General features: G+C 62.4%; 59 protein-coding genes and 1 pseudogene (1 of these 60 cut by a window edge). 14 read left to right on the top strand and 46 right to left on the bottom strand.

Annotated elements, in window-relative coordinates; all coding sequences use genetic code 11:
• Positions 1-81: 81 nt before the first annotated feature.
• The 5 genes from ttcA (at position 82) to ASD04_RS18730 (ending at position 3377) form a co-directional block, all read left to right on the top strand.
• Positions 82-951, top strand: coding sequence for a tRNA 2-thiocytidine(32) synthetase TtcA (gene ttcA, locus ASD04_RS18750; protein WP_056260300.1), 870 nt, complete (start codon positions 82-84; stop codon positions 949-951).
• Positions 952-962: 11 nt separating this feature from the next.
• Positions 963-1766, top strand: coding sequence for an inositol monophosphatase (locus ASD04_RS18745; RefSeq protein WP_056260410.1), 804 nt, complete (start codon positions 963-965; stop codon positions 1764-1766).
• 174 nt (positions 1767-1940) lie between these two features.
• On the top strand, positions 1941-2255 hold the full coding sequence (locus tag ASD04_RS18740; RefSeq protein ID WP_056260298.1) for a metalloregulator ArsR/SmtB family transcription factor: 315 nt from the start codon (positions 1941-1943) through the stop codon (positions 2253-2255).
• A complete protein-coding gene (locus ASD04_RS18735; RefSeq protein WP_056260296.1) occupies positions 2252-2590 on the top strand; it encodes an SRPBCC domain-containing protein in 339 nt (112 codons plus the stop codon). Before ASD04_RS18740 ends, ASD04_RS18735 begins: the two co-directional genes overlap by 4 nt.
• A gap of 154 nt (positions 2591-2744) precedes the next feature.
• Positions 2745-3377 carry an ATP-dependent Clp protease proteolytic subunit gene (locus tag ASD04_RS18730; protein WP_056260294.1) on the top strand — a complete coding sequence of 211 codons (633 nt, stop codon included), beginning with the start codon at positions 2745-2747 and terminating at the stop codon, positions 3375-3377.
• On the opposite strand, the gene ASD04_RS18725 is transcribed toward ASD04_RS18730, so the two are convergent.
• The 17 genes from ASD04_RS18725 to purC form a co-directional block, all read right to left on the bottom strand.
• Positions 3371-4624, bottom strand: a complete 1254-nt coding sequence (locus tag ASD04_RS18725; RefSeq protein ID WP_056260291.1) for a multidrug effflux MFS transporter — start codon at positions 4622-4624, stop codon at positions 3371-3373. The genes ASD04_RS18730 and ASD04_RS18725 overlap by 7 nt on opposite strands.
• A 130-nt stretch (positions 4625-4754) precedes the next feature.
• Positions 4755-5972, bottom strand: coding sequence for an MFS transporter (locus tag ASD04_RS18720; protein WP_056260289.1), 1218 nt, complete (start codon positions 5970-5972; stop codon positions 4755-4757).
• Positions 5973-6120: 148 nt separating this feature from the next.
• A complete protein-coding gene (gene grxD, locus ASD04_RS18715) occupies positions 6121-6456 on the bottom strand; it encodes a Grx4 family monothiol glutaredoxin (RefSeq protein ID WP_056260287.1) in 336 nt (111 codons plus the stop codon).
• A 300-nt stretch (positions 6457-6756) separates the two neighbouring features.
• Positions 6757-7275 (bottom strand): HAD family hydrolase, encoded by a 519-nt coding sequence (locus ASD04_RS18710; RefSeq protein ID WP_056260285.1) that lies wholly within the window; start codon positions 7273-7275, stop codon positions 6757-6759.
• Positions 7272-7664, bottom strand: a complete 393-nt coding sequence (locus ASD04_RS18705; protein WP_056260283.1) for an HIT domain-containing protein — start codon at positions 7662-7664, stop codon at positions 7272-7274. The genes ASD04_RS18710 and ASD04_RS18705 overlap by 4 nt, the downstream gene beginning before the upstream one ends.
• Complete coding sequence (locus ASD04_RS18700; RefSeq protein ID WP_056260281.1) at positions 7661-7984, bottom strand: DUF6665 family protein; 324 nt, start codon at positions 7982-7984, stop codon at positions 7661-7663. Before ASD04_RS18700 ends, ASD04_RS18705 begins: the two co-directional genes overlap by 4 nt.
• Before the next feature lie 3 nt (positions 7985-7987).
• Positions 7988-8221: a BolA family transcriptional regulator gene (locus tag ASD04_RS18695; RefSeq protein WP_056232281.1), complete on the bottom strand. Its 234-nt coding sequence runs from the start codon at positions 8219-8221 to the stop codon at positions 7988-7990.
• A gap of 90 nt (positions 8222-8311) precedes the next feature.
• Positions 8312-8863: a hypothetical protein gene (locus tag ASD04_RS18690; protein WP_056260278.1), complete on the bottom strand. Its 552-nt coding sequence runs from the start codon at positions 8861-8863 to the stop codon at positions 8312-8314.
• A 79-nt stretch (positions 8864-8942) separates the two neighbouring features.
• Complete coding sequence (gene purL / locus ASD04_RS18685) at positions 8943-11177, bottom strand: phosphoribosylformylglycinamidine synthase subunit PurL (protein WP_056260277.1); 2235 nt, start codon at positions 11175-11177, stop codon at positions 8943-8945.
• On the bottom strand, positions 11174-11830 hold the full coding sequence (locus ASD04_RS18680) for a Pr6Pr family membrane protein (protein ID WP_056260275.1): 657 nt from the start codon (positions 11828-11830) through the stop codon (positions 11174-11176). Before ASD04_RS18680 ends, purL begins: the two co-directional genes overlap by 4 nt.
• Positions 11830-12498, bottom strand: a complete 669-nt coding sequence (gene purQ / locus ASD04_RS18675; protein WP_056260273.1) for a phosphoribosylformylglycinamidine synthase subunit PurQ — start codon at positions 12496-12498, stop codon at positions 11830-11832. Before purQ ends, ASD04_RS18680 begins: the two co-directional genes overlap by 1 nt.
• A 107-nt stretch (positions 12499-12605) precedes the next feature.
• A complete protein-coding gene (locus ASD04_RS18670) occupies positions 12606-13670 on the bottom strand; it encodes an acyltransferase family protein (protein WP_056260271.1) in 1065 nt (354 codons plus the stop codon).
• Between the two features lie 116 nt (positions 13671-13786).
• The gene (locus tag ASD04_RS18665) at positions 13787-15091 is read right to left on the bottom strand and encodes a hypothetical protein (protein WP_056260269.1); all 1305 of its coding nucleotides are present in this window, start codon (positions 15089-15091) and stop codon (positions 13787-13789) included.
• A gap of 43 nt (positions 15092-15134) precedes the next feature.
• The gene (locus ASD04_RS18660) at positions 15135-16619 is read right to left on the bottom strand and encodes an NAD(P)/FAD-dependent oxidoreductase (RefSeq protein WP_056260267.1); all 1485 of its coding nucleotides are present in this window, start codon (positions 16617-16619) and stop codon (positions 15135-15137) included.
• On the bottom strand, positions 16619-17089 hold the full coding sequence (locus ASD04_RS18655; protein ID WP_056260265.1) for a GtrA family protein: 471 nt from the start codon (positions 17087-17089) through the stop codon (positions 16619-16621). The genes ASD04_RS18660 and ASD04_RS18655 overlap by 1 nt, the downstream gene beginning before the upstream one ends.
• 248 nt (positions 17090-17337) lie before the next feature.
• Positions 17338-17580: a phosphoribosylformylglycinamidine synthase subunit PurS gene (gene purS, locus ASD04_RS18650; protein ID WP_056260262.1), complete on the bottom strand. Its 243-nt coding sequence runs from the start codon at positions 17578-17580 to the stop codon at positions 17338-17340.
• Between the two features lie 9 nt (positions 17581-17589).
• Entirely contained in the window at positions 17590-18354 is a 765-nt protein-coding gene (gene purC, locus ASD04_RS18645) for a phosphoribosylaminoimidazolesuccinocarboxamide synthase (protein ID WP_056260260.1), read from the bottom strand.
• 213 nt (positions 18355-18567) lie between these two features.
• Between purC and ASD04_RS18640 the strand changes: the two genes are divergently transcribed.
• Positions 18568-18891 carry a DUF1476 domain-containing protein gene (locus ASD04_RS18640; protein WP_056260258.1) on the top strand — a complete coding sequence of 108 codons (324 nt, stop codon included), beginning with the start codon at positions 18568-18570 and terminating at the stop codon, positions 18889-18891.
• A 118-nt stretch (positions 18892-19009) separates the two neighbouring features.
• Here ASD04_RS18640 and ASD04_RS18635 read toward each other — a convergent pair whose 3' ends face one another.
• The 5 genes from ASD04_RS18635 to ASD04_RS18615 all read right to left on the bottom strand — a co-directional run bounded on the left by ASD04_RS18635 (position 19010) and on the right by ASD04_RS18615 (position 22728).
• Entirely contained in the window at positions 19010-19564 is a 555-nt protein-coding gene (locus ASD04_RS18635) for an alpha/beta hydrolase (protein ID WP_056260255.1), read from the bottom strand.
• Positions 19564-20898, bottom strand: coding sequence for an adenylosuccinate lyase (gene purB, locus ASD04_RS18630; protein WP_056260254.1), 1335 nt, complete (start codon positions 20896-20898; stop codon positions 19564-19566). Before purB ends, ASD04_RS18635 begins: the two co-directional genes overlap by 1 nt.
• Positions 20899-20928: 30 nt before the next feature.
• On the bottom strand, positions 20929-21609 hold the full coding sequence (gene rpe, locus ASD04_RS18625; RefSeq protein WP_056260251.1) for a ribulose-phosphate 3-epimerase: 681 nt from the start codon (positions 21607-21609) through the stop codon (positions 20929-20931).
• Between the two features lie 265 nt (positions 21610-21874).
• A complete protein-coding gene (locus ASD04_RS18620) occupies positions 21875-22486 on the bottom strand; it encodes a hypothetical protein (protein WP_056260248.1) in 612 nt (203 codons plus the stop codon).
• Between the two features lie 14 nt (positions 22487-22500).
• Positions 22501-22728, bottom strand: a complete 228-nt coding sequence (locus ASD04_RS18615; RefSeq protein ID WP_056260408.1) for a DUF2188 domain-containing protein — start codon at positions 22726-22728, stop codon at positions 22501-22503.
• Between the two features lie 156 nt (positions 22729-22884).
• Between ASD04_RS18615 and ASD04_RS18610 the strand changes: the two genes are divergently transcribed.
• Positions 22885-23622 carry a cytochrome c biogenesis protein CcdA gene (locus ASD04_RS18610; RefSeq protein ID WP_056260246.1) on the top strand — a complete coding sequence of 246 codons (738 nt, stop codon included), beginning with the start codon at positions 22885-22887 and terminating at the stop codon, positions 23620-23622.
• 114 nt (positions 23623-23736) lie between these two features.
• Complete coding sequence (locus ASD04_RS18605) at positions 23737-24978, top strand: GNAT family N-acetyltransferase (protein WP_056260244.1); 1242 nt, start codon at positions 23737-23739, stop codon at positions 24976-24978.
• On the opposite strand, the pseudogene ASD04_RS19265 reads toward ASD04_RS18605, so the two are convergent.
• The 3 genes and pseudogenes from ASD04_RS19265 to ASD04_RS18595 form a co-directional block, all read right to left on the bottom strand.
• Positions 24970-25134, bottom strand: a pseudogene (locus ASD04_RS19265) (JAB domain-containing protein); the annotation flags it as partial. The gene ASD04_RS18605 and the pseudogene ASD04_RS19265 overlap by 9 nt on opposite strands.
• 102 nt (positions 25135-25236) lie before the next feature.
• Positions 25237-25467: a helix-turn-helix domain-containing protein gene (locus ASD04_RS19665; protein WP_082531349.1), complete on the bottom strand. Its 231-nt coding sequence runs from the start codon at positions 25465-25467 to the stop codon at positions 25237-25239.
• 374 nt (positions 25468-25841) lie between these two features.
• Positions 25842-26756, bottom strand: a complete 915-nt coding sequence (locus ASD04_RS18595) for a nucleotidyltransferase and HEPN domain-containing protein (RefSeq protein WP_056260406.1) — start codon at positions 26754-26756, stop codon at positions 25842-25844.
• A gap of 684 nt (positions 26757-27440) precedes the next feature.
• Here ASD04_RS18595 and ASD04_RS18590 point away from each other — a divergent pair.
• Positions 27441-28331, top strand: coding sequence for a LysR family transcriptional regulator (locus tag ASD04_RS18590; protein WP_056260240.1), 891 nt, complete (start codon positions 27441-27443; stop codon positions 28329-28331).
• A gap of 230 nt (positions 28332-28561) precedes the next feature.
• Here ASD04_RS18590 and ASD04_RS18580 read toward each other — a convergent pair whose 3' ends face one another.
• Genes ASD04_RS18580 through trbB form a run of 11 tightly spaced genes read right to left on the bottom strand, consistent with a single transcriptional unit; the run spans position 28562 to position 38073 of the window.
• Positions 28562-28795, bottom strand: coding sequence for a DUF2274 domain-containing protein (locus ASD04_RS18580; RefSeq protein WP_056260236.1), 234 nt, complete (start codon positions 28793-28795; stop codon positions 28562-28564).
• A complete protein-coding gene (locus ASD04_RS18575) occupies positions 28792-29961 on the bottom strand; it encodes a TrbI/VirB10 family protein (RefSeq protein WP_056260234.1) in 1170 nt (389 codons plus the stop codon). Before ASD04_RS18575 ends, ASD04_RS18580 begins: the two co-directional genes overlap by 4 nt.
• A complete protein-coding gene (gene trbG, locus ASD04_RS18570) occupies positions 29958-30947 on the bottom strand; it encodes a P-type conjugative transfer protein TrbG (RefSeq protein ID WP_056260232.1) in 990 nt (329 codons plus the stop codon). The genes ASD04_RS18575 and trbG overlap by 4 nt, the downstream gene beginning before the upstream one ends.
• Positions 30944-31633, bottom strand: a complete 690-nt coding sequence (gene trbF, locus ASD04_RS18565; RefSeq protein WP_056260230.1) for a conjugal transfer protein TrbF — start codon at positions 31631-31633, stop codon at positions 30944-30946. The genes trbG and trbF overlap by 4 nt, the downstream gene beginning before the upstream one ends.
• A complete protein-coding gene (trbL, locus tag ASD04_RS18560) occupies positions 31630-32985 on the bottom strand; it encodes a P-type conjugative transfer protein TrbL (protein ID WP_056260228.1) in 1356 nt (451 codons plus the stop codon). Before trbL ends, trbF begins: the two co-directional genes overlap by 4 nt.
• Positions 32986-32988: 3 nt before the next feature.
• On the bottom strand, positions 32989-33258 hold the full coding sequence (gene trbK-alt, locus ASD04_RS19255; RefSeq protein ID WP_082531348.1) for a putative entry exclusion protein TrbK-alt: 270 nt from the start codon (positions 33256-33258) through the stop codon (positions 32989-32991).
• Between the two features lie 21 nt (positions 33259-33279).
• Complete coding sequence (trbJ, locus tag ASD04_RS18555) at positions 33280-34059, bottom strand: P-type conjugative transfer protein TrbJ (RefSeq protein ID WP_056260226.1); 780 nt, start codon at positions 34057-34059, stop codon at positions 33280-33282.
• The gene (gene trbE, locus ASD04_RS18550) at positions 34056-36530 is read right to left on the bottom strand and encodes a conjugal transfer protein TrbE (RefSeq protein WP_056260223.1); all 2475 of its coding nucleotides are present in this window, start codon (positions 36528-36530) and stop codon (positions 34056-34058) included. The genes trbJ and trbE overlap by 4 nt, the downstream gene beginning before the upstream one ends.
• A gap of 9 nt (positions 36531-36539) precedes the next feature.
• Positions 36540-36803: a VirB3 family type IV secretion system protein gene (locus ASD04_RS18545; RefSeq protein WP_056260222.1), complete on the bottom strand. Its 264-nt coding sequence runs from the start codon at positions 36801-36803 to the stop codon at positions 36540-36542.
• A complete protein-coding gene (locus ASD04_RS18540; RefSeq protein WP_056260220.1) occupies positions 36803-37135 on the bottom strand; it encodes a TrbC/VirB2 family protein in 333 nt (110 codons plus the stop codon). The genes ASD04_RS18545 and ASD04_RS18540 overlap by 1 nt, the downstream gene beginning before the upstream one ends.
• Positions 37132-38073, bottom strand: a complete 942-nt coding sequence (trbB, locus tag ASD04_RS18535; RefSeq protein ID WP_056260217.1) for a P-type conjugative transfer ATPase TrbB — start codon at positions 38071-38073, stop codon at positions 37132-37134. Before trbB ends, ASD04_RS18540 begins: the two co-directional genes overlap by 4 nt.
• Positions 38074-38788: 715 nt before the next feature.
• On the opposite strand from trbB, the gene ASD04_RS18530 reads away from it, so the two are divergent.
• Complete coding sequence (locus ASD04_RS18530) at positions 38789-39838, top strand: restriction endonuclease (RefSeq protein ID WP_244488363.1); 1050 nt, start codon at positions 38789-38791, stop codon at positions 39836-39838.
• A 45-nt stretch (positions 39839-39883) separates the two neighbouring features.
• Here the strand turns inward: ASD04_RS18530 and ASD04_RS18525 are convergent, their stop codons facing one another.
• A complete protein-coding gene (locus ASD04_RS18525; RefSeq protein ID WP_056260213.1) occupies positions 39884-41428 on the bottom strand; it encodes a hypothetical protein in 1545 nt (514 codons plus the stop codon).
• Between the two features lie 231 nt (positions 41429-41659).
• Here ASD04_RS18525 and ASD04_RS18520 point away from each other — a divergent pair, with 231 nt between their 5' ends.
• Entirely contained in the window at positions 41660-42442 is a 783-nt protein-coding gene (locus ASD04_RS18520; protein ID WP_056260211.1) for a DUF5677 domain-containing protein, read from the top strand.
• Positions 42443-42574: 132 nt separating this feature from the next.
• Here the strand turns inward: ASD04_RS18520 and ASD04_RS18515 are convergent, their stop codons facing one another.
• The 3 genes from ASD04_RS18515 to ASD04_RS18505 form a co-directional block, all read right to left on the bottom strand.
• Positions 42575-43996 carry a hypothetical protein gene (locus ASD04_RS18515; RefSeq protein WP_056260208.1) on the bottom strand — a complete coding sequence of 474 codons (1422 nt, stop codon included), beginning with the start codon at positions 43994-43996 and terminating at the stop codon, positions 42575-42577.
• 400 nt (positions 43997-44396) lie between these two features.
• On the bottom strand, positions 44397-44849 hold the full coding sequence (locus ASD04_RS18510; RefSeq protein ID WP_056260206.1) for a ribbon-helix-helix protein, CopG family: 453 nt from the start codon (positions 44847-44849) through the stop codon (positions 44397-44399).
• A gap of 8 nt (positions 44850-44857) precedes the next feature.
• Entirely contained in the window at positions 44858-46843 is a 1986-nt protein-coding gene (locus ASD04_RS18505; RefSeq protein WP_056260204.1) for a conjugal transfer protein TraG, read from the bottom strand.
• Positions 46844-47253: 410 nt separating this feature from the next.
• Between ASD04_RS18505 and ASD04_RS18500 the strand changes: the two genes are divergently transcribed.
• The 3 genes from ASD04_RS18500 to ASD04_RS18490 all read left to right on the top strand — a co-directional run bounded on the left by ASD04_RS18500 (position 47254) and on the right by ASD04_RS18490 (position 50415).
• On the top strand, positions 47254-47808 hold the full coding sequence (locus tag ASD04_RS18500; protein ID WP_056260202.1) for a hypothetical protein: 555 nt from the start codon (positions 47254-47256) through the stop codon (positions 47806-47808).
• 82 nt (positions 47809-47890) lie between these two features.
• A complete protein-coding gene (locus ASD04_RS18495) occupies positions 47891-50044 on the top strand; it encodes a hypothetical protein (RefSeq protein WP_056260201.1) in 2154 nt (717 codons plus the stop codon).
• Between the two features lie 92 nt (positions 50045-50136).
• Positions 50137-50415, top strand: a complete 279-nt coding sequence (locus ASD04_RS18490) for an HU family DNA-binding protein (protein ID WP_056260198.1) — start codon at positions 50137-50139, stop codon at positions 50413-50415.
• Between the two features lie 17 nt (positions 50416-50432).
• Here ASD04_RS18490 and ASD04_RS18485 read toward each other — a convergent pair whose 3' ends face one another.
• The 6 genes in view from ASD04_RS18485 to ASD04_RS18460 are tightly spaced (at most 33 nt apart) and all read right to left on the bottom strand, a layout consistent with a single transcriptional unit that may run on beyond the window.
• On the bottom strand, positions 50433-52172 hold the full coding sequence (locus ASD04_RS18485; RefSeq protein WP_056260197.1) for a VirD2 family relaxase/mobilization nuclease: 1740 nt from the start codon (positions 52170-52172) through the stop codon (positions 50433-50435).
• On the bottom strand, positions 52169-52888 hold the full coding sequence (locus ASD04_RS18480) for a lytic transglycosylase domain-containing protein (RefSeq protein ID WP_156461336.1): 720 nt from the start codon (positions 52886-52888) through the stop codon (positions 52169-52171). The genes ASD04_RS18485 and ASD04_RS18480 overlap by 4 nt, the downstream gene beginning before the upstream one ends.
• Positions 52889-52891: 3 nt before the next feature.
• On the bottom strand, positions 52892-53239 hold the full coding sequence (locus ASD04_RS18475; RefSeq protein WP_056260194.1) for a DUF736 domain-containing protein: 348 nt from the start codon (positions 53237-53239) through the stop codon (positions 52892-52894).
• Between the two features lie 33 nt (positions 53240-53272).
• Positions 53273-53830 (bottom strand): S26 family signal peptidase, encoded by a 558-nt coding sequence (locus ASD04_RS18470; RefSeq protein ID WP_056260192.1) that lies wholly within the window; start codon positions 53828-53830, stop codon positions 53273-53275.
• Entirely contained in the window at positions 53827-54345 is a 519-nt protein-coding gene (locus tag ASD04_RS18465; RefSeq protein WP_056260190.1) for a DUF2840 domain-containing protein, read from the bottom strand. The genes ASD04_RS18470 and ASD04_RS18465 overlap by 4 nt, the downstream gene beginning before the upstream one ends.
• Positions 54342-54423, bottom strand: the 3' end of a protein-coding gene (locus tag ASD04_RS18460; protein WP_056260188.1) for a hypothetical protein. Its footprint extends 173 nt past the window's final position; 82 of the gene's 255 nt are visible here — the last part of the coding sequence; its start codon lies off the right edge, out of view; its stop codon occupies positions 54342-54344. Before ASD04_RS18460 ends, ASD04_RS18465 begins: the two co-directional genes overlap by 4 nt.

Genomic DNA, 54423 nt, shown 5'->3' with positions numbered 1-54423 from the left:
GGTTTGTACCGTCCGGTTTTCCTTCCCCTGCTGCCGATAGGGCGCTATCAGCTACGGCACTGACAGAAAGAGAGTTTCGCCATGAGTGAGGTCATGGACGCCGTGCCCCTTATCGACGATGAGGTGGAGCCCGGCGGGCACCCGATTTACGCCCATGCGCCGCGTAGCGGCGAGTTCAACAAGCTGCGCAAGCGCCTGATCCGCAACATGCGCGAGGCGCTGGACAAATTCGCCATGGTGCGGCCGGGCGAGAAGTGGCTCGTCGCCCTCAGCGGGGGCAAGGACAGCTATGGCCTGCTGGCGCTGCTGCTCGATCTCAAATGGCGCGGCATGCTGCCGGTGGAGCTCCTGGCCTGCAATCTCGACCAAGGCCAGCCGAACTTTCCCAAGCATATCCTGCCCGAGTTTCTCGCCGGTCTCGGCATTGGACATCGCATCGAATACCGGGACACCTATTCGATCGTCACCGACAAGCTGCCCGCAGGCGCGACCTATTGCTCGCTCTGTTCACGCTTGCGCCGGGGCAATCTCTACCGCATCGCACGCGAGGAGGGCTGCACGGCCTTGGTGCTCGGCCACCATCGCGACGACAGTCTCGAAACCTTCTTCATGAACATGTTCCATGGCGGCCGCCTTGCCGCCATGCCGCCGCGCCTGCTCAACGATGACGGCGACATCGAAGTGCTGCGCCCGCTGATCTATTGCGCCGAGGCCGACCTGCAGCGCTTTTCCGACGCCATGGCGTTCCCGATCATCCCATGCGACCTGTGCGGTTCGCAGGATGGCCTGGAACGCAACGCCATGAAGGCCATGCTCGACGATATCGAAAAGCGCATGCCGGGCCGCAAGGATGTGATGATCCGGGCACTGGGCAACATCAATGCCAGCCATATGCTGGATACCAAACTGTTCGACTTCGCCGGACTCTTTGACAAAAGGACTTCCAATTGAATTTTGACGTCATGGAACTGGCCGCCATCCTGCGTGATGCGGCTCGCGCTGAAGCCCTGCCGCGCTTCCGCCGTCTCGATACCAGCATGGTCCACGTCAAGACCGAAGCCATCGACCTCGTGACCGAAGCCGATATCGCCACCGAGAACGCCATCAAGGCCCGCATCGCACAGTGGATGCCCGAGGCGCTGTTCGTCGGCGAGGAATCGGTCGCGGCCGATCCGGCGCTGCTGGTAAAATTGGCCGATGCCGAGCTGGCCGTGGTGGTCGATCCCATCGACGGCACGGCCAATTATGCCGCCGGCCTGCCGCTGTTCGCCACCATGGCTTCGGTGGTGTCGAAGGGCGAGACCGTGGCCGGCATCATCTACGATCCGATGGGCGATGACTGGATGATGGCCGAGAAGCGCGGCGGCGCCTGGTTGCGCCGTCCCGCTGGCGAGGCGGTGCGCCTGAGCGTTGCCGCGCCATTGCCCCTGGCGCAGATGGTGGGCACCTCGTCGGTTGCCTTCATGCCGGCCGCATCGCGCGCGCAGGTTCTGTCCAATTTCGACAAGGTTCGCATGGTGGCCAATTTCCGCTGTGCCGGCCACGAATACCGCACCTTTGCCTCCGGCCACTCGCAATTTCTCGGCTACAACAAGCTGATGCCGTGGGACCATCTGGCCGGGGTACTCATCAGCCAGGAAGCCGGCGCCTATGCCGCGCGGCTCGATGGCGGACCATATATGCCCAGCCATGTCGATGGCGGATTGCTGGTGGCGATCAATCGTGACGCCTGGGAAGAGCTGCGGCGGGAAGTGTTTGTGTTCTAGGGCGCACCTCACCTCCCATCCACAGATCGTCACCCTGAGGGCCCTGTACTTACCGGGCGCTCCGCAAGTGAAGTGTCCTCGGGCCAAGCCCGAGGATGACGGCCGGTGATGATGGAGGTGCGGGAAACAAACGTCCCCTTGCCACGACTCATAAGTCTGTGCTTATGTGACGTCATGAGCGATGCCGATATCTTCAAAGTGCTGGCCGATCCGACCCGCCGCGCCGTCCTGGAGCGGCTGGCATCGGCCGAGATGACTGCAACCGAGCTGCGCGAGGGCTTTGCCATTTCGCAGCCGGCCATGAGCCAGCATCTGGCGGTGCTGCGCGGGGCCGGGTTGATCAGCGAGCGCCGCGACGGGCGCTATGTCAATTATCGCGTCGAATCCGGCGGCATGGCGCCGCTGCATGAATGGCTGGCGCGCTATCGCGCCTTCTGGCCTGATCGTATCGACGGGCTCAAGGATTTGCTCAAGGAGATGGACCAATGACCGACACGGACGCGCTGGTGTTCGAATGTGCGCTCGATGCGCCGCCCGAAAAGGTTTGGCGGGCGCTGACCATCCCCGCATATCTCGAACGCTGGCTGAAGCCCGCGCAGGATCTCGACCTGGCGGTGGTCACGGCAGAGGAAAATCGAAGCCTTACCTATCGCTGGCGCGAAGCCGGGCAGGGCGCAATCGTGGGCATGGAGGATAGCTTCGTGACCTTCGAGCTGACCCCCACCAGTGACGGCGGCACCTGGTTCCGTCTGACGCATGCGCCGATGGCGATGCCCGTGGCGGCGAACAGCAATATCGCCGGGCCGGTCATGCTGGCCGCCTAGCATCCGTTTCCCGCGATGTCATTCCGGCGAAGGCCGGAATCCATCCTGAGATGACAGAGCCCGCAGTGAATGCGGGAAGACCTCAGGATGGATCCCGGCCTGCGCCGGGATGACACGGTGGGTGAATTTCAAGATCAAAACAGGAGAATCGCCGATGCGCGACATGATGCAGCTCGTCCCTATGGTCGTGGAGCAGACCACACGCGGAGAACGCTCGTTCGATATCTATTCGCGCCTGCTGCGCGAGCGGATCATCTTCGTCAATGGCGAGGTCGAGGACAACATGGCCTCGCTGGTCTGCGCACAATTGCTGTTCCTCGAGGCGGAAAATCCCAAGAAGGAAATCTACCTCTATATCAACTCACCGGGTGGCGTGGTGACCTCGGCCATGGCGATGTATGACACGATGCAGTTCATCAAGGCGCCGGTGGGCACGCTCTGCATGGGCATGGCCATGTCGGCCGGTTCATTCCTGCTGATGGCGGGCGAGCCGGGCACCCGCATCTGCCTGCCCAATGCCTCGATCATGCTGCACCAGCCCAGCGGTGGCTATCAGGGCAAGGTCACCGATATCATGCTGCATGCCGAGGAGAGCCAGCGGCTCAAGCGCCGCATGCACAATCTCTACGCCAAGCATTGCGGCCGGACTTACGAGGAGGTCGAGGCCGCGCTGGAGCGGGACAATTTCATGACGCCCGACCAGGCCCGCAACTGGGGCCTGGTCGACCATGTCTATAGCGACCGCAGCCAGATCGAAGGACCGGCGGCGCCCGAAAGCGGTCAGTGACCAGCTTCAGGCACGGCGTCGGCATGGGCATATTGCTCGCCGACGCCGAACAGCCGGCCACGCTCGGCGACCAGGATGCATACCAGCGCCAGCGCACCCATGAGGAAATAGCCGGTGGCCGTGGGAACGGTCGTGCCGTTGAAATGCTGGCCGGTATAGCTGCCGATCAGCGCGCCGCCCACGGTCTGGATGAAGCCGAACACGGCCGATGCCGTGCCCGCGACTGCGCCAAGCGGCTCCATGGATAGCGAGTTCATGTTCGACGCGGCCCAGCCGAAGCTGAACATGACGATGGCCAGCAGCGAGAAGAACAGCCATAGCGGCAGGAAGCCGCTGAGGGCGAAGGCCAGCCAGACGCCGCTGAAGGCCGTGAAGCTCAGCACCGCGCCATGCGACAGCCGGCGCATGCCGAGCCGGCGCACGATGCGCGAATTGGTGAAGGACGAAACCGCCATCAGCCCCGCCATGGCCGCGAAGGCGACGGGAAAATAGACGCCCAGGCCATAGATATCGACATAGATCTGCTGGGCCGAACTGATGAAGCCGAACAGGGCGCCAAACAGGAACATGCCGGCCAGGCCATAGGAGAAGGCCCCGCGGTTGGTGAAGACGATGACGAAGCCGCTGAGCACCGCCTTGAAGCTCAGCGGACGACGGGCATCGACCGGCAGGGTTTCGGGCAGGCGAATATAGGTCCACAGCCAGAAGACCGCGGCGAGCAGGCCCATGAAGATGAAAATGGCCTGCCATGGACCGGTCAGCAGCAGCACCTGGCCGATGCCGGGCGCGACGATGGGGATGGCCATGAACACCATGAAGGTCAGCGACATGACTTCGGCCATTTCGCGGCCCGAATAGCGGTCGCGCACGACAGCCGTGGCGATGACGCGCACGCTGGCGGCGCCCATGCCCTGGATGAAGCGCAGCACCAGCAGCACGGCAAAGCTTGGCGCGAAGACGGCGGCAATGGCGGCCACGACATAGATGCCCATGCCCGCCAGCAGCGGCGCGCGCCGGCCGAAGCGGTCGGTTAGCGGGCCGAAGCCGAGCACGGCAATGCCCATGCCCAGCATATAGGCGGCGATGACATATTGCCGTTCGTTCTCACTCACCACGCCAAGCGCCTCGCCCATATAGGGCAAAGCCGGCAGCATGACGTCGATGGCCAGCGCGTTGAGCGCCATCAGGGCAGCCATAAGGGCAATGAATTCGGGGCGCGAGAGAACCCGCGTGAAATGATCGGACATCAAAGGAACCTGGAATGGTGTCGCCGCGAGAAAACGGGCGCGGGGAAATACGGCGCGGACCATGAACCCGCAAGGCGACATTTGCAAGACTGTATCGGCAGAAACCGATGGTTCCTGCCGATAGCGCGGATCAGGCCGGTTTGAGCGCGAAACTGGGCGCGCTGCGCTCATTGATCGGGATATGCACGGCGGCCGAAGCAAGGCCCAGCACGATCCCGAGATACCATACCAGGCTGTAGGAGCCGGTATGGTCATAGACATAGCCGCCCAGCCAGACGCCGACGAAGGAGCCGACCTGGTGGCTGAGGAAGGCGACGCCATAGAGCATGCCCATATAGCGGGCACCGAAGAACAGGCTCACCAACCCCGCCGTCAGCGGCACGGTGGAGAGCCATAGCAGGCCCATGGCGGCGGCAAAGGCATAGGCGGTGACCTCGCTGACCGGAATCAGCAGGAACAGCCCGATGGCCACGGCGCGCAGGAAATAGATGGTCGCCAGCAACAACTGCTTGGGCAGGCGGCCGCCGAGATAGCCCGACAGCAGCGAGCCGGCGATATTGAACAGGCCGATGACGGCGATGGTCCAACTGCCGACTTCCGGCGACAGGCCGCATTGCACAAGATAGGCCGGCATGTGGACGTTAATAAAGGCCAGGTGGAAGCCGCAGACGAAGAAACCGATCACCAGCAGGCGGTAGGAACCATGGCCCCAGGCCTTGGCCAGCGCCTCCATGAAGGGCAGGTCGGCCTGGCCGGTGGTGTTCTCGGTGCGACCGCGCAGGGCGTAGCTCAGCGGAATGACCAGCAACAAGGCCATGGCCAGGTAGACCAGGGCGGATTGCCAGCCGAAGGCATTGATGAAGCCCTGGCTGATGGGCGCAAAGGCGAACTGGCCGAAAGACGAGGCGGCAGTGGCCACGCCGAAGATCAGGGAGCGCTTTTCCATGGGCACGGAGCGGCCGAAGGCCACCATGACCACGGAGAAGGAACTGACGGCAATACCCACACCGGCAACCACGCCGGCAGTCAGCGTCATCCAGCCCGCATCGGGCGAGAAGGCCATGGCCAGAACGCCAGCGGCATAGACAGCAAGACCCGCGGCGACGGTGCGGCCGGTGCCGACGCGGTCGGCCCAGGCTCCGGCAAAGGGCTGGGCAATGCCCCAGGCCAGGTTCTGGATGGCCATGGCCATGCCCCAGCCCTCGCGCGTCAGCCCCAGATCGCCCGTCATCGGCAGGGTGAACAGACCGAAGCTGCTGCGAATGCCATTCCCCACGGCCGCAATGATGCAGCCGGCGATGATCAGCACGAGCAGCGGAACTGCGGGGCGAAGGGTGGACGTGGTCATGGGGGAGCATCCGGAGAGTGGATGTTCTATCTACGCCCGGCCGGCCATCGCGCAAAGTGATATTGCCGAATGGGGCTCATCAACTCGAGTGATAAGCATGGCAAAGCCCGGCCAGGGACCGGGCTTTGTGCAGGAAAAACGCCGGAAATCAGGCCGTCTGCTTGACGGCAATACCGGAATTCTGCAGGTGTGACTGCAGTTCGCCGGCCTGGAACATCTCGCGGACGATATCGGCGCCGCCGACGAATTCGCCCTTCACATAGAGCTGGGGAATGGTCGGCCAGTTGGTGTAAGCCTTGATGCCGTCACGCAATTCGGCGCTCTCGAGTACATTGGCGCTGCCATATTCGACTCCGAGATAGCTCAGTATCTGAACGACCTGCCCGGAAAAGCCGCATTGCGGAAAGTCCGGCGACCCCTTCATGAACAGGAACACGTCGTTATTCTTCACCTTGTCGTCGATGAAGGCGTTGATGTCGGTCATGGCGAAAACCTTTCGAGAGGGCGGGATCAAGGGCCGCTTGCTGTTGCCCTTAAATAGGACAGGACTTGGGCGCTGTCGAGACTTCGAACCGTCCCGTAGGCCAATCGCTCCTGTGGAGCGATTGGAGGCGAGAAGGCCATCAGGGCTATACCCGAATAGCATCGGCAAGGGTGTGAGTGAATGGCTGGTCATCGCAGGCGTTCGGCGATCCACGGGTGGGTCGTGCAGTCCTCGACCGTGTTGAACAGCACGGCTTCCCAGCCATGCCGGCGGGCGCCGTCGACGACCTTGGGCGTATCGTCAAAAAAGAGCGGCGGCTCCGATTGGGGGCCGATGCGCTGCTCGATGAAGTCGAAGAAGCCGGTCTCGGGTTTGCGGAACCCCGGCCCGGGCCGAATAGAAGATGTCCTCGAACAATTCGCTGAGTTCAAGCGTGTGCCAGAGCCATTGCGCGCGGGTGTGATCCTGATTGGTGGCGATGTAGAGCCTGATATCGCCAGCAGCCTTAAGCGTCCTGACTACCGCGATCAGATCCGTATTGAGGGTCGAGTCGTGTGACAGCCAATAGTGCAGGAATGTCATGGGCGAGCCCCGATAGCCCAGTCTGGGCAGGCGGCGCTCCAGTGCGTCGATGATGGCCGTTTCGCCGACAACAACCTTCTTGATGAAGATGTCGAAGATGAACTCGTCGGTGAAGCGGTCGGGGTCGACGCCCATGTCCGCCAGCAGATTCTCGTTCCAGCGGCGGGTCAGCTCCGGGCGGGCGTGGTAGCCATGCACCAGCACGCCGTCGACATCGAAGAAGACGGCGCGGGTCATCGTGGGGCAACCCAGTCCTGCGGGCGCAGGATGCGTCTGATGCCGGCGCCTTCGGCTGGCTCGCCCTTGAAGCGGGGCAGGATGTGCATATGCGTATGGAACACATGCTGCCCGGCCACTGCGCCCACGTTCCAGCCCAGGGTGTATCCATCCGGTGCGGCCGAAGCGAAGAAGGTCTTGGCCTGCGCCAACATGTCGGGAAGGGCTGTCCATTCGTCCAGGGTCATCTCGAACGGCGTTTCACTGTGGCGGTGGGGAATGATCATGCCCGCCAGCCGCACATCGGGATCGATGCTGGACAGAAAATAGAAGGCCGCATTGGACAGCAGGGGCTTGTCGGCCAGCAGTTGGTTGTCGAGGCAGAAGCGGCAGTCCGGCTGCGGCGTCATCGGCGGTTGCTCGCCGGCATTGCGCCAAGTCCTGCAAGGACTTCACGGGGAATGTTGAGCTCCTGAATCACGTCATTGTGCTTGCGGAAGCCGACCAGTTCGCGCTGCACGAAATATTCCCAGACGGTTCGGCGGGCTTCGGAGAGACAGGTGTCCCGGTCATCGACGGCCGATGTGAGGGCGGCGATGGCTGTGACGACACGCTGCTCGGCGGCGCCGAGCGAGGCGGCACGTTCCGCCAGGATTTCGTATTCGAGTGCGGAAGTGCCGGCGTCGGGCCGGACGGCCTGGATCAGGTCAAGCGAATCGCGAAGCGACATTGATCAGTCCGGGACGACCGTCTGGAGGGCGAGGGCATGGAGGGCACCCCCCATGTCGCCTTGCAGGGAATCATAGACCAGCTTGTGCTGCTGCACCCGAGTCTTGCCGCGGAATTGCTCGGACTTCACCGTCGCCGCCCAGTGGTCGCCATCGCCGGCAAGATCGCGGATGTCGATATCGGCATCGGGGAGGGCCGCCTTGATCCGGCGCTCTATTTCGCTGGCATCCATGGCCATGGCTCGACTCCTCGCTATTGCCGACACCATGCCGGACCATGCCCATGATATGGCATGGGGGTCGGGCGCCTTCAATATCGCAGGCGTCGATCAGGGGGTAACGACGGGCTGCGCGTCCTGTCTTGTGGAGAAGTTGGCGATTATGGCGTCGACGACGGGGCGTGCTTCCGCAGCCATTTCGGTGGCATAGAAGCAATCCAGGGTGTAGCCGTTCCCGGCATCCACCGTTTCGGTGTGAACCAGGGTGATCGGGCCTTGCTCCGAGCCGGTGCTGGTGCCCTCATATTGCAGCGCCGGATTGCTCTGGTAGCGGGTGACGAGGCTGGCCCCGAGGGTGAAGCCGGGGAATGTTTCGCTCCAGCCGGCGGCAACGGCAGCCGCATCGAGTTCCGCCAGAGCGCCCTCGGCGGTCCAGCCGGTATCTTCCACCGGCACGACGGTCAGCACGCATTGCAGCGGCAGGCCGGGGTGGTTGATGGTCAGCGGGCCGCCGGGCTCGCCGCTGGTCACCATGACATCGGGGTAGATCAGCGTATAGGGCTGGTCGGGCAAGGGAGAGCCGCTGATCCCCGCAGTCTGGGCATAAGCGGCCACCGGCAAGAAGCTGAGCGAAAGGGCCAGAACTGCCGGTAAAAATCTCATCTGAAGTCTCCACTAAATGACGCCGCCCCGGGGAGTCACAACACCCCAAAGAGCGGCGATCATAAGGCAGATGCGCGGATTATGCAGCCTCTCCATCCATGTAGCTGGGGAACCAGCCTTCATGGGCGGCCCTGAGCGCGGCAACCGCCAGCGGCCGGGCTGCGCCGAGCACGAGATCGGTGCCGCCGGTGGTGCCGATCCACGGTGCGAAGACGCCCGCTGCCTCGGCATCGCGCCACAGCGCCGCCAGCGCCTCGCCCTGCGGGTCGAGATTGACGGTGACGAGATAGCGGCCCTGGTCTTCGCCGAAATATTGCAGGATAGGGTCCTGGTCGGCGAGATCGGTGATGGTGGCGCCGATGCCGGAGGCCACGGCCATTTCGGCCAGGGCCACGCCGAGGCCGCCATCGGAGAGATCGTGGCAGGCGGTGGCGACGCCCGAGCGGATCAGCTTGCGTACGAAATCGCCGGTGCGCCTTTCGTGGGCCAGGTCGATATGCGGCGGCGGGCCATCCTTGCGACCGAACAGGTCGCGCAGGTAGATCGACTGGCCGAGATGGGTGCCGCGGCTGGCGGGTGCTCCGACCAGCAGGATGACCTGATCGGGTCCGGCAAAGCCGATGCGCGCCATCTGGTCCCAATCGGGCAGCAGGCCCACGCCGCCAATGGTGGGGGTCGGCAGGATGCCGCGGCCATTGGTTTCGTTGTAGAGGCTGACATTGCCCGAAACGATGGGGAAATCCAGCGCCAGGCAGGCTTCTCCGATGCCTTTGATCGCATGGACGAGCTGGCCCATGATTTCGGGACGTTCAGGATTGCCGAAATTGAGATTGTCGGTGGCCGCAAGCGGCTCGGCCCCGGTCGCCGTCAGGTTACGCCAGCATTCAGCCACGGCCTGCTTTCCGCCCTCATAGGGATCGGCTTCGCAATAGCGCGGCGTCACATCGGACGAGAAGGCGAGGCCCTTGGTGGCGTGGCCTTCGACGCGGATCACGCCGGCATCGCCGCCGGGGCGCTGCAGGGAATTGCCCTGGATCAGCGTGTCGTATTGTTCGTAGACCCAGCGGCGGGAGGCGACCTGATGGCTGCCCATCAGCTTGAGCAGGGCGTCGGCCACATCCATCTGCGGCACGTCGCCGGCAGCCAACTGGGCGGGCTTTTTCGGCTCGGTCCAGGGGCGGTCATATTCGGGGGCTTCGTCGCCCAGTTCCTTGATCGGCAGGTTGGCAACTTCCTCACCCTGCCACTTCACGCGGAAGCGCAGGTCGTCGGTGGTAATGCCGACGGTGGCGAAATCGAGCTCCCACTTTTCGAACACGGCACGGGCGACCGCTTCCTTTTCGGGATGCAGCACCATGAGCATGCGCTCCTGGCTTTCGCTCAGCATCATCTCATAGGGCGTCATGCGCTCCTCGCGCACCGGCACCTTGTCGAGATCGAGCTCGATGCCGAGGTCGCCCTTGGCACCCATTTCGACGGCAGAGCAGGTGAGGCCGGCCGCACCCATATCCTGGATGGCGATGACGGCGCCGGTGGCCATCAGTTCGAGGCAAGCTTCGAGCAGGCGCTTTTCGGTGAAGGGGTCGCCGACCTGCACTGTCGGGCGCTTTTCTTCGATGTCGTCGCCGAATTCGGCGGAGGCCATGGTGGCGCCGCCGACGCCGTCGCGCCCGGTCTTGGCGCCGAGATACACCACCGGCAGGCCGACGCCTTCGGCCTTGGAATAGAAAATCTTGTCGGTATCGGCCAGGCCTGCCGCAAAGGCGTTGACCAGGATATTGCCGTTGTAGCGCTCGTCGAATTCGACTTCGCCGCCCACGGTTGGCACGCCGAAGGCATTGCCATAGCCGCCGATGCCGGCGACGACGCCGGAGACGAGATGGCGGGTCTTGTCGTGTTCCGGTGCGCCGAAGCGCAGGGCGTTCATCGCAGCGACCGGGCGGGCGCCCATGGTGAAGACGTCGCGCAGGATGCCGCCCATGCCGGTACCGGCGCCCTGATAGGGTTCGATGAAGCTGGGATGGTTATGCGATTCCATCTTGAAAACGATAGCCTGGCCGTCGCCGATATCGACCACGCCGGCATTCTCGCCCGGCCCCTGGATGACGCGCGGGCCTGATGTCGGCAGCGTCTTGAGCCACTTCTTGGATGACTTGTAGGAGCAATGCTCGTTCCACATCGCCGAGAAGATGCCCAATTCGGTATAGGTTGGCTCGCGCCCGATCAGGTCGATGATCTTCTGGTATTCGTCCGGCTTGAGGCCATGGTCGGCAACGAGTTCGGGGGTGATGTGGATGTCGTTGGGGATGGTCATGGAAGTGTCCGGGATGGGCGGGCCAGCAGGCGGTCGAGCGCGATGACGGCGAGGGAAAGCACGGCCAGTCCGACGGTCATGTAGACCGCGTTGAGCAGCACCTGGCCGTAGCCGAGTTCAATCGCGTTGAGGATGGGGTAGGGATATTCCTGCACCCAGGCGCCGCGCGCCATGGCGTAGACGAAATAGGCCAGCGTCGGCGCCAGCATGAGGGGCAGATTGCCCCAGCGCAGCTGGCCATGCGGTTGGGCGGAGAGCCACCACAGCAGGTAAAGTAGCGGGCACAGATAGTGCAGCATGTTGTCGGCGAGGAGGAACAGGCCGTCGAAGGCGTAAAGGTGGCGCAGCACGAAGAAAACGAACAGCGTTACCAGCGCAATATTGGCCGCCATCATGCCGCGCAGTATGGGTTGGCGGAATAATTGCAGCCAGGCGGAGGGCCAGATGGTCGACAGGTAGATCAGCACCAGCACCGTGTTGGTAAGGATGGTGTAGTAGGAAAAGAAATTGCCGAGAGCGCCGGGTAGGTCACGGCCGCTCCCCAGCATGGCATTCATCGACAGCCAGAATTGCAGGACCAGCGCGAGGATGCCGAAGGCCAACCCGAGCCAGGTGAGAAGATTGCGCGGGTTGATGGGCGCGCGGGGATTCATCAGGCAGCCTGGCCCAGCAGACCCGAGAACAGGGCTCGCCCATCGTCGCCGCCATGGGCCGCTTCGATGAGGTTTTCAGGGTGGGGCATCAGGCCCAGCACGTTCTTGCTGTCGTTGAAAATGCCGGCAATGTCGTTGATCGAGCCGTTGGGATTGGTGCCCTCGGCATAGCGGAAAGCCACCTGGCCGTTGCCTTCGAGGTGGGCGATGGTTTCGGCGTCGGCGAAATAGTTGCCGTCATGATGGGCGACGGGGCAGCGGATGACCTGGCCCTTGACATAGCCGCGGGTGAAGTCGGTCGCTGCGTTGACGACCTCGAGCTTGACCTCGCGGCAGACGAATTTGAGGCTCATATTGCGCATCAGCGCGCCGGGCAGGAGGCCCGCTTCGATCAGGATCTGGAAGCCGTTGCAGACCCCAAGTACCTTGACGCCTTTGGCGGCGCGTTCGCGCACCTTGTCCATGATGGGCGAGCGCGCGGCGATGGCGCCGCAGCGCAGATAGTCGCCATAGGAAAAGCCGCCGGGGATGACGATGAGATCGACATCGGGCAGGTCGGCATCCTGATGCCAGACCGTGGCAGGGGCGGTGCCGGAAACCTTGGTCAGCGCCGCGATCATGTCGCGGTCGCGATTGAGTCCGGGGAAGACGATGACTGCGGATTTCATCGGCTGGTCCTCGCTATGGGGGTGCGAGGCCCTTGTGCTGAGTCTTGGCAGAAAAGGCAAGGGCCGGGATTGCATATCCCGGCCCCGCGCAGTGTAATGCTGTTTGGCTATTCCGCCGGGGCGGCCACCGCGCTGCGGCGGCTCGTGCCGGGCAGGTGCGCCCAGTCCGGGCGCTCGAACAGGAAGCGGCCGAAACCGATGCGCTGCACGATCCAGTAGAGCACCAGCGGCGAGACGATCGAGATGGCCATGATGGCGAGGGTGAGCACGGTGGGCTCGTCGACGCCCAGCTTGATCAGCAGGGTGCGGGAAATGCCCATCGGCAGCACGAAGGCAACGTAGATCACCAGCGACTTCGAACCCATCCAGCGCAGCCAGTCCATGAAGGGCAGCCGGGTGAGCAGGGCGGCGATGACGCAGAGCGCGGCCGTGCCGGCCAGCGCCAGGACTAGATGCACGCCCGGCAAGCCGGCAAAACCCATGACGGGATGGATCGGATGCATCTCGAAGCCCGGCGAGAAGACCAGGGCGGCATTCAGCCCGGCCCAGAGCAGCAGGCCAGCAAGCGCCAGGGCGAGGTGATCGCCGGCCCAGCCGGCGAGGCGGAACAGGTGTGGCGCCAGCACGTAGCCGGCATAGAAGAACACGAAATATTCGGCGAACTGGTCGATCAGGTAGCTGCCGGTCTGGATGGTGGCCATCTGCAGGATCGCGGCGATGGCGAAGACCGCCCATTTCGGCGCGCTGAGATCGGCCAGCAGCTTGGTGACGGCACCGACCACGGCCAACATGTAGATGAACCACAGCACGCCATAGGGCTGGATCACCGCCCAGGCGATCTGTTCCACCGCACCGACGGGGTCGGTGGCCAGCAGGCCGACTTTGAAGATGATGTGGATCAACGCCCACAGCACATAGAAATAGAGGTAGTGCACCACGCGCCGGTCGGCATAGGCGCGCCACGGTCGGTCGATCACCTGCGACAGGAACAGGCCCGAGATCAGGAAGAATTCGGGCATGCGGAACGGGGTGGCAAAGGCGATGGCCCAGTGCAGCGCACCGACGCCGCCAGTGTCCTCGCCAACGCTGGAGGCCGCATACATCATGACCACGAGGAAGATGGAAATGCCCTTGGCCATATCCACCCAGTCGAGACGGTTGGTTTCAGACATGTCGCGCGCTCCTGGTATCTGGGCGCATGATACCGCCACCAGGTGCGCCAGAGGCTAATGACTTGCCGACAGGCTTAAGCAAATTGCTTAACTGGTAAGAATTTAGCTAAGCGCATTCATTCAACCCGATAGGCGTCAAATTCGCCGTTGTCGATATTGCTCTTTCTGGCGAGATAGGTGCCTCGCATCCCATTTTCTTCGAGCAGGTCGAGGATCACCTCGCAATCCGCGCAGAGCAGCCAATAAGGGCGGGGTACGTCGAGAACCCGCTTGTCGATCGTGCGCTCTTTCCAGCTGCGCCAGTTGATCGGTCCGAGTGTTTCACCTGTATTGCCGCTGATGAACTGGATGTCTTCTGCGGCTGCTGTTGCCAGACCGACCAGGTCTGGCCAGGCCACCAATTGGGTTTCCGGCGAGAAATCCGGGCCCGCATTAGCGCGGATAACGGCGTAGAGATTAGGTTGCAACCAGACCGGATGACTCAGGCGTTCAACGATTGCCCATGCGCCGACGATGGTCTGTGGTGCCAGAATAGCGAGGATGACCCAGCGCTTCGCCTTTTCTCCTGCCCAGACATAGGCCATCAGGCACAGCATGGTCATAAAGGCGAAATGCCACGGATAGAGGTTATAGACCCGCGAGGTTGCCACGGCGAAGGTCACCAAAAGGGCTAGCAGTGTCGCCAGCACTACAGGCTTTGCCCAGAAGCCATAGATCAGCAAGGCAAGGGTAACTAAAGCCACGGACGGGACGCGGAGGGCGGCGAACATGCCCAGCCAACCCAGATTGCTCAAAGTGCCATCGATGACATTGTCCAGGGGCTGATCAATCGTAGAATTGCCGAGCCCGGAGAGAACGGCGCTAATACCAAAAGCTGCAGCCAGGACTGCTGGCGGGACTAGATGGGTCAGCTTCGTACGCTTCTGCCACTGCCAGATCAGAAAGAAAGCGAACAGGAAGCCAGCAAAGAAATGAAAGCCGCAGGCGATGGCCAGGCACCACGTCGCCGCGACCGGTCTCCCGTTGCGATCGAGCAGAAGGGCGGAGAGCAGGGCCGTAAAGACCAGGCCGTAGGGTCGGAAATGGTAGCCCCAGAACTGGAGAACCACGAAGGAGAATAGCACCAGCGTCAGCAGGACGACGTCGTTGCGCCATAGGCGCGACAACAGATAGGCGTTGACCATCGCCACAATTGGCATCAGCAGGCGCGCCGGCGAAAAATCAAGCATGAGCGAGAGCGCACGCAACAGCCAGAACCAGAGGGGCGGATGGCCCTCGCTCGGGATGACCAGGAAGTCGAGGGGTCTGGAAAGAGATTTGGCCACCAGCCAGCCCTGAGCCTCGTCGATCCATGGATCGTGCATGGCAAACATGACGAGTTGCAGCGCGCAATAAAGCCCGACAACGATCAGGACCGCCAATCGGCTCTTGCGTTGTGGCGCCGACTCGGTGGCTGCTACGGTCTCAGGCGACACGGCGGGGAACAAGGCGTTCCTCGATCTTGTCGGTGACGGCTTCGCCGCCCTCGTGGTATTCGGCGTCCTCGTTGACGGTCCAGACATCGTGGGAGCGGTTGCCGGCAATGATGTTCTTCGCGGTCAGGATGCCGGTCATCATGGCGTGGTCCTGGTTGTTGTATTTGTGCATGCCGTTGCGACCGGCCAGATGCAGGTTGCTGAACTGCTCCCCGAGGCCCTCGGTGATGGTGTCCACGTTGAATTTGTAGGTGTCGTCGTAGACCGGGTAGGCCTTGGGCTGGCGCACCACCGAGCCATCGATGATGTCCTCCGGTCGGGCCAGGCCGAGCTTGCCGATCTCGAATTTGGCGCGGGCGATCAGGTCGGCATCGGCCATGTCCCAGGTATCGTCGCCTTCATTGCAGAAATATTCCATGCCATAGCAGGCCGTCCCGTGATCGGGCACCATGTCGGGGGACCAGGATTTGAAGTTCTGGATACGGCCGACCTTCACGCTCGGGTCGTGGATATAAATCCAGTTGTCGCCGAAGCTTTCCTTGCCGCGGGTAATCAGCCCGATGATGAGGAAGTCACGATAGCGCAGGCCAGCTGCGGCAGCTGCGACCGTATTGTTCGTGTCGGCACCGAGCATTTTGACCAGCTCGTTGATGGCGGCCGTCGAAACCAGGTGGTCGGCCGTGACCTTGGTCTCCTTGCCGCTTGCGTCGGTCACGATGGCGACCCATTGGCCGGTGCCCTCATGCTGGCTTATGGCCGTGATGGTGGACCCCATCATAACCGTGCCACCATTGTCGACGATGCGGTCGCGGGCGCGTTCCCACATCTGGCCGGGACCGAGGCGGGGATAGCGGAACGAGTTGATGAGCGTCTTGATGACAGCGGCACTGCCCTTGGGCCGGCTGCCCATACCGAAGCTCTGGATGATCGCCTGGTAGAGATTGAGCCCCTTGATACGCTGGGCAGCCCAATCGGCTGATATCTCTGAGCAGTCCATGCCCCACACCTTTTCGGTGTAGGTCTTGAAGAAGATCTGGAACAGCCGGCGGCCGAAATTGTTGACCACCCACTGCTCGAAGCTGACGACGTGGCGGTAGGGCCGGGCCTTGGCCCAGGCATAGGACATGACGCAGCGCAGGGCTTCGACCGGGCCGAGCTTGCTGAGTGCGTCGCCAGCGCGTAGCGGATAATCGAACAGCTTGCCGTTATAGTAGATGCGGCTGGACCGCGGACGCTGCAGCATCTCATCGCCCATCACCTCGGTCCACCAGGCTTCCACCTCGGCGCTCTTGGAAAAGAAGCGGTGGCCACCGATGTCGAAGCGATAGCCCTTGTAGTTCACGGTGCGCGAAATGCCGCCGACATAAACCGGGTCGCGCTCGACGATGGTGACGCTGCGGCCGGCCTTGGTCAGTTCATAGGCCGTGGTCAGCCCCGCCGGGCCGGCGCCGATGATGAGGGTTTCGACATGCATCAGGACACCACCGTCTTGCGGCTACCAAGCCAGTTGAAAAGGCCGCCCGCGAAGGAAACATGCTTGTGGGCGAGGAACGAATAGATGGTGACGACGCCGACGGCGCCCAGATGGGCGAGCCGTTCGGCCGGTGCGCCGACGGGCAGCATGCCGATCCCGGTGGCCAGGGCGGGCAGGGTGAACAGTGCGACCAGCGCGTAGGCCACGACGAGGCGCAATGCGAGCGTCGTCAGCGAAACCAGCACGAAGCTGGTGAACTGCTGGCGGGCAGGGCGATCGTCGATGGAAAAGACAAAGCGGCGGGAGAGCGCGAAGTTGACGCTCATGCCAGCAAAGGCACCCAGGGCAATGGCCGCGGCAAGGAAAACCGGCTGATGCCGCAGGTCCAGTGACAGCAACCCCTGGACGACCGCGACGTCAATGCAGGTCGCAGCGCCGGCGGTCAGCAGGTATCGCGTAAATGAAAGCAAGAAAAACCGCCGGGCCGATTCGAGAAAGAATTGTTCTTTCTCCGGAATCTAGCCCGCAACGGCTTAACAAAAGGTCTTTTTTGGCTGTCGCCGGGGCGACGCGATTGCCCTAAACGGGAACCGAGGCGTAGGCCGCGAAAAGCAGGCCGAGCGTGGCGAAGAACATGACCGAAAGGGAGATGGTTTTGAGCATGGCTAGATGGTCCTGCGCCGGGGCGTGGCGCGACATGAGTTATCGCCCAGAGGCGTTAATTTGAGATTTCTACCGCGTAGTTTTCGATCACGGTATTGGCCAGCAGCTTTTCACACATGCTGTTGAGCTGAGAACGCGCTGCCTCGATGTCGGTTCCGTCGAGGACAAGGTCGAAGACCTTTCCCTGTCGCACAGATGCAACACCTGCAAAGGCAAGGCTCTTGAGCGAACCTTCGATGGCCTGGCCCTGCGGATCGAGAACGCCGGCCTTGAGGGTGACGGTAACGCGCGCTTTCATTGCCATACCCTACTGGACGAGGCGCGGACCGGTGGTCAGCGCATTGTCGGTTTCGACCAGGATGCCCAGGCGCTGGGCGACTTCGCGGTAATTCTCGATCAGCCCGCCAAGGTTTTCGCGGAAGCGGTCCTTGTCCATCTTGTTGCGGGTCTTGATGTCCCACAGGCGGCAGCTGTCGGGGCTGATCTCGTCGGCCAGCACGATGCGCATCAGATCGCCTTCATAGAGGCGCCCGCATTCGATCTTGAAGTCGACGAGCTGGATGCCGACGCCCATAAAAAGGCCGGTCAGGAAGTCGTTGACGCGGATGGCCAGGCTCATGATGTCGTCGAGCTCGGCCGGGGTGGCCCAGCCGAAGGCGGTGATATGCTCTTCGCTGACCATCGGGTCATGCAGAGCATCGTCCTTGTAGCAGAATTCGATGATCGAGCGCGGCAACTGGGTGCCCGGCTCGAGCCCGAGGCGCTTGACCAGCGAGCCGGCCGCATAGTTGCGCACGATGATCTCGAGCGGGATGATTTCCACTTCCTTGATGAGCTGCTCGCGCATGTTGATGCGGCGCAGGAAGTGAGTCGGGATGCCCAGGCTGTTGAGCTTGGTGAAGACGAACTCGGAAATCCGGTTGTTGAGGACGCCCTTGCCATCGATGATTTCGTGGCGGGCGCCGTCTCCGGCGGTCGTATCGTCCTTGAAATACTGAACCAGAGTGCCCGGCTCAGGACCTTCGAACAGGATCTTGGCCTTGCCCTCGTAGATTTTGCGACGACGGTTCATTGGGGATTCCGGGACCGTTGGAAGAGGGAGAATTTGGCCGCTTCATGCGCCAGAAGTGAGCAAAAAGGCAAGCTCTTTTGCATGACGGGCCCGTATGGCCGCCCACTGCGCCGTGCATAAGGTCGCAGCGCCCCTGATGCCGTTGATTTGGCGTGCCGAACCCCCTATGTCGATTGGCAAGCGCCGGAGAGGCGAGCCAAGCGGGAGAGTTGCATGAGCCAGTTCGAGGATCGGCAGAAGGGCCAGGAAGCCAAGTTCGCCTTCGACGCCGAAAAGAAGTTCAAGGCGGAAGCCCGCCGCAATAAGCTGGTTGGCATCTGGGCCGCCGAATTGCTGGGCCATACCGGTGATGCGGCCAGGGCCTATGCCGCGGAAGTGGTGGCGGCCGATTTCGAGGAGGCCGGCGACGAGGACGTGTTCCGCAAGGTTTCGGCCGATCTCAAGGCCAAGGGGCTGTCCATCGGCGACGACGTGGTTCGCCAGAAGATGGCGCAACTGGTGCAGGTCGCCAACGAGCAGATCGCTGCCGAGGGCTGATCGGCCGGGCAGGATTTCGGTCAGACGGCCGGGCGGCAACGTCCGGCCGTCTGCGTTAGCAGGCAACTCTTGATGTCAGCAGACTGTTAGCATTTGACGCGCCGCACGCGTGACAAGTCTAGGCCCGCAGGCGCTGCATCAGGCGGGTGAACATCAGCAGGCCCTCCGGCCAGGGGCCATGGCCGGAATCGATGTTGATGTGACCGGCTTCACCGGCCTGGTGAAAATCCGAACCCCAGCAGGTGGCGAATTCCACGGCACGGTCGAGCGAGACATAGGGGTCGTTGCTCGACGCGACGACCATGGACGGAAAGGGCAGCGGGTCGCGCGGGATTGGACCGAAAATGCGGGTTTCCTCCGGCGCGGCTGGGCTCAGTTCCACATCCGTCGGCGCGACAAGGAAAGCGCCGCGGACATTTTCGGGCAGAAGCGGCGCTGCATGCGCGACGGCGGTGACCGCCAGGGAATGGGCGACCAGCACCACCGGCCGCAGGGTCAGCCGCGCCGCCTGGTCGATGGTGGCGACCCAGTCGTCAAGATCGGGCTCGAACCAGTCAGCCTGTTCGACCACGGCGGCATTGGCCATGCGTTCGGCCCACCGCATCTGCCAGTGGCCGGGCTTGGAACCACCGAGGCCGGGCAGGATGAGGATGTCGCATTCGGAAATCTTCATCACGCCTCGCCGAAGACCCGCTTGAAGATCGTGTCGACGTGCTTGAGATGATAGGCGTCGTCGAACATGGCGTCGATTTGTGCATCATCCAGAGTCACTTGCGGGTCCGCCTTGAGGTTCTTGGCGAACTGGCCGGTGCGATCGCCGCGCATTTCCCAGACCTTCATGGCGTTGCGCTGCACGGCGGCGTAGCTATCTTCGCGGCTATAGCCGGCCTGGGTCAGTGCCAGCAGCATGCGCTGGGAATTGTGCAGGCCGCCAAGCAGGTCGAGGTTTTTCCGCATGTTCTCGGGATAGACCACCAGCTTGTCGATGACGCCGGTCAGGCGGGCCAGCGCGAAGTCCAGCGTTACGGTGGCGTCCGGCCCGATCATGCGTTCCACCGAGGAGTGGGAGATATCGCGCTCGTGCCACAGGGCGACATTTTCCAGCGCCGGGGTCACCATGCCGCGCACCAGGCGGGCGAGGCCGGTGAGGTTTTCCGTCAGCACCGGGTTGCGCTTGTGCGGCATGGCCGAGCTGCCCTTCTGGCCGGGCGAGAAGAATTCCTCGGCTTCCAGAACTTCGGTCCGCTGCAGGTGGCGGATTTCTACGGCGACGCGCTCGATTGAAGAGGCGACGACGCCGAGCGTGGCGAAGAACATGGCGTGGCGGTCGCGCGGGATGACCTGGGTCGAGACCGGCTCCACGCTCAGCCCGAGCTTTTCGGCGACATATTCTTCCACCTGCGGATCGATATTGGCGAAGCTGCCGATGGCGCCCGAAATGGCCGCCGTGGCGATTTCTGCCCGCGCCGCAACGAGGCGGGCGCGGTTGCGGGTGAATTCGGCATAGGCTTCGGCCAGCTTGACGCCGAAGGTGGTCGGCTCGGCATGGATGCCGTGGCTGCGGCCGATGGTGATGGTGTTCTTGTGCTCGAAGGCGCGGCGCTTGAGCGCGGCGAGCAGGGCGTCGACATCCGATATCAAGAGGTCGGCGGCGCGGGCCATCTGTACCGATAGCGTGGTGTCGAGAATATCCGAGCTTGTCATGCCCTGATGCACGAAGCGGGCGTCGGGGCCGACGATTTCGCTGAGATGGGTCAGGAAGGCGATGACGTCATGCTTGGTGGTGCGCTCGATCTCGTCGATGCGGGCGACGTCGAAGCCGTAATCGCCGGTCGCGGCCTTGCGGGCATTCATCACGTCCCAGATGTTCTGCGCGCTTTGCTTCGGCACCACGCCCAGTTCGGCCAGCTTGGTGGTGGCATGCGCCTCGATCTCGAACCAGATGGCGAAGCGGGTCTCTGACGACCAGATGCTGACCATTTCGGGGCGGGAGTAGCGCGGAATCATGGGCTTGGGCTTTCCGGTTCAGAATTTGATTCAGGCAAGGCGGGTCGAAGCGGCATTGCGGATGGCGGCGATGCGGGGGGCATAGGTGGCGGCGTCATTGCCGCCATAGACGGAGGAGCCGGCAACGAACACATTGGCGCCGGCCGCCGCGACGTCGCGGGCATTGTCTGATGTAATGCCGCCATCGACTTCGAGGTCGATGGGGCGGCTGCCGATCAGGGCCGCCGCCTGCCTGATCTTGCTCAGGCTTTGCGGAATGAAGCTCTGGCCGCCGAAGCCGGGATTGACCGACATGACCAGCAGCAGGTCGATATCGCCGATGACGTTTTCCAGCGCCGAGACGGGCGTCGCCGGATTGAGCGCCACGCCGGCCTTCCTTCCTTCGGCGCGGATGGCCTGGAGGGTGCGGTGCAGATGCGGGCCGGCCTCGGCATGGACGGTGATGATATCGGCGCCCGCCTTGGCGAAGGCGGCGATATAGGGATCGACGGGGGCGATCATCAGATGCACGTCGAACGGCTTGGCGGTGAATTTGCGCACCGATGCCATGACCAGCGGACCGAAGCTGATATTGGGGACGAAGTGGCCATCCATCACATCGACATGGATATAGTCCGCGCCACCGGCGTCGATGGCGGTGATTTCCTCGCCCAGCCGGGAAAAATCGGCCGACAGGATGGAAGGGGCAATGCGGATGGGACGGGTGGTCATGGGGAGGGCACCTCAGCCGCCTATGGGACGAGGCTGCTATAGGGCGGGAGCGGGCAGGGGGCAAGGGCGACCGGGCTCGCTATCCGCCATAGCAGATCAGAAACGCGTTTCGCTTTCGCGCGCCAGAATGTCGAATGCGTCGGAATCGGGGATGTAGCGCTTGGAAAGCGCGGCGCCCCAAAATTGCGTGGGCGGCGCTTTGCACAGGAATCACAACTGGCGATGCGATACCGGGCGCGTTGCTTGTCGGTTCGGCGGGCGGCGTTTAGTTTGTTGTAAGCCAGAGCTTCATATGGGTGATGAGTTCACCAATGGGAAGCTTGACGATATCGCGGTCCGAGAAGCCATTGGCTGTCATCTTGTCGTAGTTGGCCGCCATGAAGTCGGTGAATCTGCCCCATATGCGAGCTGGCCCGACAGCGTTGAGGTCGGCTTGAGCATTGAGCCAGTTTCTCACTTCGGTAACGACGTCGGCGGGTTCATTACCGTGGACCGCGATGTCCGAATTTGATAAATCCGAAATTGCAGCCTGAAAGCGGTATCGTTCTGCTTCAAGGATGAGACACTTCTTGCTCGCCCAAACGCCACCCGCAAATTCTCGACAACCGACGTCGAGCCCGAGCTCAAAGGGCATGTTCATCCGGTAGAATTCACCTGGTGCCTGGGCACGCAGCCTAGACAGATCGTGAATGCCAAATTGCGACTCTTGGATCATGCGCATGATTTTGGTTATGCGCGGTTCGGCCGAATTCAAAGTTTCCAGCGCTATTCGCGGCTCGAAACCCAGGTCAAGAATGCAAAATAGGAGCGGTCTGAGAAGCGGCAAATAGTCGTCATCAAAAGGGCAGTTGATGAAGACGTTTGTTTCAAACGCCAACCGGGATAAGCCGATCAGCCCTTCGGCGGATACGGGTCATTGGCGTAGCTGTTTTTCATACGGATCGTACCGTCGGAGCGATGAACATAAAGCTCGGCGCCATCGCGCTTGGCAAGTTCCTTACCCCTCTTGATGGCGTCGGCCTGAGTCGTGAAGACACGCGATGCACGCTCGGCCCCAGACTTGCGCACACTCCAGCCGCCATTCGGATTTGGCACAACGTGCTGACTACGTTTGTTCATTTCTTTGCCCTCATCAGCAACATACCAAACCATTTGGTGAGTTGCCAGTGCGCATACAATCTCGCTTGGGCATCACAAACCGGCGATGCGACACCGGGCGCGTTGCTTTGTCGGTCCGGCGCGGTACAACCACCGCGCAACAGGAGCGTCGGTCTCGTGGAATTTTCTCTGCCATTGGTGTTCGGGGCTGGCGTGCTGAGCTTTCTCAGCCCCTGCGTGCTGCCGCTGGTGCCGCCCTATCTGACCTATATGAGCGGGGCGAGCTTTGACCAGTTGCGCGCGGAAGCCGATGGCACGGCCGGGGCGCTGCAGCGGCGGGTGGCCTTTACCTCGCTGTTCTTCATTCTCGGCTTTGCCGTGGTGTTCGTGACGCTGGGCGCTACGGCCACGGCCTTCGGGCAGGCCTTCCGGCAGGCTTTGCCGATCCTGACGCCGATTGCCGGCGTGCTGATCATCGCCATGGGGCTGCATTTCCTCGGGGTCTACCGCATCGGCATTCTCGACCGGCAGTTGCGCCATCAGGGGCCGGGGGTAGCCAGCGGGCCGCTGGGCGGGTTCCTGCTGGGGCTGGCCTTTGCCATTGGCTGGACGCCCTGTATCGGGCCGGTGCTGGCGGCGGTGCTGTCGGTTGCGGCCAGCCGGGAGACGGCGTGGGAAGGGGCGGGGCTGCTGGGGCTCTATTCGCTGGGGCTGGGCGTGCCGTTCTTCCTGGCCGGCATCGCCATTGGGCCGTTCCTGGCTTTTTTCCAGGGGTTCAAGAAGCATCTCCATACCGTGGAGCGCGTCATGGGCGGGCTGCTGGTGCTGACGGGCGTGTTGTTCCTCACCGGCAATTTCACCCGGCTGTCCTACTGGTTCCTCGAGACCTTTCCGGTGCTTGCCAGCTTTGGCTGAGGTAAGCCGGGCTTAACCCTCTGCCAAGTTTCCGGCCCACAACGATTTTGCAGCACGGATTTTCAGCACTGGTTTACCCCCGGGGGCCAGAGTGCGGCTCGACACGAGGGGATCATGCTGACAGTCAATACAGCCGACGCAACGCTCGATTCCGGCGCCCGCAGCAATGGGACCGGGGCCGTCGTCCTGCGTGGCGAGATCGGCGCGACGGCGACCAGCCGGATCGAGGATGTGGAGACGGTCTGGCGCGACCTGACGGCCAGCAGCATCGAATCCCCCGGCCAGAGCTATGATTTCATCCGCCTGTGGGTGGCCAACCGGCAGGTGCCGCAGGCCGAGCAGCTTTATGTCGTCGGCCGGATCGATGGCGAGCCGGTGGCCCTGCTGCCGCTGCATCGCAAGCGCGTGCATGGCCTGCCTGTGCTCACCTGGTTTCCCGGCGCCAATGCCGGCTGCTATGCCCCGATTGCCGACTATGACCGGCTGGCCGCGCTGGGCCCAGAGGGCCGTTGCCGGCTGTGGACGGCCATGACGGGCCAATTGAGCGGCGCCGACCTGGTCTATCTCCGCTCCATCCCAGTCGCGGTGGGCGGGCATGAAGGGCTGTTCGATGAATTGGGTGCCACGCTGGCGGTGGAAACGCTCTACCGCTCGCACTATGCGAGCTGGGAGGAATGCGACCGGCTGCAGCGCAGCAAGTCGCGCCGCAAGCATGACCGGCAGCAGGGCGACCGGCTGGCCGCCATGGGCGAGGTGAGCTTCGAAGAATTGCGCAATGGCGGCGATACCGATTGCGCCATCGAGGTCATGTTCCGGCAGCGTTCGGCCCGCTTCAAGGCCATGGGCATTCGCGACACCTTCGTTCATGACCGGCTGATCGATTTCTATCATGACGCGGCGCGGGCCGGGTCCGGTATTGATGTGCGGCTGCATGTGCTGCGGCTCAATGGCGATATCGTCGCGGTGCGCTACAATATCGTCCACAATGACCGCATGTTCTGCCTCATCTCCTCGATGAGCGACGATCCGGCCATCCAGAACGGCTCGCCGGGCAAGCAGTGCCTGCTGCGGGTGATGCAGACCGTGTTCGACGAGGGCATAAGCGTCTTCGACATGGGCAGCGGCTTTACCGACGAAAAGCGGCACTGGTGCAATGTGCAGGCGCCGCTGCGCCAGCATTATATCGGGCTGACGCTGCAGGGCGCTGTCATCGTCAAGGCGCACCGGGTGTTCCAGCAGACGCGGGCTGCCATCAAAGCCAACCCGCAGCTCAAGGCGGCGGTACGCGGCCTGCGCCAGCTATTCGACCGGGTAACCGGCTCCGCCGGCCCGGCCGCGGCCGAAAAATCAGAGTAGCTTGAGGCCGCGCAACGAGGCGTGGCCCGATTTGCCGATGATGAGATGGTCGTGCAGGGTGATGCCCAGCGGCTTGGCTATGTCCGATATTTCCCTGGTCATCCGCACGTCGGCCGATGAGGGGGAGGGATCGCCCGATGGATGGTTATGGATCATCCGTTTCAGCTTTGTATCCAATTGATATAAAAGCGGAAAGTCCTCGCAACTGCTTTGGTGGGGGCGGCCTTGGGGAGCGTGCGTGAGCTTTATTTTGACGGGTCACGCTGGCTCATCCCTCTTCCCGCTGAGTCGATTTGTCGCACGGCACTTAACGGTCTGCTGATTTGCCCATTCGTTAAGGTCGGCCAACGGATAGACAATGGACTTCCCGATCTTCACGAAGGCCGGCCCAACGCGCATTGCTCGCCAGTTGGCCAGTGTCCCAGTCGAGATGGCGCCGCGAAATCGCTCGGTCACTTCTTCTGGCGTCAGATACAGTGGGTACGTCATCTTGCACCTCGCACAAGCCTCGGTAGGGACGATCGCTCCGCGTATCATGAATACTGAGGCGATCCGCTGCTAGGCACCCACAAGGCGATCCGCTGCTAGGCACCCACAAGGCGATCTTCAGTGAGACCACCTGTCGATACCGACGCGTCACGCACCTCTACGGGAACTTTGCCTTGAGAGAGAAGGGGGTTTTGACCACCGTGGTACCGTTTCGTGCTGCTGACTAGAAAAAGGCCGGGGAGAGCATGTGCTCGTCAGTCTGATGGGATGCAACCAGCAAGGCCGTCCCAAACTGTTGTATGTGGGAGGCGGCGAAATGGAGAGAAAAAACCTCAACGGGGGCCACAGCCCAGGTCAGCTTCAACGCCTCGCGACTAGCGCCCATCTCGGGCGATCTGCTCCAAGCTTTCCAGGCGTTCTTCACACACCGTCCGTACCAGCGAATGCAGATGTTCGGTGCGGTCGATGAGCCAGGTCAGGGCCTCTTCGCTGATCTCGTAGTGTTTGGAGTACCGAGCCTTGACGTAAGCTTCATTCAGCACATTGAACCAGGCGTTGAAGCGCTGCAGTTCTCGTGGCCAGGCCTCGATCAGCCGACGGTCACGGTCTTCGCTTAACATGCGGAGGAATCTCAGGTTATGGGAGGGAGGGCTATAGTTGGTCAGCACCAACAGCACAGCGGAATACGCACGCTCGACGGATTGATGAAGCAAGAAGGCCGCATCGTTCGGCATTCGATCCTCGACAGACGAACTGGCAAGTTTCATGAGATGTCGTGACGATGGAAAACGCTTTTCGAAATGCTCCCTCGCCACATCCGCAGCCTGTCTCGGCGTGAGCACACCGGGCTCCGCCAGTTCACGGTCGTCCATCTCGTAGAGGACGATGCCCTCTTTTCGGATGTCGGTGAAGAAGTACTGCGCGTTGCGCAGGGCATTGTTCACCTCCCGGCCCGAATGCACAATCAGACCCACAGGAGCCCCAATCGAAGGGTCTCGGTTCAGCCGATCGGTGGCGCGATCCCAATACTCAAATTCCGCAAAGCGGCTCTCGTTGACGATCACCAGAACGTCGAAGTCGGAGCGATATCCCTTCATCGTATGGGGCTCATCAACCCAGGTGCCACGGGCGTAGGAACCAAACAGGATGATCTTTAGAATTCGGCCCCGGCGCTTGTTTTCGGACTTGGCCTCTTTCAGCGCGTCCTCAAATTCCTCGTGGATGATCTCGACGATGTGCGCAACGTTCCGCTGCTTGCTTTCGGGGAGGTGATCGAGGCTGATCTTCATTACGGGAGGCCCCTTCAGGTTCGCGCGCATTCGGCATTTGGTCTTATGCCCAGCCAGGAGTCCCATGACAACATTGTTGGCATTGATGCAACCAACAGGGCTCTAGTTGGAGGCGACCGATCTCTTCCCTGACCTTGGATGACGGCTTCTTCATTCCGATTGTCCCCCTCTCATCGTCGGAGCTGTTCCGATAATAAGCATTGCCCGGAAGGGCGTGCAGCGCACCCCCTCAAAAACGAGGGGTCGGCGGAATTGACGCTTTGATCCATCATCCGAGCGTTTCGAAGGAATGCCTCCAGGGGCGCAGCAATGTCGCCAATGCGATGTGCTGCGGCCGGCCCGAAGGGGACAGGCAGACCGACGAAGCCTGTGCCTGTCCAGCCGTCGGAGCGAACATCGCCTTGGCATTCACGCCTGTCACGCCCCAACTCGTCGGTCGCGGCAAGGGCCCCAGCGCTGTCCGTTCTGAGACCTCCGAAGCCACGCGCCGTCGACTGGGCAGCAAGGTGGATTGGCAGAGCGCGCGCTGCCGTACCCTCCGTTTCAGATCGACGCTACAAAACGCGCTGATGCGTCTACTCAGGACAAACGCTAGGGCGCCGGGTCTATGAGGACTAACTCGCAGCCACTGAGGTGGCCTTGTCCCAGACTCGTTGCGGGCTGCGGAACCCGCAGAGGTGATTGATGGTCAATCCCGCGCTGGATATCCGCTTGTTCCACTACGCTCTGGTGGCCGCGCAGCATGGGAGCTTCCGCCGCGCCGCAGCGGCCCTCAACCTGCAGCAGTCAACAATGAGCAGGGGCGTACGCATTCTCGAGCATCGGGTCGGCGCGGCACTCTTTGAGCGCAGCCATGCTGGGATCCGGCCGACGCCAGCGGGTGAGCGCTTTCTAGAGGAAGCTGCGTTGGGATTTGATCACCTCGAGCGGGCCACCCAGCGGATCAGGGCAACACAACGCGGTGAGGGTGGCGAAATCACTGTCGCAGCGAGTGTGCCGTTTCGTTTGCTGGGTGAGGCGTTCGAGCGGCTGCGGCGTGAACGCCCGGGGTTGGCTCTGGAGATCGTGGAAGGAACGTGCGAGACCAGTGCTATGCTGGTTCAGCAGCGAAGAGCGGAAGTTGCCTTCGTGAGCAACAACATCCTCGGCAATGCCGCAATACAATCTCTGCACGTGCGCAATGAGCAGATGGTCGCCGTCCTTCCGAAGTCGCATGGCCTTGCGTGTGCGCCAGCTGTCGTACTCGATGAGCTTCGGGTAGAACGGTTTATCCTCGGTGCTGGCGGCTTGGGCCCCGCACTCGCGGCCCATCTTGGGCGCCAAATGGGCGGTGAGTTGGATCAGAGACTGCTGCGGGTAGGGCAATTTGATGTTATCAACATGGTGGCACGCGGCTTTGGCGCGACGCTCACGGTAGGTAGTCCTCCGCATGTTGGACCGGACGGTGTTGCTTTCATCCCCATTGCGGATTGCAATGCCATCCCCATCCACGCAATTTGGCAGTCATCGACAACGAACCCAGCTCTGAAGCGCCTGGTGAAGCTCGTTGTGGAAACGCGGGAGCGGCGTGCGTAAGGAGGCCCGAGAAGGAAAATTGGAGAAACTAGGTGCAGAACCGCATCACCGTCAGAATGACCGAAGAAATGTTCGCTCAGATTGACTCGTGGATCGCGCGTCAGCCCGGCTACGTCAGCCGACAGGAGGCTGTGAGGCGCCTCCTCGCAATCTCGCTCGAGGGCACTGAACAACATATGCGACCTCACTCAGCTGAAGCAAATCCGACCCAATTGGTCCAGGGCGCGGGTTCACGGTGATGATCTGCTCGGGGAGTTGCGCGACCGCGCGAAGCCTCGATCCGTCGCAATGAAGCGTTCTAACATCGGAACGACCAGGCGAACCGGATCGGCGATAGGCTGTCCCGTCTCGATCGAGAGCAGTTCGGCATAGGAGACGAGATCGCGATGCAGCGCGGCCGGCAGTTCCAAGGTAAGCTTGACCGGCTTGTCGTCCGGGATGGCTCCTAGCTTGAGTTTAGTCATTGAGATACTCCATAGGGCTCGAGCACGAGATCACGTGTGACGATGACTCTGACCGGAAATCCCGGCCGGATTGTAAGCGTCGGGGCGACCTGCATCTGACGCTGGACGATCTGCTGACCGGCGTCGTTGATGGACTCCTGGGCGCCGCTGCGGATTGCCTGGATGAGCCGATCGTCGTCATCCATCGTCAATTCCACCCCGACCGCAAGCAGCGTCGATAGGCCAGCGGCTTTCATCAGATCCCACCAGTGATAGTCGACGCCGTCTTCTAGGCCGGCATAACCCTGGGTGTCCGCACCGGGCTGCCGCTCGAGGACAATCGATCGCCCATTCGGAAAGATCAGCCGGTTCCAGACGAGCAGTATGCGCCGCTGTCCAAAAGCAACGTCATTGTAGTACTCGCCGATGATCCTCGTGCCCTGCGGGACCAGGAGAATGCTACCGGTGGGGCTGTCATAGATGTGTTGGGTCACCTGTGCGGTGATCTGGCCGGGAAGGTCGTAACGGATGCCGGTGATCAGGGCCGCCGGGATCACAGATCCCGCCTGCAGCACGAATGGCGACGCCGGCGCGGCCACGCGGTCGTGAGCCACCGCGCGGCGATCGACGTCGGCGTTGAGGAACGCGAGCTGTGGATTCTCAGACCCGGAAGCGCCCATGCCTGGTGTTGAGCCACCAAGAGTGGGGAACGTCGGAAGGCCTGACTCTGACGGAGCACGAGTCTGGAAGAAGAGCTCGCTGGTTCGTGCGGCCTCCATCTCCGCGAGGCGGCGCTGCTCTTCCGTATCAGCCTGTGGTACCGGAATGATTTCCAAAGGGACGCTGCGACCGTCTTCTTGCGCGCGGACGATCGGACCGCCCAGGTCGCCGGGCAGGGGAGGACCGAGTTGCGGAACGCCACTATAATCAGCGGGCAGCCCCTGCAAGCCTTCGGCCGTCTGCCTGCGATCAGTGGTGAAGAGCTCTTCCCCGCCAGGCTGCCGGTCGGCGGTCTGAAGCGCGTAGATCAGGGCGCCGCCAATGCCGAGGCCCGCAACCAGACCCACGCCAGCGAGGACACGGCGGGAAACGCGGGTTACGCGCGGGGCCTCTGGCCGCAGCCGCATAGCCGGGTCCGGTTTCGTAGCTGACGGCGCGCTTGCCGTTCCGGTGTCGGTCTCGCTCATGACGACGGCCTCCCATCGGTGCGCACGATTCTAACGATCTGCTGCCGGTCGGCGCTGCCGAGTCGCAACTCGGCGGCGCCGAACAGCCGATCGACGATAAGGATGTTCTGGTAGACGCGGCTGTTGACGATCTCGGGCTGTCCATCCGAGCCTATGACAAAAATCGGCGGCATTTCACCCTGCACAATGCCGCGCGGGAATTCCACATAGACGCGCCGTCCATCGTCATAGACGGAAACCGGCCGCCATGGCGGGGCGTCGCCCGTGAGGCCATAGCGATGGTTGCGCGCGGCGACGGTCGGAATGGTGGGGGTGGCGGGGACGATCGAACGTTGGGACGCCACTTGTGGATAGGCCCAGGCGACGGCCGGCATATAGGGATTCTCACCAGAACGCAGCTCGAGCAGATAGGTGCGCCGGTCCGTGGTGATGACCAGGTTGGTGGTGATGTCGGTCCGCGTCGGCTTGACGAGGACATGGACGCGGCGGGTCGCTCCGCTGCCGCTCTCGGTATCGCCGATGATCCAGCGCGCCGTATCGCCGGCGGCGATCGGGCCGGCGCCGGTCAGATTCTCGCCGGGTTCGAGCGCGATGTCGGTGATCTGCCCGGGGGCGGCGTAGACCTGAAAGAGGGCGCCTTCGCTCCAGGGATAGATCTGGATAGCGTTGTAATACCCGTCCTTGCGTGGTTCGACGCGCGCAGCGATGTTGGCGTTCTCGACTCGACCAGTTGGCGTGCTTGCGGGATCTCCGCCCTTGGCAGGGGTCCAACTCGGCGGCACAAGAATGGGGCGGGGTGCACCATCACCGGTGCTGACCGCCACGGCCGGCAATGGTGGAAGGTTGGCATCGTAGCTGATCTGCGGCGGCTTTGGCGCCGTAGCGCAGGCGGCGAGCACCACGGCTGACACTAACAGCACGCCGATCGGGGATGCGGATTTACGGAACGCCGGATTTACGGCTTGTGGGATCGCTGGCGGGGTCATTGTCCCAGCTCCTTGGACCAGTTGATCGCATTGACGAAGACGCCGAGCGGGTTGCGGCGCAGGCGCTCGGCGTCGCGCGGTGGTCGGATCACGACCGTGAGGATGGCGGTCCAGCGCTCGGTGCCGGCAAGCTGGCCGTTCTCATAGCGGCGTTCAGTCCAGGCGACGCGGAACGAGTCCGGCGACGCCCGGATGACCGACGAGACCTCGACACTGACCTGCTGCTTGCCGACGCGGGTAAATGGGTCATTGGAGCGCGCATAGTCGTTGAGAGCCACAGAACCGCGATCGGTCGTGAACTCGTAAGCCCGCAGCCAGTTCTGGCGGACGATAATCGGATCGGCGGAGATGGATCGGACCTGTTCGACGAAGCGCGCCAGGTGATAGGCGATCTGGGGATCGGTCGGCCGATAGTCGGCCGTTGCCGGCTCGACCGCGCGGGCCTCGCCCGTGCCATCCACTTCGACCACCCAGGGCACAACCGTGCCGCGCGCCGACTGCCAGACCAGGGCACTGGCCAAGCCAGCCGAGAGGATCAGGCAGCCGAAGGCCATAAGGCGCCAATTCCGTGCCTGGACCCGGGCTGAGCCGATGCGATCGTCCCAGACCTGGGCCGCGCGCTGGTAGGGTGTTTCGGGTTCCGGCATCTTGCCGTAATGGGCGGCTGGTCGCTTGAAGAAGGTCATGTGCGGTCTCTTTCGGAAAGGCTGACGGAAGCGCCGCCACCGTGGTTGTCGCCCGAGCGGACAGCGTGCGCAGCGGCTGTAACGCCATGGCTCATGGACTGGCCGTGGCGCATGCGGTGGGCCCAGGCGGGTGGACTGGCGGTTGAAGAGGGCGATTCAGACGGCTCGGAGGTGGCGCCGACAGTCCCCATCGAAGACGAGCCGCCGGTCGCCGCGAAGGCAGAATTGCCGCCGGAATCGAAGGAGGAGCCGAGGCTTTCTGAGACGCGCGATGCCGCGCGCTTGAGCGGGGAGGCTGCTGCGCCGCCGGCGGCACGGGCGACACCGCCGAGGCCCGCGGCAACGCCAGCGGGACCGGATGCGCCGGCCGAGGCGAGCGAATAGGCGCCAGAAGCGCCGCCGGCGAGTACCGCGCTACCACGTGTGGCGGCGGCGCCTGCCGACAGGGCTGCCTGTCCGCCCTTCGCGGCCAGCATGGCGCCGCCGCCCGCGGCGACGGCAGCACCGGCCACCGCAAGGCCGGTTCCGACTGCGGCGCCTGCGCCGAGCTGCGGACCACCGCTCACAAGGCCGTTGGCGATGCCTGGCCCGAAAATGCCGAGGCCCAGCAGCGAGAGCGCCGCCAGGACGATCGCCATGGCATCGTCGATGGTCGGCTGCTCGCCGCCAAAACCGGCGGTGAACTCGCCGAACAGCGTGGAGCCGATGCCGATGATGACGGACAGGACCAAAATCTTGATGCCGGAGGAGATTACGTTGCCGAGGACACGCTCGGCCATGAAGGCCGACTGGCTGAACAGGCCAAACGGAATCAGGACGAACCCGGCCAGCGTGGTCAGCTTGAATTCGATGAGGGTGACGAAAAGCTGGATGCTCAGGATGAAGAAGGCGAGCAGGACGAGAACCCAGGCGATCAGGAGGCAAATGATCTGGAGGAAGTTCTCGAAGAAGGCCCAGTAGCCGGAGAGCTCGGCGATCGCTTCGAGCAGTGGGCGACCAGCATCGAACCCGGTCTGGGCGACGCGGCCGGGGCGCATGAGATCCTCGACCGAGAAGCTGGTCCCCGAGGCCATCAGGCCAAGCCCGGCAAAACTGTCGAAGATGATCCGGGCCAGGCCGTTCCAATTGCCAATGAGGTAGGCGAAGACGCCGACGAAGATCGTCTTCTTGACGAGGCGCGCGATGATGTCCTCATCAGCACCCCAGGCCCAGAACAGGGCGGCGAGCGTGATATCGATGACGATCAGCGTCGAGGCAATGAATGCCACCTCGCCGCCCAGGAGGCCAAAGCCACTGTCGATGTAGGAGGTGAAAACCTCGAGGAAGCGATCGATGACGCCGGCGCCTTCCATGGCTTAATTCCCTGCTGACGGTGAAAGGAAGCGGCGGCGGTTCTCATCCCATGCGGCGAGGCATGCGGCGTCGCGTGTTGCGACCTCGCCCATTTGCCGGCAGCGTCGGAGGGTCTGGCGCAGGGGATCGGGGCGCGGTGTTTCGGTGGCGGCGGGTGGAGATGATTGCGGGCCGGTCGATTGGTCCTCGTGCGCGAGTTGGATCGCCGCGGCTGTGACGGCGACGGCGACAATGACGACCGCCGCGAGGCGTGCGAAAACCCATCCGTCCATGATCACCCCCTTCGGTCAGCTTCAGTTGCCGCCGGAAAACATCTGGGCGTTGCCGGGCTGGTAGGCGGCACCGGGCTCGAGGAAGCGGCGCCGCTGCTCTCGGCCTTGTTCGGCCGCGGCGGCCTGCTCGGCGGCCGACAGCGCGTCGGCCCGGCCATTGGCGGCGAGCAGTGCCGTCAGATCGGTGAGTTGCTGGGCCTGCAGGGCAAGGATCTGATTGCCGGCCTGGGTCGCCTGGAGCGCGCCGGTCGCGCCCTGACTTTCTCCGACCAAATTGGAAAGTTCTGCACGCTGCGTCTCAATATTGCCGACCACGCCGGCCTGGACGCGCATGGCGTCCTGCAAGGCGCCAACGGTGTTGCCCCAGCGTTCGCGCGCCAGCTCGACAAGCTGCTGGTCGGATGCGGTGAGATCCATGTTGGCGTATTGCTGGGAGAAGATCTGATCGACCTGCTGCACTTCGAAGGCTATCCGCTGTGCCTCCCCGAGGAGCTGTTGGGTGCGCTGGACTGACTGCTGGATTTGCTGGAGCGAGGAATAGGGCAGACTTGCGAGATTGCGCGCCTGGTTGATCAGCATCTGGGCCTCGTTCTGAAGCGAGGCGATCTGATTGTTGATCTGCTCCAGCGCCCGAGCCGCCTGCACGATGTTCTCGGCATAGTTGGACGGGTCGAACACGATGTCGCCGAAGCCGAACAGGGCATAGGCGGGTGTGACGACGATGGGGGATAAGGCCAAAGGCAGGGAGAGCATGGTGGTGGCGAGAAGAACGGCGCGGACACGCGATTGAATTCGGGTCATGGGGAAATCTCCGTGTTAGGTTGAGCTGGTGCCGCCGCAGTGGCGGCGAGATTGCTGAGATCTGGAATGAGATCGGCCGCCCAGACGAGGCGATGGGCGCGCAGCCAGGCATCGAGAAAGCCCTCGCGTCCGTGCTCGACCAGCACCTCTTCGATCCGGGCATGATCGGACTTGGCGGAAGCCGCGCAGAGCGCCAGCGCCACGTCGCCGAGACCAAGCTCGAACAGGCGGTTGCCGCGGCGGGACTGCGCGTAATAGTCCCGCTTGGGCGCGGCCCGGGCGATGATGTCGATCTGGCGGTCGTTGAGACCGAAGCGCCGATAGATCGCCGTGATCTGAGGCTCGATCGCGCGGTCGTTGGGCAGCAGGATACGGGTGTGGCAGGAGTCGATGATTTCCGCCGCGATCGTGCTTTTTTCGAGCTGGGCCAGCGATTGAGTGGCGAAGATGACGCTGGCGTTCTTCTTGCGCAGCGTGACCAGCCATTCGGCAAGTTGCTTGGAGAAGCCGGGATCACTGAGTGCCAGCCAGCCCTCGTCGACGATGACCAGGGTCGGCCGTCCGTCGAGGCGTCCGGCGATGCGATGGAAGAGGTAGGCGAGGGCCGCGGGGGCCGCGCCGGTGCCGAGCAGACCTTCGGTCTCGAACGCCAGGACCGGCGCCTGGCCGAGACTCTCCGCTTCGGCATCGAGCAGGCGGCCATAAGGCCCGCCGACGCAATAGGGCTGAAGAGCGCGTTTCAGATCATTGGACTGGAGCAGTACGGTGAGACCGGTGATGGTCCGTTCTTCGAGTGGCGCCGAGGCGAGTGAGGTCAGCGCCGTCCAGATGTGCTCCTTGACCTCGGGCGTGATGGTCACGCCTTCCCGCATCAGGATGGCGACGAGCCAGTCGGCTGCCCAGGCGCGCTCTGGCGTGTGGGCAATGCCGGCGAGCGGCTGGAGCGACACGGATGCGTCCGTGCCACCCGTGAGCTCGCCGCCGAGATCGTGCCAGTCGCCCTCCATGGCGAGGGAGGCGACGCGGATCGAGCCGCCGAAGTCGAAGGCGAAGACCTGGGCATTGTCGTAGCGACGGAACTGCAAGGCCATGAGCGCCAGGAGTACGGATTTGCCGGCGCCGGTCGGACCGACCACCAGGGTATGGCCGACATCGCCGACATGAAGGGATAACCGGAACGGGGTCGAGCCTTCCGTTCTGCCATAGAGCAGTGGGGGAGCTTGGAAATGCTCGTCCCGTTCCGGCCCCGCCCACACCGCCGAAAGCGGGATCATGTGGGCGAGATTCAGCGTGCTGATGGGCGGTTGCCTGACATTGGCGTAGAGATGGCCGGGCAGGGTTCCGAGCCAGGCGTCGACCGCGTTGATCGTCTCCGCCATGCCGGTGAAGTCGCGGCCCTGAATAATCTTCTCGACCAGCCGCAATTTCTCGTCGGCGATGCGTGGATCTGCGTCCCAGACGGTCACCGTCGCGGTGACGTAAGCTTCACCGGCATAGTCAGCGCCGAGTTCCTGCAGCGCGAGATCGGCGTCAGTCGCTTTGTTGGCGGCGTCGCTGTCGACCAGCACCGAAGCCTCGTTGGTCAGCACTTCCTTGACGATGGCGGCAATGGATTTGCGCTTGGAGAACCACTCGCGGCGGATCTTGGTTAGCAGCTTTGTGGCGTCGGTCTTGTCGAGAAGAATGGCCCGGGTCGACCAGCGATAGGGGAAGGCAAGCCGGTTCAACTCGTCGAGAATGCCGGGCGTGGTCGTCGCCGGAAAACCGACAACGGTGAGGACGCGCAGATGTGCCTCGCCCAAGCGTGGCTCGAGCCCGCCGGCCAGCGGCTGGTCGGCCAGCAGGCCATCAAGATACATCGGCGTCTCGGGGACGCGCACGCGTTGGCGCTTGGTCGAGACGGTCGAGTGCAGATAGGTCAGCGTCTCTTCGTCATCGAGCCAGCGGCATTCGGGCATGAAGCCGTCGAGCAGGGCGAGCACACGATCGGTGCGATCGACGTAGCCCCTGAGGGTTTCCCACGGGTTCACCCCGCTCTGCTCCCGGCCTTCGTAGAGCCAGCTTTCTGCGCGGGCCGTGTCCTCTGCCGGCGGCAAATATACGATAGTGAGGAAATAGCTCGACTCGAAATGCGTGCCGGCTTCCTCGAAATCGGCCTGGCGCTCGGCGTCGATCAGCGCCGATGCCGCATCGGCGAAGCTGCTCCCCGGATACGTCGCCGCCTCGTGGCGCTGTGCCTCGACAAAAATGCTCCAGCCGGAGCCGAGACGGCGGAAGGCATTGTTGAGCCGGTTGGCGACGCCAACCAGTTCGGCGGGGACGGAACTGTCGAGATCGGGGCCACGGAATCTGGCCGAGCGCTGGAAGCTGCCATCCTTGTTGAGGACCACACCCTCGCCAACCAGAGCGGCCCAGGGAAGATAGTCGGCGAGCCGGGCGCCGGTGCGGCGATATTCTGCGAGGTTCATCATCGCGGTGCCTCAAACATTGAGATTGGCAGGGATGCGCAGATGCCGGCGCACCACTTCGACGAAGAGCGGATCCCGCCGCGCCGCCCAGACGGCGGCCAGGTGACCGATGGCCCAGAGCACGATGCCGACCAGCCAGAGCCGCAGGCCGAGGCCGAGCGCGGCCGCCAGCGTGCCGTTGAGAATGGCGACCGCGCGCGGGGCGCCACCAAGCAGGATGGGCTCAGTCAACGCGCGATGGAGGGGTGCGGTAAATCCGGGGACTGGCTCGTCCATCAGATCAGCGCTCCGCCGCCGAAGGAGAAGAAGGAGAGAAAGAAGCTCGAGGCCGCGAAGGCGATGCTGAGGCCGAAGACGATTTGGATGAGACGACGGAAGCCGCCTGACGTGTCGCCGAAGGCCAAGGTCAGACCGGTGGCGATGATGATGATCACCGCAATGATCTTGGCGACAGGTCCCTCGATGGATTCGAGAACCTGCTGCAAGGGCTCTTCCCAGGGCATCGACGATCCGGCGGCATAGGCGGCCTGGGTCACCATGAGGCTGAGCGATGCGGCGAGCGCGGTTGTAGCGATCCGTGGACGTGCACGAAGGATTGTCATGTTCATGAGAGGGCTCCAGGGGGTTCGGGGGACGTGAGGGCAGGGGAGAGGTCGTAGTCGCCGCTCGCACCGAGCCCAGTGACATGGGCGAGTTCGACGAGGCGCCGCGCCGAACCGCGGCCGGAGAGTACGGCGATGACATCGATGGTTTCGGCGATCAGGGCGCGGGGCACTGTGACGACAGCTTCCTGGATGAGCTGCTCGAGGCGCCGCAGGGCGCCCGTGGCGGATCCAGCATGGATGGTGCCGATGCCTCCGGGGTGGCCGGTCGACCAGGCTTTGAGCAGATCGAGAGCTTCGGGGCCACGAACCTCGCCGATCGGAATCCTGTCGGGTCGAAGCCGCAGCGACGACCGCACGAGATCGGACAGGGAGACCACGCCATCTTTGGTCCGCAACGCCACCAGATTGGGTGCCGCACATTGTAGCTCGCGGGTGTCTTCGATGAGCACCACGCGATCGCCGGTCTTGGCGACCTCAGCGAGCAGGGCGTTGGTGAGGGTGGTTTTGCCCGTGGACGTTCCGCCGGCAACCAGGATGTTCTGCCGCTCAGTGACGGCCCGGCGCACAACGTCGGCCTGCGCGGCCGACATGATGCCAGCGGCCACGTAGTCCCCCAGAGTGAACACGGCGACCGCAGGCTTGCGAATGGCGAAGGCAGGAGCCGCCACCACGGGTGGCAAAAGACCCTCGAAGCGCTCCCCCGTTCCTGGCAGTTCCGCCGAAACACGGGGCGAACCGGCGTGAACCTCGACGCCGACATGATGCGCCACGAGGCGGATGATGCGTTCGCCATCGGTGGGCATCAGATGCTCGCCGGTATCGGCGAGGCCCTCCGTCAGCCGGTCGACCCAGAGCCGCCCGTCGGGGTTGAGCATCACCTCGACGATCGCGGGGTCTTCCAGGAACCGGGCGACGGCCGGACCCAGCGCGGTGCGCAGCATGCGCGTTCCGCGTTCGACGGCCGCCGATTGCCCTGAAGAAATCACCACGTCGTCCCCACTCCGCTGTGGGCCCGCACGATGCGCGGCCCTGGATCGGGGACAAGTAGAAGAGGCACGAACGGGCGAGACGCAACAAGCCGCTAGAGGTGGTCGTAGCTTGGCGTGGAATTACAGCCAAACGGCGGAATCGCTATGGCGCAATGCGCCCGTTCTAGCTGTTCATCCACCTTCGGTGAGTTCCTAAAAGTGGACGTGCCGCTCGACAGCCGATGGAGTCTGCAACGGGGTGGAGGGTGTGTGAGAAGTACGCGCAGCTGATCGTTCAAGTTGCCTAGCTATGGCGCGCGTTGGCTTCGTTCACACGGTTATTGCTTTGAGGGTCGCAATGCCGGCAACCGCGATGACGCACTTGATGTTATAGGCCAGGGTCGCCAGGCTGGCATGGGTTGCGACGTTCTTGAGCCTAAGGGCTCGGAAGTGGGTGGCCCCATTTGTGTTGCCGAGGAAGGTGGCCGTCCTCTTTCAGCTACCAAATTCAGAAAGCGGAGGCTGAAGTTTAGTGGCACCGGGTCTACTACTGTCTGACTGAAGCCGGCAATCTCCAGTATGTTCGGTAGGCTTGATCTCAACGCGGCCTCCGGCTTCGGTTGGGCTCAGGCTTGGGCGCCGAGAACACATGGGGCTCCGGAGGAGTCTCGTAGACAGGAGCGGACCAGTGAACGATACGCCAGATGATCTCGCCCGATTGATCCACGAAGCGTTGGAAATTGGCGACTGGGACGGTGACCCGGCAGTGTTGGCAAACCGGGTGCGTCGGCTTGATCTAGGGCTGCCCGTCGAAGATGAGTTCATGGTCCTCTGCGCATGGCTGGGGAAATGCCAGCTGATACACAAGCTGGACCAAGCCGCTTTGCCGGTGATGTCTAAAGAGCTCTATCAAGTGCCGGATCTGATGGCTGCTTTCTCGACGCAGGTTGGAGGAGGGCCAGTTCTCATAGAAGTCAAAAGCAAGAGTGACCGCGTCCTCTCATTCAAGCCGAGCTACCTAGAAAAGCTTCGCAACTATGCCAGTCTGGTGGGCGCACATCTGCTGATTGCATGGAAATTCCACTCTGTCTGGATACTGTTTGAGGCCAAGCATCTCAAAAAGGCAGTCTCGAACTTCAACATTTCATTCGATTTGGCGATGAAGGAAAATCTCCTGGGGGTGCTGGCGGGAGACCAAGCCTACAAGATCGGCGCCGGCGCCGGCATCCATCTCAAGATGCAAAAGGAAAAGCTTATCGAGACCGTCGAGGGGGACAATCAACGTACTGAAACATGGCAGATGAGGGTGGCCGAGGTGATGTTCTCAGATCGGACTGGGCAGATGATGAAGAGCCTTTCACCCGACACGCAGACACTGTTTACCACATGGGACTTGCACACGAACGAAGAGCACGCCGAAGATCATATCTGGATCCGACATGTGTCTACTGGTGACGGATTGCAGTTCGGCCATACTGCCTTGGTTCGGCTTCTTGAATGGCATTTGCCCGACGGCGCCAAGCTACATTGGCGTCGGCAGTTCCGCGCGGGTCGGATTGCGAGCCTCGAAGACTTCCGCGGAGCTCTGGCCAGAGCGCTCGATGAAGGTGTGATCCACCTCATTCTCGATCAAATGCCCCACACTATGCCTGATTTCGTGGAACCACCCGCTTCGCTAAAACAGCGCGGTGCCAAAATCGAACAGTCAGCAATTTCTTCACCTGCCCAAAATGACTAAGCGAAGACCGGACCCGCTGGCAAACCTAGCTTTCAGAGTGCCGCGTCAGGGAACGGAGACAACATGTCCACCGACAGACCATCCGCCATCAAAGATCAGTGTGAGATCTCCTGCCATTGCTTGTGCTCCCACGACAGGCGCGATGTAAGTAAGCACATCCCGTACCTTGGCTTCCTTGGGCTTGGAGGTGAACAGCACCTGTGTGGTGGCAGGTGTGCGCTGCAGCGCCGCGATGAAGCGAATAAAGTTGTCAGATGGACGGTGGCTGTCCAGGGTCGCATGCGACAGCAGCAGCCGCGTAGTCTCGGCCTGCCTAGGATAACCAGAAGCCAGCAACGCACGATAAAAGTATGCATTGGCTCCACCGTGATGGGCAACCTGCACAATGTGTAGCGGCGCCAGCTGCTCGATCAGTGCAGCATGGAAATGGGGTGAGCCGGACACCTTGAAATCATTGGCGCCAGCATCGCCACTGACCAGGATACGCTGGTCGGCATGTTCGACGACCATGATGTAACTGAGCTGGTTGCTCGGCGTGATGCTGGCGATCGGGATCATCTCCAGCCGGGCCGCCATGAGGTATGACCCGGTCGGCAGCAAATGCCGGAACTTGTTGACCAGACCCTGCGATGGGCCGAGCAGGATTAGTTTGGGGGAATCCGGGTCAGCGGGCAATGCCCGCTCGAACCGACCTGGCTGCCCTGTTGGTTTCACCCACCCAAAGGTCTGCGGCTTGCCATCTTCGATCGTAGCGCAGCGAATTCTGATCGAGCGCGCTTTGAGTGCTTCAACAACTAGCGCAAGAGAGGAAGCGGTGATGGCATCTTTTGCCGTGGACTCCCGGATCAACCCCAACGTCTGGGCTTCAACGTGAGCCAGATGGCTATGCCCAATTACCCGCTCTTCGATGAATGGATCATCGTGCCACCAGCGGGCGCGCTCCCCATATTCCTTGAGTTGTTCATCTACCTTCCAGGGGTCGGTGATGTCGTCTTCGGCGTGACCCGAGCTGGTCCGGCCGATCGTGACGCCGGCGTCAGCGATGTGCGCCTCAAAATACTCTCGGCCCAGCTGGACATCGTCCCGCTGCGATCGATTCAAGTCGAGCCCGATGCTGTCGTCTTCGAACGCGCGCTGGCGTGGACGCGCATCTATGCCGCGCATTCTGTCGGCCTCACGCTCAAGACCCGCCAGCCTTGAGCAGGTTGCCGCCTTGTCAGCCAGGTAACGGCGCAATACGCCCTGACCATCCTCACCGGCGAGCTGCAAAGCCAGCAGGGACTCGTCTCTCAAAGGACTTCCAGCAAGCGCAAATTCAGTGTCATTGGCAACCGGCGGAAGCCAGGCCTCGCCGATCTCGATGCCGGGGTTTTCGATGACGTCTACCAAGCCGTCGAGGTGGTCAGCGTCGTAATGGGTGCCTACGATCAAGTCGATACGAAGTTTGTCGCCGCCAAATGCCTTGATGCTGTCGCCGAGACGATCGTTCACCCGATGGCTTTTTCTGCCGGCGTCGGCAAGAATCCTTACAATCCCGTCCGCAGTTTCGAACTGAAGCAGCATTGCCGCACCAAGTTCGACAGCATACATATCTGTTCTTATTCGCACCTTGTCCCCCAGTCGGTAGCCGTCCCTTCAATTGAAGTGGTAAGGCCTGCAGCGTCAATGCTTGGCGCTCCGCTAATCCTAATCGCCCTCCCGCAGGCGGAATCTGTCTCTGCGGCACCGACCGCCAGCTGGCGAATGGCAAGAAACGTGGTCAGAAACGGCCTTTTTGAGCGCAACGCACTATTGTCTCTGACGCATTGAGAAGCATCGGCCATGACCCACGAAAACGAACCTCTGCGGCATGCCGCCATCCTCCGATGGCTCCGCGACTATGTCGCTGCTGCCTTCCGCTTTACCCAGGAAGAACCAGTTTCGGTGACGACCGATCAACAAGCCGAGTTGGTCGCCATCAAATGCGCCCTGTTCGCCCGGGCGCTGACAGTTTGTGACGGGTGCGTATTGCTTCTCGCGAACGACCGGCAACTCGACTTCCGCATGCACTCGCGGGGCGTTATCGAAGCGGCAATGTATCTGATAGCGCTCGATCGAGATCCAGCCTTCGTCACCAAGATGAAGGATGACGATTACAAGAGCCGGCAGGCGCGTGCAGGCCTGCATTTGAGCGCAGGGCTAATCCAGTCTGCTGACGTCAAAAAGCTGCTGGAGGCCTTCGTCGATCAAGGCATGCAGGGTGCCAAATCGATCAACGCCTCCGAGTTGTTGAAAGGTAGCCAGTTCGACCGTCTTTACAGGTCCTATCGCGACATTTCTGGCGATGCGGCCCATGTCAGCACGACATCTTTGAATAGGCACTATGTTGAGAACCCGGTTGATGGATCCGCCACTCTTATCGTCCACCCCGAACTTGACGACGCCGACATGGCGATGACCTTTTCCGAGATGGGCATAGCGATGACCATCTCGACGCTTCTCCTGATGAAGATCAAGGAAAAGACCAATCTTTGGGACGAGTTTCACGTCCTGCTTGATCGCTACCGTAAGATCGTGCGGGCTTCCATAACGGAAAGGGAAAACGCCATCGGAGGTGCTCCGTGACACTCGTCCAATGGCTTACCGACGTGATTGGGCAATGACGCCATAAGATTTTGCCTCTCTGCATTTGTCGACGATGACGGCTTGGATAATGCAGGTCCACGGGCCACAAGGAGTTGCATGTCCTCATGCCCTTCACAGCTGGACCACCCTCCTCTTCTGGCCAGGATGGCGTGGCTTCGGGGGAATGAAAGTCGGGCCTTGAGCGGGAGGTTGCGACATGTCGTCTACCGCCGTGTCCTCGGCGTCGGTCTGGGACTGGACAGCAAGCACCATCCCTTTTTTCCCTTCTATGGCGGAGCGAAGATAGGGAACCAACACGTCTGTCTGAAGGGCCGATGTCCCGATCCAGCCGCGGCCGACCATGTCGATGAAATGCGTCGGCGTGAAATGGCGCCTCCCGAACGATTCGGCGCGCACGACCTTGCCCCCTTTTGGGCCCCGCACGGCCGGAGTTCTTGCCAGCAATTTCCAGTAGCCCAACGGAACGTAGATTCCCGGTACGTGACCCACGGTTTCGTGGGTGAGGAGCTTGCTGCAGAATTTGAGGAAGAAGGGATCCGCTCCCAAGCGGTACCCCTCGCAGCTCTCGTCGAGAGTTTGGGTGTTCAGCGTCGCCGCCGCAGCATCCATCCGCTTGATCTCCTCGTCCAACTGCGCGTCGGGCCTATATCCTTCTTCGCCGTCGACGCCCCTGAACATCTTGTACTGCACAAACACCACTGACTTCAGGGTTTCGTTGACATAGATGAGGTCGGTGCCGAGCTGCACCTCGAGATCGAGCTTGTTCGCCAGGATGATGGTGAGCTTGGTACCGCCTTTGTGGAAGGTCTTGGCGGCATATCGTTGGCGTTTGACGAACTGCCAGTCCTTGTCAGCATTGTCGAGGTCCTGGAGGATGACGAGATCCTCTATCGAGGTCACGTCGCCATCGCTGTCGAAAATCGATGTCGCGTCCTGTGGCATTTGAGGCGATATCCGCAGGCTTTCCTTCGGTATGCCCGCGATCTCGAGGGAGGTCACGACGGCATCCCGTTGGAAAGCCCAGTTCATCTTTGCCGGCGTCGGCATCGGGTCGGGCGCAGGAGGACGGTGGTCCACTAATCCATCGGCAATCCTAGCCGCTCGAGGATCTACCCGACGCAACGCTTCAAGGAGCAGCCCGAACGCACCAGAGGAAACATGCCCTCCTGATAGCGCGCGCTTCGCTCGCCAGGCCTGCCCACCTGTCAGATGTGCCTTGATCGCCGATAACTTCACCGGCTTCTTGAACGGCATGACGTTCCAGATCTCGAGCTTGTCCTTGCCCGACTCTGCAGCGTAGGCGGTGACACTCCGTGCCGCGTGCGTCAGATAACCTTGTTTCGTGCCGATAAAGCACAGCATCCATTGCTTGCGCATCGATTGCGGAAGTTTCGGAACAGCTTGGCTGCATTCGCTCGTGGCGTCGAGGTCGCCATGAAGCTCCTTCATCCGTGCCGGTGTGATGCTTAGTATGTATCCGTGCTGGGGCACCCAGCGGAAGCGGGCGTCGAGATATTGGTTCCCTGGCGGCATTGGCTGTCTCTGTTCCCTCTATCCCGTAGCTCAGCGCTCAGGCGCATCAACGCCGGGAATTGTGGCCACCTAGCTTCACTGGCAACGCGCCTCAGCATCGACTGGGCCGTCCGTGGGCTTGAGCAATTTCGCAGGTTCATCGCAAACCGGTTTAAGAATTCAAACGGCGATGGTGAGGCGTAGCCTAAGCATATGCGATTACGACCGGAAGGGCCGTGAAGTTCTGTACAACATATCAATGGCACATTGTACGCTAGAGCACCGCGATCTGGGCAATATGCGATTGAAAATCGGATGCTCCATTCGCTGCTTGCGATACCCACGAAAATGTCCGCTATCTACCACCGGATGCAAAGCCGCCAGTCAGCACACGGCCGGTGGTCCATGAACAAATCAAAAACTATGTAGGGGCATCGGCAACCGGGCTGTCGTCGCCCGGCAGGACATCCTCCGAAATCTCGGTGCGCAGTTTCGGGCCTTGGGCGAGTCGGCGGCCTAACGCAGCCACAAAGGCGTCGTAGCGCTTACCTGACTGGGCTCGGGCTGCTGCCTGTGCCGGCTCGGGGAGTTGCGGGGTCGTGGTCAGCCAGAAGCGCACAAATACGGCGAGCGTTTCGACCGAGATGCCGAGATCGCGCTCGAGCCGATTGAGGCGACGGTCGATCTGGTCGAGCCTTTTGGTCATTGCGGCTTCCTGTCTCTCCGCAGCATCAGGCGAGAGGAAGGACGCGATTGCGGCCTCGGCGACAAGGGATCGTGAAAGGTCCCGTCGGGCCGCGTGCTCGACCAGCGCCTTCATTACCGGCGGGTCGAGATAGATCGACAGCCGCTGCTTCTTTCCGGGCTTGGCCACGAGTCGTCTCACAGCATGCCGTCGTTGGGATCGAGATCGGCCTGCCGGGCGATCCGCTGCATGGACCGATTGAGATTGCGGGCGAGAATGGCGGGTTTCTCATCAGCATCGCGATCGGCGTCGAACTCGCCTTCGTTTGCCGGTTCGATATGGATCTGGGTGCTCCTGCTGAGTTCGGGCTGGCGGCGTTTCTCGGATTCGGTTGGGTCTTCGTCGTCGCCCGTGAGGACAATCGGCAGATCGCTGGCGTCGAGGACGGGCCGTTCTGGAACCGCGCGCGTGCTCCAGTCATCTGCCGGACGTTTGTCGACATGCGGAATGCCGGGGGGCGGCACAATGCGCTCGGTAAGCCGAACATCCTCATAGTAGCGGGCTTTGCGCGCGCGAATGGGGTGGATGCCGGCGACCATCACGACCTCGTCGCTGGACGGGAGTTGCATCACCTCGCCGGGGGTGAGGAGTGCCCGGGCGCTCTCCTGGCGCGACACCATCAAGTGGCCGAGCCAGGGCGAAAGGCGATGGCCGGCATAGTTCTTCATGGCGCGCATTTCGGTGGCGGTGCCCAGGGCATCGGAGACGCGCTTGGCCGTGCGCTCATCATTGGTGGCGAAGCTCACCCTGACGTGGCAGTTGTCGAGGATCGAGTTGTTGGGCCCATAGGCCTTCTCGATCTGATTAAGCGACTGGGCGATCAGGAACGCCTTCAGACCGTAGCCGGCCATGAAGGCCAGGGCCGACTCGAAGAAGTCCAGCCGGCCGAGGGCAGGGAACTCGTCCAGCATGAGCAGCAACCGGTGCCGGTCGCCGCGCGCCTTGAGGTCCTCGGTCAGCCGGCGTCCAATCTGGTTGAGCAGAAGGCGGATGAGCGGCTTGGTCCTGTTGATGTCGGAAGGCGGCACCACGAGGTAGAGCGTGCACGGCTTCGCCCCACTGACGATGTCGCCGATGCGCCAGTCGCAGCGCGACGTCACCGCCGCAACGACAGGATCGCGATAGAGGCCGAGGAAGCTCATCGCTGTGCTCAAGACGCCCGATCGTTCGTTGTCCGACTTGTTGAGCAGTTCGCGGGCGGCCGATGCGACCACGGGATGCGGGCCGGCCTCGCCCAGGTGAGACGTTTTCATCATCGCGCCCAAGGTCGCCTCAATCGAGCGGGCCGGGTCGGACAGGAAGTTGGCAGCCCCGGCCAGCGTCTTGTCCTGCTCGGCGTAGAGGACGTGGAGAATGGCGCCGACCAGCAGCGCATGCGAGGTTTTCTCCCAGTGATTGCGCCGCTCCAGCGATCCTTCTGGATCGACCAGAATATCGGCAATGTTCTGGACGTCCCTGACCTCCCATTCACCGCGGCGAACCTCAAGCAGCGGATTGTAAGCTGAGGAACTCGCATTGGTCGGATCGAACAGCAGCACACGGCCATGCTGGGCGCGGAAGCCGGCGGTGAGTTGCCAGTTCTCGCCCTTGATGTCGTGGACAATCGCCGAACCCGGCCAGGTCAGCAGCGAGGGCACGACCAGGCCAACGCCTTTACCGGACCGGGTTGGAGCGAAGCACAGCACATGTTCGGGACCGTCATGACGGAGATAGTCGTGCTCCAGCTTGCCAAGGACGACGCCGTCCGGTCCGAGCAGGCCCGCGCTTTTCACCTCAGCCTCTGTCGCCCATCGGGCGGAGCCGTATGTCGCGACATTATCGGCCTCCCTTGCGCGCAAGACCGACATGAGAATGGCCGCAGCAATCGAGAGAAGACCGCCGGATGCCGCAATGATCGCACCCTCGTTGAAGATGGATCGCGCATAGGCATCGTAGGAGAACCACCACCAGAAGAAGGCGGGCGGATGATAAACCGGGAAGCCCGCGAGATCGAACCAGGGCGTACCGAGCTGTGGTTGGAATCCGAGCCGCCAGGCCGTCCATTGCGTTGCAGACCACACTGTCGTCAGCACGATCAGCCCGACAACGACAAGCTGGCCCCAGAGGATTTTCGTTCCCGACATCGTCACTCTCCTTCCACCGAACAGTTCGGGCTTTGGAGTGGGAGATTTCAAGGCTGCATCTGCTTGGGTGGTATTCTGGCGGACAGCAGAGGGAAACGACAGGCGCGAGACGGCGCGGCGCAAGGAAGGAACATTCAAGACTGGCATGAAGATGACCGCGTGTGGATCGCGCCATCAAACTGACGTTCGCGGAAACGCTCGGTAGCTGATGTCTGTGCTAAGACGGGGCGGTTTACAAAGTGCCGTCGTAGGACGTGTCCGCAAAGAAATGCCGTTAGAAATACCCGGAGGTGGCCTTACGCGTGTGTTGCAAGTGACAAGAGAAATTTGCGCCCTGCTCGACGTGTAATTCCTCTTCTCTATACTTGTGGCTGGTGATAGCGTTGAAGAAGTGTCAACTGGGGGCTGGCATGAACTCGAGGTTTCTCGCGGTCGTACTATTTGTGCTCTTGTTCTGCGCTAGCGTAGAGGCCGTGGTCGCAGCGGACTGCAAACAGTCCGACATCATTGTCGCGGACCGCGCCAAGTTCTTCCCGACTATCAGGCGAGCGCTGGCGGTCATAGACGACGCTGGCTTGATTGGATTGGCAATGCCCTTCCGTGAGGGGTCAAGTGTCACGGAGTTCGCCGGCCAGGTCGCTCGGCACCAACCCAAGCTGCTCGTAGCGCACTTTTCAATGTTCGCCCCCGGTAGTTCCCAGCGCGGCGCGCTGCTGAGCGCATTCTTTGCGGCTCAACAAGCGAACGAGCCTCCACCGCTTCATTTCGTTGTCTACAGCTCATCAATTGGCCCGCAGGGCCACTCGCTGCGGTCCCTAAGAGCTCTGGGGTTTTTCGAGGCTATCGGCGACGACCAGATAACCTTGATCCACGTGCCCAATGGTCAGCGTTTTTTGCCCGGCCGGGGTGATGTGGAGTTGCGCGCAATCTTGAATGCTCTCCGGGAGCAAGGGATGTGCGAGTAGGAACCATGCTGCCAGTGCGAACGGCGCCAGTCCTTTGCGTTGTAGCACAACTGGTAAGCCGTTCTGGTCATCCGGGGACACCATGAAGGCTCGTACCAAGACTACCGAAGTCCTCTTGCGGCTGCCAATCATGGGCATCGCCGGCATCTACGGCGTGCTCTATTGGCTGGCTCCGTCGCAGATCACCGACGTTATCGCGACGACGCGGTTGGAAGGCTCAGTCACGCCGTGGATTGCATTCCTCGCGCCACCGATCGTCGCCGCTTTGGTCCATCTCGTTGTGCTTGGGTCGCGGACTAGAGTTCAGCGTTTGCCAGATGCAGTTCTGGCCAACCTGCCCCTACTGGCGTTGACAGCCATGACGGCCCGTTCGGCGCCGGAGGCACTCTGGTTCATGATCCCGGTGCTGGTTTTGAGCTTTGCCGCTTGCCTCCTGCTGACCCCCATTTTCAATGCTGCGGCGCGGCGTACTGATATTGTTGTGTCTGTCGGGACGCTTGCGGTCTTGGCCGTCGCTGTTGCGTCGATCCTTTTCTCGCCCGTCACGCTGCCGACCTTGATCGGTCCGCTTGGAGTGGTCACAGCGGGCATCGGGCTGATGGGGCTGCTTGTCGCGATCATATCGATGTATCCGCGCCTTGCAGGGATGTTTCTCGTTGTGTGCGTAGCTGCCGTTTTCTTGGAAGGGCCTCCACGGGCACTGCCGCTCTTCGATGCCTCAACATATGAGACGGGCACCGACTACCCGGTAACCGATGGACTCATTGCGTGGCTGGATGCGCGTGGCGACCTTCAAGACTACCGAGATGCTGATCGCCCGTACCCAGTAATCGTTGCTTCCTCGGAGGGTGGAGGAATCTACGCGGCAGCGCACTCCTACTTGGCCCTTAGTGCCATGCAAGGAGTCTGTCCGAGCTTTGCGCAGCATCTATTTGCTGCCGTCGGCGTATCGGGCGGCGGTGTCGGTCATTTGCTCTACTCGGCAAGCGTTGATGGGCGAGACTCAAAGAGCCGATTGGAGCCGTGCCATCCCCGCACCGACGACATCGATTTGTCCCCTCTGACTACGGACCTATTGTCTCCCGTAGTGGCCAATCTGCTTTTTGTTCAGGTTGCAGAATTTCTAATCCCCGGTCCTCAGCTTTTTCCGGACGGTGGCGATGTCCTAGCGGGGGCGATTGGCACAATGGTTCCGACTAGCGTAGTGCCGGCCGAGCCACTCCGAGCGAGTTGGAAGCCGGACACGATTCAGCCCGCATTGATCTTCATCGCGACCGACGCCGTCAGCGGCAACCGGTTTGTGATCTCGGCGCTCGGCGCCAGCGGCGCCACGAACGCGGAATCCTTCCCTTCAGGCAATATCGTCTCTGTCCACGACATAAGCACCAGCACGGCGGCGGTTGCCAGCGCGCGGTTCCCGTGGTTGACGGCGACAGCTCGACTTAAGGTATCCGAAAACTCTTATCGCGTGCTGGCCGACGGAGGCTATTTCGAGAACTCGGGCGCGGACACCGTCATAGACCTGGTCGGACAGATCAAGAGCCTCGCCTATCAAACGCAGAATTGCGGGGACGCGGAGTACTCGCTCAATGGTTCGGACGCATGCAAATGCCCACTGATCATAGAGACCAGATTCGACGCCCCGGTAGAATGGCAAGGCTGTTCGCGCCACATCTTTTTGGCGTATATGCCAATCTCAGGTCACAATGATCGGCTGCCGGGTTATGTTTATGAGGATGAACCCGCGCCCCCCCAGTCCTATGTGTTCGATCCCCTTTCGACCATGCTGCAGACTAGGGAAGCGCGCGGGCTGCTCGCTTTGGATCGCGCCAGGTCATACTTTGGCGGTCTGGACGATCCGAGCTTTGTTCAGGGAACAGGGGTCGACTTCGGCTTCTTCCCGCATCAAGTCCCTATTCAGGCCCTGAAGCTCCCACTCGGATGGAAGCTGTCCGAGAATGCGGCCACCGCAATCCTAGATCTGTCAGCGCCGACGGAAGCATGCGGACTATCGACGATGGTGGTGGATGAGCCAGCGCTTAGCCCGCCAGCGGCCGAGACGGCCCGCTCCCCCGAAGCTCCACTTGACTCGGGGTCCGTCGACAACGTCGGGCTCTCGCAGGATCCAACCGTTCTTGAGGCGGCGGCAAATGACAATGGCTGCAACATGAAGATGCTCGCTGCTCTTTTCAACCCTCGCGATTTGGCTGATGCCTACGCCATAAAGGGTTGGTGACGGCGCGTACCGCCAACGCGCGCTCTCGCCAGTGACAAGTATCCCGTGTCATGGCATAGGGCCGGCATCATTTCCAAACGAGGACCTATTTCATGACCACTGCAAATGAAATCGCCGACAAGCTCGCTACCGAGCACAGCCTGACCAAGGCGCAGGGCAAGGCGCTGGTCGATGGCGTGTTCAAGGCGATCGCCGAGGCGGCCGCCGCCGGCGAAGAAGTGTCCCTGCCGGGCTTCGGCAAGTTCAAGGTCAAGGCGACGCCCGAGCGCGACGGCCGCAATCCTTCCACCGGCGCCACCATCAAGATCGCGGCCGCCAAGAAGTTGACCTTCGCCCCGGCCAAGGCCCTCAAGGACAGTCTCAACAGCTAAGGCCTGCGCCGGCCCCTCTATAGGCCGATCCCTCGCTTCCGACTGAAGCTCCAACCGACACCGCCATCGCCGCGCGCGATGCCGGTGATGTGTTGCCCGATTTTCTTTTCGAGCGACGGCGTCCAGGGGACGAGTTGGAAGCCAAGCCCGTCATCGATCATCGCGAAGCGGCCCGATGCCAGGGCAACGCGCTGGCGGTAGGTGCCGGCAACATAGTCGCCGGTGGCGGCTTTGTTGAACGGTCGGCCGAGTTCGGTTGCCAGCTTGTCCCCGAGCGCTTCGAGCTCACGGTTCCGCAGGGTGTCCAGCAGCCTTCGCGCGAAGACGATCCTGCCGCCCTGACGTTGGGCAAGGCCTTCTGCGATCAGATGCTCGGCCCGGCGCTCGAGGGCATCCTGGACCTCGCGCCCGAAGCCGCCATTGCCGAGGGCGATGGGATCGCCAGATACGGCCTGCCGGTCGAGCCACGTTGCGCCATTCGCCGAGATCTGATGTTCGAGGGGAAGGTCCGATCGAGAGGCGAGGGCTAGGCGACGCCGGCCCTGCGTGTCGGTGAAGCCGCGTAACTCGACGATCGATCGGGGCGCGCTGTCGCCGGCGGCGTCCAGGTCGGGGAGCCTGATATGGTGAGCGCGGCCGTCCACGCCGTCGATCACCGCATAGGCCGTCCCCTTGAGCTCATCATTGAGCCCCCGCTCGACCAGTCTGCCGATGATCGGTTCGTGCATGTCTTCGCCGGCAAGCACCAAGCTGGCTGCACCACGCTCAATACCGGCCTTGGTCAGGCTGCGATGCATGCGCTTGATGATGTCACCGCGCTCGCCCAAGTCGCGCAGGGTGGGTTCGGCATCGTCGGCAAGATACCATTGGCCGTGACCGATCTGGTGCGCGACGCCTAGCCGTTCGAGGGTGCGGAGGCGGCCGACCTTGAGGGCGTGGAATTCGTCCGGCTGCTCGCCGGGGCGCGGCGCCAAATCTATAACGCCGCTCTTATGGCTGTCCCGCCAGATCTGGCGGTCAAGATTGGTCCAGCGTTCGGCATCGATCTGGCGCTCCAGCGTGCGGCGGATATCGTGGTCGTTCCGCGGGCCCAGTTCCTGAGTAATGAGATCACGCGCCCGGTCGCGCATGCCCTCACTGATATAGTCGCGAGAGATGACGAGGTTCTCGCCATCGTCGCGCATACCCCGCACGATCAGGTGGACATGTGGATGCTCGGTGTTCCAGTGATCGACGGCGACCCAATCGAGCCGGGTGTCTAGATCTCGCTCCATTTGCGCGACCAGGTCACGGGTGAAGGCGCGCAGGTCGGCCATCTCAACCGCATCGTCAGGCGAGACGATGAAGCGGAAATGATGGCGATCGTCCTTGCAGCGCTCCGCAAAGGTCTCTGCATCTGCGTCGCCTGTTTCGGGAACGAAGAGCTTGGCCTTCTCCCCGTCCCGGGTGACACCTTCACGGCGGAGATAGGAGAGGTGCGTCGGCAGGTTCCCGCCACGCATGTTCATCCGCACGACACGCGCCTTGATGACGGCGCTGCGCGAGCGCGCTGTGAGCAGACGGTTGGCCTGGACCGATGCGCGCTGACCGCGACCGAAGCGCGAGCGGTTGCCGGGACCGATCCCTCCCTGTCGTGAGACTGAGCCGCCGGCCTTCTGGGCGGAGGTGAGTGCCTGGGCGATGAAGGGTCGTGCGCGCTGCGCCTTGCTGGAGCGGATGCGGCCAGGGCGGACGCGAAAGTGGCGCTCGTCGCTCATGGACGCGACACCGCACATCGTACCAAAGTGTTGAAATGACTGACGAAGTGCGCGTTGGGCGATGTTGGCGCCAGAGAAGCACATCTCAAAAACGTCTCGCAAGTCCTTGAAATACAACACCCCAACCGCCGCGCACCTCGCGCCCCTTTATCCTGCCATCCTCCGGTTGCTGCTCTGGGTTCCTCCCTGCGCGCCCTCCACGATGCGCAGCGGTTCGCCATGCTCTCGGCCGGCAGTGGGCGGCCAGTCGCAAGATACTCGTCATAGCGACCCGGGCCTGCATTGTAGGCCGCGAGCATGGCGCCGATGCTGCCATAGCGGTCGAGCATCTGGCGCAGATAGGCGGTACCGGCGAGGATGTTGTCGCGCTGGTCGAATGGGTCGTCACCAAGCCGATGGAGCGCACGCAATTCGGCCCAGGTGTCGGGCATGATCTGCATCAGTCCTCTCGCCCCGGCGGACGAAACGGCGCCGATGTCCCGCGCGCTTTCGGCATCGAGGACGGCGCGTATCCAGTGCTCGGGAATGCGGAAGCGCAGCGATGCTTCGGCTATGTGCGCCGCGAAACGCTGATCGGAGGCTGATCGAACGGGCACGTCTTGCGCGAACACGGCGAGGGCAGGGGTGAAGAGCAGCAGGCCGGGAAGGAGAAGGATGGCGACACGGCAATGGATGCCGTGCCGCCGCGGAGCGCGACCGATGCGGTGCAAAGGCATGGGTCAGTCCTGCGCCTTGTCCGGCTCGTCACGCTTCTTCGGGCGCGTCCAGTGCAGTCCCCAGTCGCGGCCGCTCTCGTCCGACTGGACCAGACGGGCGCGGATCGGCTGCGCGAATGCGGGGTCGTCGAGAAGCACCGAAATATAGGTGCCGGCGCGGTCGCCGCTCTGGAGCCAGCCCGCACCGATCTCGATGCCGTCTTCATCGCCGCGGCGGATGCGATAGTCCGGCGCGTTCTCGACATCGGCATTGTCGGCGGGAACGAAGACGAGAGCTAGGTCGAGCGAGAGCGTGCGGACACGCCCTGAATAGCCCGACTGCGTGCGGGTGAACTGACCGATCTGTGCCATGGGAAGGCTCCTTTTCTGGCGGTTGGGAAGGGATCAGGGCGTGTCTGCTGGGTCGCCGACGTGCCAGTGGAAGCGGCCATCGCCGTCCGCGTCGGTCCAGACGGGAAGCGCCCGGGCTACGATGGTGGTGATGGGGAGCGGCCCGAAGTATCTGCCGTCGAGGCTGTCGGGCGCGTCCCAATTCATGAGGAAGATTTCGCTCTCGGCGAGCATCCGGCAGCCCTGCCAGGAGGGCAGTGGCCGGCCGAGGCGGTCGCGCTCGCGCGCCTCGCCGTACGCATGGTCGTAGGCGACGATGGTCGCGCCGCGCCGGCAAATCTTGGCGCCTGGCAACGCAAGTACTCGCTTGATCAGCGGCACGCCGAGCGGGAGATAGCGTCGCTCGGCGAGAAAGGCGGCGAGCGGCTCGGGCGGCGAAACGACCACATAGTCGCCGATGTCGGGGTGTTCCACAGGCGCAAGCCGATAGAGCCCGATCGGCACGCTGGCGGAAGCGTTCCAGATGAAGGCGGGGACGTAGTCAAACCAGGAGGGCGCGACGACGAGGGCGGCGGAGGCGAGCATGGTGACGATGATGGCGTGTTGGCTCATGGCTCCACGCTCCGGCGTTTGAGCCACGCGGCATGGCGGTCCGTGGTGTAGGGGGTTGGCTCCAGACCAGCGGCGATGCGGTGATGAACGTGTCGCCAGTGATCGGGGACGACATCGTAGGCATCGATACCGAGCGCCTCGATGGCGTCGATAATTTCGAGCACCCGTGCGACCTTCGGCCAGCCCTCGGCCTTGAGCAGGATGTCACCGCCGGGGCGCACGAAGGGCAAAGTCTGGAATGGCTCTCCACGCTCGATCGCGCGCACTATGTCGATGCGCGACAGCACCGTGCCGAAGTCGTTGGCCGCCCAGCGGATGAACGCGAAAATCGTGCCAGGAGCGAAGCCGACAAGGCGCCGATGTCGATCGAGGATATGTTCGTAGCTCTGCGGGCCGAAGCGGATCCAGTATTCGATGCGCTTTTCCCGCCAGGTCAGTTCGACCAAGGTGGTGTAGGGCGACGGTGCTTCGACCGCAGGCTGCATGCTCAATGGCAGCGAAGAAGGCTGCGTCATCTGGCGGCTCCCTCGTTGGCGGGGAATTCGCGATCGAGTAGGTCGCGCAGCATTTCAGCAACGGTGGTTCCGCGCTGG

The organism is Devosia sp. Root436 (genome assembly GCF_001426345.1).
In the GTDB taxonomy this organism is placed as follows: Bacteria; Pseudomonadota; Alphaproteobacteria; order Rhizobiales; family Devosiaceae; genus Devosia.
The sequence above is the reverse complement of the archived record's forward strand: the minus strand, read 5'-3'. Positions and strand labels throughout refer to the sequence as shown.

Bases quoted from the DNA above. Each gene is read 5' to 3' on its own strand.
- ttcA (WP_056260300.1), top strand. From the start codon at position 82: ATGAGTGAGGTCATGGACGCCGTGCCCCTTATCGACGATGAGGTGGAG.
- ASD04_RS18745 (WP_056260410.1), top strand. From the start codon at position 963: ATGGAACTGGCCGCCATCCTGCGTGATGCGGCTCGCGCTGAAGCCCTG.
- ASD04_RS18740 (WP_056260298.1), top strand. From the start codon at position 1,941: ATGAGCGATGCCGATATCTTCAAAGTGCTGGCCGATCCGACCCGCCGC.
- ASD04_RS18735 (WP_056260296.1), top strand. From the start codon at position 2,252: ATGACCGACACGGACGCGCTGGTGTTCGAATGTGCGCTCGATGCGCCG.
- ASD04_RS18730 (WP_056260294.1), top strand. From the start codon at position 2,745: ATGCGCGACATGATGCAGCTCGTCCCTATGGTCGTGGAGCAGACCACA.
- ASD04_RS18725 (WP_056260291.1), bottom strand. From the start codon at position 4,624: ATGTCCGATCATTTCACGCGGGTTCTCTCGCGCCCCGAATTCATTGCC.
- ASD04_RS18720 (WP_056260289.1), bottom strand. From the start codon at position 5,972: ATGACCACGTCCACCCTTCGCCCCGCAGTTCCGCTGCTCGTGCTGATC.
- grxD (WP_056260287.1), bottom strand. From the start codon at position 6,456: ATGACCGACATCAACGCCTTCATCGACGACAAGGTGAAGAATAACGAC.
- ASD04_RS18710 (WP_056260285.1), bottom strand. From the start codon at position 7,275: ATGACCCGCGCCGTCTTCTTCGATGTCGACGGCGTGCTGGTGCATGGC.
- ASD04_RS18705 (WP_056260283.1), bottom strand. From the start codon at position 7,664: ATGACGCCGCAGCCGGACTGCCGCTTCTGCCTCGACAACCAACTGCTG.
- ASD04_RS18700 (WP_056260281.1), bottom strand. From the start codon at position 7,984: ATGTCGCTTCGCGATTCGCTTGACCTGATCCAGGCCGTCCGGCCCGAC.
- ASD04_RS18695 (WP_056232281.1), bottom strand. From the start codon at position 8,221: ATGGCCATGGATGCCAGCGAAATAGAGCGCCGGATCAAGGCGGCCCTC.
- ASD04_RS18690 (WP_056260278.1), bottom strand. From the start codon at position 8,863: ATGAGATTTTTACCGGCAGTTCTGGCCCTTTCGCTCAGCTTCTTGCCG.
- purL (WP_056260277.1), bottom strand. From the start codon at position 11,177: ATGACCATCCCCAACGACATCCACATCACCCCCGAACTCGTTGCCGAC.
- ASD04_RS18680 (WP_056260275.1), bottom strand. From the start codon at position 11,830: ATGAATCCCCGCGCGCCCATCAACCCGCGCAATCTTCTCACCTGGCTC.
- purQ (WP_056260273.1), bottom strand. From the start codon at position 12,498: ATGAAATCCGCAGTCATCGTCTTCCCCGGACTCAATCGCGACCGCGAC.
- ASD04_RS18670 (WP_056260271.1), bottom strand. From the start codon at position 13,670: ATGTCTGAAACCAACCGTCTCGACTGGGTGGATATGGCCAAGGGCATT.
- ASD04_RS18660 (WP_056260267.1), bottom strand. From the start codon at position 16,619: ATGCATGTCGAAACCCTCATCATCGGCGCCGGCCCGGCGGGGCTGACC.
- purS (WP_056260262.1), bottom strand. From the start codon at position 17,580: ATGAAAGCGCGCGTTACCGTCACCCTCAAGGCCGGCGTTCTCGATCCG.
- purC (WP_056260260.1), bottom strand. From the start codon at position 18,354: ATGAACCGTCGTCGCAAAATCTACGAGGGCAAGGCCAAGATCCTGTTC.
- ASD04_RS18640 (WP_056260258.1), top strand. From the start codon at position 18,568: ATGAGCCAGTTCGAGGATCGGCAGAAGGGCCAGGAAGCCAAGTTCGCC.
- ASD04_RS18635 (WP_056260255.1), bottom strand. From the start codon at position 19,564: ATGAAGATTTCCGAATGCGACATCCTCATCCTGCCCGGCCTCGGTGGT.
- purB (WP_056260254.1), bottom strand. From the start codon at position 20,898: ATGATTCCGCGCTACTCCCGCCCCGAAATGGTCAGCATCTGGTCGTCA.
- rpe (WP_056260251.1), bottom strand. From the start codon at position 21,609: ATGACCACCCGTCCCATCCGCATTGCCCCTTCCATCCTGTCGGCCGAT.
- ASD04_RS18615 (WP_056260408.1), bottom strand. From the start codon at position 22,728: ATGAACAAACGTAGTCAGCACGTTGTGCCAAATCCGAATGGCGGCTGG.
- ASD04_RS18605 (WP_056260244.1), top strand. From the start codon at position 23,737: ATGCTGACAGTCAATACAGCCGACGCAACGCTCGATTCCGGCGCCCGC.
- ASD04_RS19665 (WP_082531349.1), bottom strand. From the start codon at position 25,467: ATGACGTACCCACTGTATCTGACGCCAGAAGAAGTGACCGAGCGATTT.
- ASD04_RS18595 (WP_056260406.1), bottom strand. From the start codon at position 26,756: ATGAAGATCAGCCTCGATCACCTCCCCGAAAGCAAGCAGCGGAACGTT.
- ASD04_RS18590 (WP_056260240.1), top strand. From the start codon at position 27,441: ATGGTCAATCCCGCGCTGGATATCCGCTTGTTCCACTACGCTCTGGTG.
- ASD04_RS18580 (WP_056260236.1), bottom strand. From the start codon at position 28,795: ATGACTAAACTCAAGCTAGGAGCCATCCCGGACGACAAGCCGGTCAAG.
- ASD04_RS18575 (WP_056260234.1), bottom strand. From the start codon at position 29,961: ATGAGCGAGACCGACACCGGAACGGCAAGCGCGCCGTCAGCTACGAAA.
- trbG (WP_056260232.1), bottom strand. From the start codon at position 30,947: ATGACCCCGCCAGCGATCCCACAAGCCGTAAATCCGGCGTTCCGTAAA.
- trbF (WP_056260230.1), bottom strand. From the start codon at position 31,633: ATGACCTTCTTCAAGCGACCAGCCGCCCATTACGGCAAGATGCCGGAA.
- trbL (WP_056260228.1), bottom strand. From the start codon at position 32,985: ATGGAAGGCGCCGGCGTCATCGATCGCTTCCTCGAGGTTTTCACCTCC.
- trbK-alt (WP_082531348.1), bottom strand. From the start codon at position 33,258: ATGGACGGATGGGTTTTCGCACGCCTCGCGGCGGTCGTCATTGTCGCC.
- trbJ (WP_056260226.1), bottom strand. From the start codon at position 34,059: ATGACCCGAATTCAATCGCGTGTCCGCGCCGTTCTTCTCGCCACCACC.
- trbE (WP_056260223.1), bottom strand. From the start codon at position 36,530: ATGATGAACCTCGCAGAATATCGCCGCACCGGCGCCCGGCTCGCCGAC.
- ASD04_RS18545 (WP_056260222.1), bottom strand. From the start codon at position 36,803: ATGGACGAGCCAGTCCCCGGATTTACCGCACCCCTCCATCGCGCGTTG.
- ASD04_RS18540 (WP_056260220.1), bottom strand. From the start codon at position 37,135: ATGAACATGACAATCCTTCGTGCACGTCCACGGATCGCTACAACCGCG.
- trbB (WP_056260217.1), bottom strand. From the start codon at position 38,073: ATGCTGCGCACCGCGCTGGGTCCGGCCGTCGCCCGGTTCCTGGAAGAC.
- ASD04_RS18525 (WP_056260213.1), bottom strand. From the start codon at position 41,428: ATGTATGCTGTCGAACTTGGTGCGGCAATGCTGCTTCAGTTCGAAACT.
- ASD04_RS18520 (WP_056260211.1), top strand. From the start codon at position 41,660: ATGACCCACGAAAACGAACCTCTGCGGCATGCCGCCATCCTCCGATGG.
- ASD04_RS18515 (WP_056260208.1), bottom strand. From the start codon at position 43,996: ATGCCGCCAGGGAACCAATATCTCGACGCCCGCTTCCGCTGGGTGCCC.
- ASD04_RS18505 (WP_056260204.1), bottom strand. From the start codon at position 46,843: ATGTCGGGAACGAAAATCCTCTGGGGCCAGCTTGTCGTTGTCGGGCTG.
- ASD04_RS18500 (WP_056260202.1), top strand. From the start codon at position 47,254: ATGAACTCGAGGTTTCTCGCGGTCGTACTATTTGTGCTCTTGTTCTGC.
- ASD04_RS18495 (WP_056260201.1), top strand. From the start codon at position 47,891: ATGAAGGCTCGTACCAAGACTACCGAAGTCCTCTTGCGGCTGCCAATC.
- ASD04_RS18490 (WP_056260198.1), top strand. From the start codon at position 50,137: ATGACCACTGCAAATGAAATCGCCGACAAGCTCGCTACCGAGCACAGC.
- ASD04_RS18485 (WP_056260197.1), bottom strand. From the start codon at position 52,172: ATGAGCGACGAGCGCCACTTTCGCGTCCGCCCTGGCCGCATCCGCTCC.
- ASD04_RS18480 (WP_156461336.1), bottom strand. From the start codon at position 52,888: ATGCCTTTGCACCGCATCGGTCGCGCTCCGCGGCGGCACGGCATCCAT.
- ASD04_RS18475 (WP_056260194.1), bottom strand. From the start codon at position 53,239: ATGGCACAGATCGGTCAGTTCACCCGCACGCAGTCGGGCTATTCAGGG.
- ASD04_RS18470 (WP_056260192.1), bottom strand. From the start codon at position 53,830: ATGAGCCAACACGCCATCATCGTCACCATGCTCGCCTCCGCCGCCCTC.
- ASD04_RS18465 (WP_056260190.1), bottom strand. From the start codon at position 54,345: ATGACGCAGCCTTCTTCGCTGCCATTGAGCATGCAGCCTGCGGTCGAA.